General features: G+C 40.6%; 53 protein-coding genes, 1 other RNA gene and 1 pseudogene (2 of these 55 cut by a window edge). 9 read left to right on the plus strand and 46 right to left on the minus strand.

The features are described from left to right. From CKW02_RS16570 to CKW02_RS20510, 6 genes and pseudogenes are all read right to left on the minus strand, one after another. Positions 1–1,211: the 5' portion of a heavy metal translocating P-type ATPase gene (locus tag CKW02_RS16570; protein WP_003213105.1), read on the minus strand. Its footprint begins 1,225 nt before the window's first position; 1,211 of the gene's 2,436 nt are visible here — the first part of the coding sequence; its start codon is at positions 1,209–1,211; the stop codon falls past the left edge of the window. Positions 1,212–1,291: 80 nt separating this feature from the next. Next, positions 1,292–1,498: a copper chaperone CopZ gene (copZ, locus tag CKW02_RS16575; RefSeq protein WP_012011271.1), complete on the minus strand. Its 207-nt coding sequence runs from the start codon at positions 1,496–1,498 to the stop codon at positions 1,292–1,294. A 74-nt stretch (positions 1,499–1,572) separates the two neighbouring features. Continuing rightward, on the minus strand, positions 1,573–1,878 hold the full coding sequence (locus tag CKW02_RS16580; RefSeq protein ID WP_003212640.1) for a metal-sensing transcriptional repressor: 306 nt from the start codon (positions 1,876–1,878) through the stop codon (positions 1,573–1,575). 101 nt (positions 1,879–1,979) lie between these two features. After that, positions 1,980–2,435: a DUF6376 family protein gene (locus CKW02_RS16585; protein ID WP_003213149.1), complete on the minus strand. Its 456-nt coding sequence runs from the start codon at positions 2,433–2,435 to the stop codon at positions 1,980–1,982. 278 nt (positions 2,436–2,713) lie between these two features. Next, complete coding sequence (locus tag CKW02_RS16590) at positions 2,714–3,664, minus strand: sensor domain-containing diguanylate cyclase (protein ID WP_414826800.1); 951 nt, start codon at positions 3,662–3,664, stop codon at positions 2,714–2,716. After that, positions 3,659–4,302, minus strand: a pseudogene (locus tag CKW02_RS20510) (histidine kinase N-terminal 7TM domain-containing protein); the annotation flags it as partial. The gene CKW02_RS16590 and the pseudogene CKW02_RS20510, both read right to left, overlap by 6 nt. Positions 4,303–4,547: 245 nt before the next feature. Between CKW02_RS20510 and CKW02_RS16595 the strand changes: the two are divergent. Continuing rightward, positions 4,548–4,802 (plus strand): hypothetical protein, encoded by a 255-nt coding sequence (locus CKW02_RS16595; RefSeq protein ID WP_034620125.1) that lies wholly within the window; start codon positions 4,548–4,550, stop codon positions 4,800–4,802. A gap of 255 nt (positions 4,803–5,057) precedes the next feature. Here the strand turns inward: CKW02_RS16595 and CKW02_RS16600 are convergent, their stop codons facing one another. The 13 genes from CKW02_RS16600 to CKW02_RS16660 form a co-directional block, all read right to left on the minus strand. Next, entirely contained in the window at positions 5,058–8,012 is a 2,955-nt protein-coding gene (locus CKW02_RS16600) for a restriction endonuclease (RefSeq protein WP_003213335.1), read from the minus strand. A gap of 12 nt (positions 8,013–8,024) precedes the next feature. After that, complete coding sequence (locus CKW02_RS16605) at positions 8,025–9,929, minus strand: site-specific DNA-methyltransferase (RefSeq protein ID WP_003213542.1); 1,905 nt, start codon at positions 9,927–9,929, stop codon at positions 8,025–8,027. After that, a complete protein-coding gene (locus CKW02_RS16610; protein ID WP_034620127.1) occupies positions 9,898–10,650 on the minus strand; it encodes a DUF4391 domain-containing protein in 753 nt (250 codons plus the stop codon). The genes CKW02_RS16605 and CKW02_RS16610 overlap by 32 nt, the downstream gene beginning before the upstream one ends. Beyond that, complete coding sequence (locus CKW02_RS16615; protein WP_003212784.1) at positions 10,650–13,898, minus strand: helicase-related protein; 3,249 nt, start codon at positions 13,896–13,898, stop codon at positions 10,650–10,652. Before CKW02_RS16615 ends, CKW02_RS16610 begins: the two co-directional genes overlap by 1 nt. Before the next feature lie 18 nt (positions 13,899–13,916). Then, on the minus strand, positions 13,917–15,647 hold the full coding sequence (gene drmB / locus CKW02_RS16620; protein WP_003212979.1) for a DUF1998 domain-containing protein: 1,731 nt from the start codon (positions 15,645–15,647) through the stop codon (positions 13,917–13,919). Further along, positions 15,644–18,754: a DISARM system helicase DrmA gene (gene drmA / locus CKW02_RS16625; RefSeq protein ID WP_231953207.1), complete on the minus strand. Its 3,111-nt coding sequence runs from the start codon at positions 18,752–18,754 to the stop codon at positions 15,644–15,646. The genes drmB and drmA overlap by 4 nt, the downstream gene beginning before the upstream one ends. Before the next feature lie 274 nt (positions 18,755–19,028). Further along, positions 19,029–19,390: a transfer-messenger RNA gene (ssrA, locus tag CKW02_RS16630) on the minus strand. A 176-nt stretch (positions 19,391–19,566) separates the two neighbouring features. Continuing rightward, on the minus strand, positions 19,567–20,037 hold the full coding sequence (gene smpB / locus CKW02_RS16635; protein ID WP_003213153.1) for an SsrA-binding protein SmpB: 471 nt from the start codon (positions 20,035–20,037) through the stop codon (positions 19,567–19,569). Positions 20,038–20,176: 139 nt separating this feature from the next. After that, the gene (gene rnr / locus CKW02_RS16640) at positions 20,177–22,516 is read right to left on the minus strand and encodes a ribonuclease R (protein ID WP_003212966.1); all 2,340 of its coding nucleotides are present in this window, start codon (positions 22,514–22,516) and stop codon (positions 20,177–20,179) included. Positions 22,517–22,535: 19 nt separating this feature from the next. After that, entirely contained in the window at positions 22,536–23,282 is a 747-nt protein-coding gene (locus CKW02_RS16645; protein ID WP_003212665.1) for an alpha/beta hydrolase, read from the minus strand. Positions 23,283–23,406: 124 nt separating this feature from the next. Further along, entirely contained in the window at positions 23,407–23,640 is a 234-nt protein-coding gene (secG, locus tag CKW02_RS16650; RefSeq protein ID WP_003212746.1) for a preprotein translocase subunit SecG, read from the minus strand. A 186-nt stretch (positions 23,641–23,826) separates the two neighbouring features. After that, positions 23,827–24,117: an AbrB/MazE/SpoVT family DNA-binding domain-containing protein gene (locus tag CKW02_RS16655; RefSeq protein WP_003213714.1), complete on the minus strand. Its 291-nt coding sequence runs from the start codon at positions 24,115–24,117 to the stop codon at positions 23,827–23,829. A gap of 26 nt (positions 24,118–24,143) precedes the next feature. After that, positions 24,144–24,377: a helix-turn-helix domain-containing protein gene (locus tag CKW02_RS16660; RefSeq protein WP_003213379.1), complete on the minus strand. Its 234-nt coding sequence runs from the start codon at positions 24,375–24,377 to the stop codon at positions 24,144–24,146. 153 nt (positions 24,378–24,530) lie between these two features. Between CKW02_RS16660 and CKW02_RS16665 the strand changes: the two genes are divergently transcribed. The 3 genes from CKW02_RS16665 to CKW02_RS16675 all read left to right on the plus strand — a co-directional run bounded on the left by CKW02_RS16665 (position 24,531) and on the right by CKW02_RS16675 (position 25,870). Further along, positions 24,531–24,935 (plus strand): helix-turn-helix domain-containing protein, encoded by a 405-nt coding sequence (locus CKW02_RS16665; RefSeq protein ID WP_003213200.1) that lies wholly within the window; start codon positions 24,531–24,533, stop codon positions 24,933–24,935. Between the two features lie 130 nt (positions 24,936–25,065). After that, the gene (locus CKW02_RS16670; RefSeq protein WP_003213015.1) at positions 25,066–25,467 is read left to right on the plus strand and encodes a helix-turn-helix domain-containing protein; all 402 of its coding nucleotides are present in this window, start codon (positions 25,066–25,068) and stop codon (positions 25,465–25,467) included. 82 nt (positions 25,468–25,549) lie between these two features. Continuing rightward, entirely contained in the window at positions 25,550–25,870 is a 321-nt protein-coding gene (locus CKW02_RS16675) for a catDE operon transcriptional regulator CatR (RefSeq protein WP_050944175.1), read from the plus strand. 85 nt (positions 25,871–25,955) lie between these two features. Here CKW02_RS16675 and CKW02_RS16680 read toward each other — a convergent pair whose 3' ends face one another. The 4 genes from CKW02_RS16680 to CKW02_RS16695 are packed head-to-tail and all read right to left on the minus strand — an operon-like array spanning position 25,956 to position 29,413. After that, positions 25,956–26,645 carry an ABC transporter permease gene (locus tag CKW02_RS16680; protein ID WP_003213726.1) on the minus strand — a complete coding sequence of 230 codons (690 nt, stop codon included), beginning with the start codon at positions 26,643–26,645 and terminating at the stop codon, positions 25,956–25,958. A gap of 21 nt (positions 26,646–26,666) precedes the next feature. Further along, positions 26,667–27,584, minus strand: a complete 918-nt coding sequence (locus CKW02_RS16685; protein WP_003213573.1) for an osmoprotectant ABC transporter substrate-binding protein — start codon at positions 27,582–27,584, stop codon at positions 26,667–26,669. A gap of 13 nt (positions 27,585–27,597) precedes the next feature. Then, the gene (locus CKW02_RS16690) at positions 27,598–28,251 is read right to left on the minus strand and encodes an ABC transporter permease (protein ID WP_003213477.1); all 654 of its coding nucleotides are present in this window, start codon (positions 28,249–28,251) and stop codon (positions 27,598–27,600) included. A gap of 13 nt (positions 28,252–28,264) precedes the next feature. Further along, a complete protein-coding gene (locus CKW02_RS16695; protein WP_003212926.1) occupies positions 28,265–29,413 on the minus strand; it encodes a betaine/proline/choline family ABC transporter ATP-binding protein in 1,149 nt (382 codons plus the stop codon). A gap of 269 nt (positions 29,414–29,682) precedes the next feature. On the opposite strand from CKW02_RS16695, the gene CKW02_RS16700 reads away from it, so the two are divergent. Then, positions 29,683–30,219: a GbsR/MarR family transcriptional regulator gene (locus tag CKW02_RS16700; RefSeq protein WP_012011291.1), complete on the plus strand. Its 537-nt coding sequence runs from the start codon at positions 29,683–29,685 to the stop codon at positions 30,217–30,219. 55 nt (positions 30,220–30,274) lie between these two features. On the opposite strand, the gene CKW02_RS16705 is transcribed toward CKW02_RS16700, so the two are convergent. Beyond that, positions 30,275–30,907: a MarC family protein gene (locus CKW02_RS16705; RefSeq protein WP_003212698.1), complete on the minus strand. Its 633-nt coding sequence runs from the start codon at positions 30,905–30,907 to the stop codon at positions 30,275–30,277. Between the two features lie 117 nt (positions 30,908–31,024). On the opposite strand from CKW02_RS16705, the gene CKW02_RS16710 reads away from it, so the two are divergent. Both CKW02_RS16710 and CKW02_RS16715 read left to right on the plus strand, forming a co-directional pair. After that, positions 31,025–31,489 (plus strand): hypothetical protein, encoded by a 465-nt coding sequence (locus CKW02_RS16710; protein ID WP_003213583.1) that lies wholly within the window; start codon positions 31,025–31,027, stop codon positions 31,487–31,489. A gap of 15 nt (positions 31,490–31,504) precedes the next feature. Continuing rightward, on the plus strand, positions 31,505–31,969 hold the full coding sequence (locus tag CKW02_RS16715) for a GNAT family N-acetyltransferase (RefSeq protein WP_003213708.1): 465 nt from the start codon (positions 31,505–31,507) through the stop codon (positions 31,967–31,969). 22 nt (positions 31,970–31,991) lie between these two features. Here CKW02_RS16715 and CKW02_RS16720 read toward each other — a convergent pair whose 3' ends face one another. The 13 genes from CKW02_RS16720 to CKW02_RS16780 form a co-directional block, all read right to left on the minus strand. Then, positions 31,992–32,273, minus strand: coding sequence for a hypothetical protein (locus tag CKW02_RS16720; protein ID WP_003213050.1), 282 nt, complete (start codon positions 32,271–32,273; stop codon positions 31,992–31,994). Continuing rightward, the gene (locus CKW02_RS16725) at positions 32,270–32,638 is read right to left on the minus strand and encodes a zinc metalloprotease (protein WP_003213453.1); all 369 of its coding nucleotides are present in this window, start codon (positions 32,636–32,638) and stop codon (positions 32,270–32,272) included. The genes CKW02_RS16720 and CKW02_RS16725 overlap by 4 nt, the downstream gene beginning before the upstream one ends. Further along, positions 32,635–34,032 carry a hypothetical protein gene (locus tag CKW02_RS16730; protein ID WP_003213082.1) on the minus strand — a complete coding sequence of 466 codons (1,398 nt, stop codon included), beginning with the start codon at positions 34,030–34,032 and terminating at the stop codon, positions 32,635–32,637. Before CKW02_RS16730 ends, CKW02_RS16725 begins: the two co-directional genes overlap by 4 nt. Beyond that, positions 34,004–34,771 carry an ATP-binding cassette domain-containing protein gene (locus CKW02_RS16735; RefSeq protein WP_034620132.1) on the minus strand — a complete coding sequence of 256 codons (768 nt, stop codon included), beginning with the start codon at positions 34,769–34,771 and terminating at the stop codon, positions 34,004–34,006. The genes CKW02_RS16730 and CKW02_RS16735 overlap by 29 nt, the downstream gene beginning before the upstream one ends. 58 nt (positions 34,772–34,829) lie before the next feature. After that, the gene (locus CKW02_RS16740; RefSeq protein ID WP_034620133.1) at positions 34,830–35,099 is read right to left on the minus strand and encodes a hypothetical protein; all 270 of its coding nucleotides are present in this window, start codon (positions 35,097–35,099) and stop codon (positions 34,830–34,832) included. Positions 35,100–35,355: 256 nt separating this feature from the next. Continuing rightward, on the minus strand, positions 35,356–36,648 hold the full coding sequence (eno, locus tag CKW02_RS16745; RefSeq protein WP_003212752.1) for a phosphopyruvate hydratase: 1,293 nt from the start codon (positions 36,646–36,648) through the stop codon (positions 35,356–35,358). Between the two features lie 29 nt (positions 36,649–36,677). Then, positions 36,678–38,213, minus strand: coding sequence for a 2,3-bisphosphoglycerate-independent phosphoglycerate mutase (gene gpmI / locus CKW02_RS16750; RefSeq protein ID WP_003213111.1), 1,536 nt, complete (start codon positions 38,211–38,213; stop codon positions 36,678–36,680). Further along, positions 38,206–38,967 carry a triose-phosphate isomerase gene (gene tpiA, locus CKW02_RS16755; RefSeq protein WP_003213530.1) on the minus strand — a complete coding sequence of 254 codons (762 nt, stop codon included), beginning with the start codon at positions 38,965–38,967 and terminating at the stop codon, positions 38,206–38,208. The genes gpmI and tpiA overlap by 8 nt, the downstream gene beginning before the upstream one ends. Before the next feature lie 30 nt (positions 38,968–38,997). Then, positions 38,998–40,182: a phosphoglycerate kinase gene (locus CKW02_RS16760; RefSeq protein WP_003213359.1), complete on the minus strand. Its 1,185-nt coding sequence runs from the start codon at positions 40,180–40,182 to the stop codon at positions 38,998–39,000. Between the two features lie 213 nt (positions 40,183–40,395). Continuing rightward, on the minus strand, positions 40,396–41,403 hold the full coding sequence (gene gap, locus CKW02_RS16765; protein WP_003212811.1) for a type I glyceraldehyde-3-phosphate dehydrogenase: 1,008 nt from the start codon (positions 41,401–41,403) through the stop codon (positions 40,396–40,398). A 31-nt stretch (positions 41,404–41,434) separates the two neighbouring features. Further along, positions 41,435–42,472 (minus strand): sugar-binding transcriptional regulator, encoded by a 1,038-nt coding sequence (locus tag CKW02_RS16770; RefSeq protein ID WP_003212739.1) that lies wholly within the window; start codon positions 42,470–42,472, stop codon positions 41,435–41,437. Positions 42,473–42,786: 314 nt separating this feature from the next. Continuing rightward, positions 42,787–44,202 carry an amino acid permease gene (locus CKW02_RS16775; protein WP_003213035.1) on the minus strand — a complete coding sequence of 472 codons (1,416 nt, stop codon included), beginning with the start codon at positions 44,200–44,202 and terminating at the stop codon, positions 42,787–42,789. A 106-nt stretch (positions 44,203–44,308) separates the two neighbouring features. Next, the gene (locus CKW02_RS16780; RefSeq protein ID WP_003212894.1) at positions 44,309–45,508 is read right to left on the minus strand and encodes an ornithine--oxo-acid transaminase; all 1,200 of its coding nucleotides are present in this window, start codon (positions 45,506–45,508) and stop codon (positions 44,309–44,311) included. A gap of 205 nt (positions 45,509–45,713) precedes the next feature. Here CKW02_RS16780 and CKW02_RS16785 point away from each other — a divergent pair, with 205 nt between their 5' ends. Further along, positions 45,714–47,162, plus strand: coding sequence for a sigma-54 interaction domain-containing protein (locus tag CKW02_RS16785; protein WP_003213593.1), 1,449 nt, complete (start codon positions 45,714–45,716; stop codon positions 47,160–47,162). Between the two features lie 27 nt (positions 47,163–47,189). On the opposite strand, the gene CKW02_RS16790 is transcribed toward CKW02_RS16785, so the two are convergent. Further along, on the minus strand, positions 47,190–47,927 hold the full coding sequence (locus tag CKW02_RS16790; RefSeq protein ID WP_003213412.1) for a FadR/GntR family transcriptional regulator: 738 nt from the start codon (positions 47,925–47,927) through the stop codon (positions 47,190–47,192). A 170-nt stretch (positions 47,928–48,097) separates the two neighbouring features. Beyond that, positions 48,098–49,396, minus strand: a complete 1,299-nt coding sequence (gene rpoN, locus CKW02_RS16795; RefSeq protein ID WP_003212623.1) for an RNA polymerase factor sigma-54 — start codon at positions 49,394–49,396, stop codon at positions 48,098–48,100. Positions 49,397–49,466: 70 nt separating this feature from the next. Between rpoN and yvfG the strand changes: the two genes are divergently transcribed. Then, the gene (yvfG, locus tag CKW02_RS16800; protein WP_003213121.1) at positions 49,467–49,682 is read left to right on the plus strand and encodes a protein YvfG; all 216 of its coding nucleotides are present in this window, start codon (positions 49,467–49,469) and stop codon (positions 49,680–49,682) included. 20 nt (positions 49,683–49,702) lie between these two features. On the opposite strand, the gene CKW02_RS16805 is transcribed toward yvfG, so the two are convergent. From CKW02_RS16805 to CKW02_RS16840, 7 genes are all read right to left on the minus strand, one after another. Then, positions 49,703–51,028, minus strand: a complete 1,326-nt coding sequence (locus CKW02_RS16805) for an MATE family efflux transporter (RefSeq protein WP_003212942.1) — start codon at positions 51,026–51,028, stop codon at positions 49,703–49,705. Between the two features lie 257 nt (positions 51,029–51,285). Next, complete coding sequence (locus CKW02_RS16815; protein WP_003213759.1) at positions 51,286–52,101, minus strand: ABC transporter ATP-binding protein; 816 nt, start codon at positions 52,099–52,101, stop codon at positions 51,286–51,288. A gap of 13 nt (positions 52,102–52,114) precedes the next feature. After that, positions 52,115–52,930, minus strand: a complete 816-nt coding sequence (locus CKW02_RS16820) for an ABC transporter ATP-binding protein (protein WP_003213686.1) — start codon at positions 52,928–52,930, stop codon at positions 52,115–52,117. 4 nt (positions 52,931–52,934) lie between these two features. Further along, complete coding sequence (gene nikC, locus CKW02_RS16825; RefSeq protein ID WP_003213255.1) at positions 52,935–53,768, minus strand: nickel ABC transporter permease subunit NikC; 834 nt, start codon at positions 53,766–53,768, stop codon at positions 52,935–52,937. Continuing rightward, on the minus strand, positions 53,765–54,709 hold the full coding sequence (gene nikB, locus CKW02_RS16830; RefSeq protein ID WP_003212889.1) for a nickel ABC transporter permease subunit NikB: 945 nt from the start codon (positions 54,707–54,709) through the stop codon (positions 53,765–53,767). Before nikB ends, nikC begins: the two co-directional genes overlap by 4 nt. Positions 54,710–54,727: 18 nt before the next feature. Further along, a complete protein-coding gene (nikA, locus tag CKW02_RS16835; RefSeq protein ID WP_095117887.1) occupies positions 54,728–56,350 on the minus strand; it encodes a nickel ABC transporter substrate-binding protein in 1,623 nt (540 codons plus the stop codon). 149 nt (positions 56,351–56,499) lie between these two features. Then, a protein-coding gene (locus CKW02_RS16840) for a DegT/DnrJ/EryC1/StrS family aminotransferase (protein WP_003213516.1) crosses the window boundary here: on the minus strand, positions 56,500–57,671 show its 3' portion. Its footprint extends 7 nt past the window's final position; the window shows 1,172 of its 1,179 coding nt (coding positions 8–1,179); its start codon lies beyond the right edge, outside the window; it ends in the stop codon at positions 56,500–56,502.

The raw sequence follows: 57,671 nt of genomic DNA on the forward strand, positions 1-57,671 counted from the left end.
GCTTTTGAGCCCTGTGCCTGTTCTACGACTTTAATAATCTGTGAAAGGGCGGTCTCTTTTCCAACCTTTGTCGCTTTCACTTTCACAAACCCATTTTTATTGATCGTTGCCCCGATGACCGCATCACCAGCCGTTTTATCAACAGGCAGACTTTCGCCCGTAATCATGGACTCATCAATTGCGGTTCTTCCCTCCACGATCTCTCCATCTACCGGCACTTTCTCTCCCGGTTTGACAAACACAAGATCATTCACTTTCACTTCGGAAATAGGGACGGTCATCTCTTTCCCATCTCGCTCGATGACCGCTTCTTTCGCTTGTAGGCCCATCAGCTTTTGAATCGCTTCTGATGATCTCCCTTTTGCTCTTGCTTCCATTAATTTTCCGAGCACGATCAACGTAATGAGTACAGCACTTGTTTCATAATAGAGGGCTGCCTCATGTGTGCCTTGAACCGCTGACTGAATGCTTTCATATAAACTATAGAAAAACGCAGCTGATGTCCCAAGTGCGACAAGAACATCCATGTTGGCACTTTTATTACGTAACGCTTTATACGCACCTACATAGAAGGGCCAGCCGACAATGAACTGAACGGGCGCTGCTAACGCCAGCTGAACCCAAGGATTCATGAACGCTTCAGGCAGCCAAATAAAAGACGTGAAAGAAAAATGACTGACCATTGCCCAAAGAAGTGGCAGTGACAGGATCATTGAGAATAGAAAGCGTGCCGTCTGCTTCTCTATTGCTGCTTGGCGATGATCTTTTTTTCCTTCCTCTGCTTCATCTGCAGCTGGTTCAATTAAAGAATACCCAATGGACTGAACCGCTTGCTTTATATCACTTGTAGACGTTTGGTCTGGGTGATACGTGACCTGAAGGGTCTCCAGCGCAAAGTTCACAGATCCGTGATCGACACCATCCATCCGGTTAATTTTTTTCTCGATTCGGTTGGCACACGCTGCACACGTCATTCCTTCTATATCAAATTCTGCTTGCTCCATCACCACATCGTAGCCGAGAGATTGAATTTTTTGCTTGAGATCCTCTGGTGTGAGTTGTTCTGCTTCATACACAATATGAGATGTTTCCAGCGCCAAATTCACATTGGCATCCTCCACACCTTCCAGCCTGTTCAATCCCTTTTCGATGCGTCCTGCACAGGCAGCACAGGTCATCCCCGTAATTTGAAAGTCGATTTCCTTCTTCATTAACCTCACCTCTCCATATACACCATGGGGGTATTATATTTTGAAAAAAATACGTGCTGTTATGCAGCACGTATTTTCATTTATACGACATCATATCCCTGTTCTTCAATTACATCAGAGATACGGTGCAACGTGACTTGATCTGGGTGAAATGAAACTTCCACCTCTCCTTTGTCTAAATGGACTTTCACAGATTCAACACCTGCTAGTTCTCCTACATTTCCTTCGACTGCTTTCACGCAATGTCCGCAAGACATGCCCTGCACTTGAAGTGTTGCTTGCTCCACTTCTCATCGCCTCCATCAATCATTTTCTACACCTTACTATACCCTAGTAGGGTATCAATGTAAACATATAAATGCTACGATTTTGTCAGTTTCGTAAAGACCGTCATTAACTCTTCAATGGCTTCATCCCCATTGCCGCTCTTGATTGCATCTGCTACACAATGATGGGTATGCTTTTCCATCAATTGAAGACTGACCTTTTTCAAAGCCGCATTGACAGCGGAGATTTGATTGACAACATCTATACAGTAACGATCGTTTTCAATCATTTGCTGAATCCCGCGCACTTGTCCTTCCACTCGTTTCAACCGATTGATCAATTGATCTTTATCCTTCTCTGCTCTTGGCGAAGCCATATGTCTTTCTTCATGTTCTGTCATGTGATCACCTTTTTTCCATTATGACTTGTCTTTACCTAAATTAAAGCATATCTCCACCGGAAAAGGCAAAGATATGCTGAATACACTCTATAGTGTTTGCTTTAGTTTGTTAATTGTTCAATGTCCTGCAATAGATTGACGGATTGCTGAAGCTGCTTAATCAATCCTTGCTGGTCCTCAAGCATGGCGGCAACGTCGATGTTGTCTGCTTTCAATTGCTGTAAATACGTCTGAATTTCCTCTGACAGCACTTTATTTTTTTCAATGATTTGCGCATGCAGGTCTTCTGCCATTTTTGGCGCTGTGACCTCATTAAAATCTTGAATGTCTGCCTTCAATGATTCAAGCTGCTGCGTTAATTCTGCCTTTTTGGCGGCGTTTTGGACAGCTTCTTCAGCAAGCTTTGGAAAGTCCTCTGTAAATTGCTGAATGTCTGTGACATAGTCATTTGCCTCAGTGACATATGTCGTTGTATCGTTGACTTGATCAAGTAAGCTGGAGCACCCGCTTAATACAAGCGTTCCGGAAAATAGGAAAGCTATCACATATTTTTTCAAGATCGATCATCCTTTCATCTGTGGGATTAAAAGCATCATTTGTTCAGCTTCCCTATCACACAGACTTAAAAAGACCTTAAAAATAGCCAGACCTTTGCCTCATGTGTGATAGGCAAAGGTCTGGCTAACATTGTTCATGCCGGAATGGCCGAGAAGCAATCGCTGCTTCTGTAATGACGACCAAACCGTAAAAGCTACTCCCCTTTAGGAAACCGTTCAAATGTTATGTTTATCATATCGAATGTCAGGACAACCGTCAATGAGAAGCAAGCGGTAGGTCAATTCTCTTCATAAAGCATATAGTCCGCTCCAGTGGACGCATAAATCCAGTTCCGTCCTTGGCGTTTTGACATATACAAGGCCTGGTCCGCTTCAAATAGAAGAGTTTCTAATACATTGGGATCATAAACTGTATGAGCAATTCCAAAGCTCGCTGTTACTCGCACTTTTTCCTCATCATTCTCAAAGAAACTCATCTCAAATGAATGTCTAATTTGCTCCGCAATATGACATGCCTCTTCGAAAGAATGATGCGGCAGACAAATAGCAAACTCTTCTCCGCCATATCGTCCGAATAAATCGTCCATTTGTAAATGCTGCTGACAAATGGTGACAACATGACGCAGTGCCTCGTCTCCAATATGATGTCCGTGTGTGTCATTGATTTGTTTAAAGAAATCAATATCAAACAGCATAACAGCCGTATCCTGCGCATCCTCTTCCAGGATCATCTGCGTTCGTTCAATAAATGAAGACCGATTGAAGATATTCGTCAATCCATCAATATACGCACGACGCTCCAGCTCTTCCTGCAGCAAACGCTGCTCTGTTACATCACTGATCACAATTTGCCTGCCCTCGATCTCTCCTCTTCTATTAAATAACGATGAAGCGGTCAGAAGATAATAGCTGGACTGATCTTCTTCCTTTTTCCACATTAAATCATATTGCGAATGATCCTGCGGAGAACGCAGCCACTGGAAGAACGCGGTATCTTTGATGATCCCTGAGAAAATATCGTCTATTTTATAGCCAATTCCCTTTTTATTAGAAAGTGCTGGAATGATCGATGCAGCAGCGGGGTTGTAATCTATGAGTGTCCGGTATCGATCTAAAATGAGAACCCCTTCAGACATATGCTCAAACACACGCTCCATCGCAATGGGAGAGAGCTTAAAGAGCTGGAACGACATAATCGCCCATAAGTAGAGCGCATTGGTTAAAAACATCACCACAGGGACCGGGTCAATATGAAGAGGTGTCACGCCTAATAAATAGATAAAAGATGTCGTGATTGGCAGTAACATGCCCACTAGCAAAATAAGGATCTGCTTTAAATACTCTTTTTTGTCACACGCAAAAACCAAACCAGCATAAAAATAGCGAGCATCGAACAGCCAAATGTATAGACGCCATGAATGATATACCAATAGCCAATCGTAAAGTCAGCCAATAAAAATCCGTCTACTGGATTCATCGTGATGCTTCGATAAAAGAGTGAATGAAAAGAGTTGGTGAACACCATAATGGTGGTGAGAGTTGGAATCAGTAAGATGAGAAGCACGCGGCGCTTTGTAAAATATTGATGGAATCCAGTAAATTGCAGCACAATCATCAGACTGAATGGCGCGATGAACGGAAGACCTATGTATTGAAAACAAACCCAGAACATAATCTCCCTAGGTGTACTTGCCAATAATTCAAATGTGTGCCCAAAGATATAAATCGCAGTTGCTCCAGACATGTACATAAACAATTGACAGCCAATATACCGGTGGCGGTTCGCATGAGCAATGATTGATAATATCACGGACAGAATGCCAGAAACACTCATGATCACAATAAAATGTAAAACAATCGAATCCATGTAAACGCCCCAATTTCAGTTATTTAGAACTAGTCTAATCTTATTATATATGAGGAAGTCACAAATGGGAAGATGTGATTTTGATTTGGGTGGAGGTTTTTTGTAAAGTTTCGGTCGACTTTTGTTCATGAGACCTTATATTTCCGCTACTTTTTGCTTAATTTGAGGGAGAGATATATTGCAATCGGAGAAATATCTGTACAATGTGGGGATTGGGATCAATGAAGAGGAGGCTTGCAAGGTATATGACTTTTTTGATTATCATGGCGGGGCTGTTTATGCTGATTCTTTTGGAGAAGCCATTTGAGAAGAGAACATCTGGATTGATATTTTTGGTGAGTTATTTACTGCTGATTGCAGTTTATGTGGTTCAAACAACGTTTGTGAAAATTGTATCGAATGGTTTGTTGATGATAATTGCGGTGGTTGTGGTTTGTCCTTTGTTTGTGCGGTTTTTAGAGACTTATCCGAAGAAACATTTTAATAAAAGTCGATCATGAATAAACAATATCTAAGAATCACTCTAATTGATCGTTAGAATGATATACCGATACAAATCTAATTCTAAGAATAAGCACTCCTCATACTTATTCTTAGAATCACTAATGCGTATTAATTCCTCTTTCGACAACGTAATTCCCATTTGTGGATTATCAGTTTTGCGTGAGTTACCATGTCAAATAATAAGGTTTAATTCTTTCTTCAACCTTTTACTACTTCAAATAGTATACCGATGTAAAAAAGTCTCCTGACATTTAATAAACTTGATCTAGTTCAACTGCTCGCTTGAATGTGATACCTGTATTGATCGCAGCAAAGTGCTTTTCTCCACAACGGATTTTGTCTAATTCTATTTTGCGTAAATCTTCTGCGGCTGTACTTCCTTTTGTCTCTACAATAAAGTACAATTTCTCTTTGCCATCTTCTTCAACAGATAATGCCCAGTCAGGGTTATAATTTCCAAGTGGCGTTTTAATTTTAAAGTCTGCAGGCAATTTAATATAAAACTTTACATTCGGATCTTTTTCACATGCTTCGACAAAATCTCTTTCAATTTTAGAATCTACAATTACATGGTCATAAGTAGAACGATTATCTGAAACTTTCACAATGCTATCTTCATATGATTCAATTTCTTCTTGTTTGAATAAGCTTTGATCGTATACTTCTTCTGTTTCCAGTTTCTCATATTTAACGCCATCCACCATTGCTAAGCGTTTAGCTGCATTAATAATGCGCGCGGCCTCTAGCATATACATTTGTGGATTCACTTTAAAATCATGTAGCGTATCACTCTTCTTTAAAACCGCAATTAATGTTTTACGAGTTAGTTTCGTATCTTGCTGTAACTCCGTTAAAATATCAGGAGTTTTTGTGTATTCTCGTTGAACAGTACTGAAACTTGTTTTTGTTGTTGTTTTTTCTTCGATACCACTTTCTTCGATTTTTAATTGCATTCGTTCGTATTCTAATTTCTGAATACGTACTAACAATTCATCCTTTAATTTTTTTGCCGCATCGCTAATGACCTGTTCACTATCAAATTGAATCGAATACGTCGTTTTATATTTAATGCGCTCCCACAGCTCAAGGAATGGCCCAGATAGCGCTTCTTTATTTAAACGAACCGTTTCTTTTTTCTCATGATCTTTAATTTCAATTTTCTCTGTATTAAACTTCTGTTCAATTGCAGCGATAACTTTCTCAGTCATATTAGGCGCAATTACCTTATATTCTTCAGGTAATTCAAATACTTGATCTTGAATTGCTTTCGCTAAGGCAACTGTACCTTTCCCTTTTGAATCTATGTATTTTTGCTCCGTTAAATATTCAACTAGTTTTTTTGAGTACTCATGACCTAAAGGTTTTCGATAACCTGTCAGTTCATCTTCCTCTAGCACAAGCGAACTAAATGTATCATGCTTAAAAATACCGAACTCTATACCTTCTTTTTCATACTCATGTTGTAAGCCATTTGCAAATTCATCATAGCTTTCGTTTGCCATCACTGTTAATGTATTTACTTCGAATCCGTGTACTCGCTCACCATTTTGATTAACAGCTATGCGAAGACCACGGCCAATTTTTTGGCGTTTCGTAAGTTCATCTTTCGAATCAATTAACGTACAAATTTGGAAGACGTTAGGGTTGTCCCAACCTTCCTTTAATGCTGAATGCGAGAAAATAAAACGCAACTTATGAGCTTTTTTTGTCGTCCTTTTTTCTTCATCATACATCGTCAGTAAATCTTCTTTGTCTTTCATGATGATTCGGAAGGCACTTTCATCTTTTTCCCCACCATTTTTGAATTTACCTTTCTTATCGATTGAGAAGTAGCCATTATGTACTTCTTCAACAGGAATACGATAATCACGAAGCTTTTTATATTTTGGAGATTTTAATACGTCTCTATACTCTTCTTCAAAAATTTGACCGTATTTCCCTAAATAAGACTTACCTTCATCATCATATTTTCGGTAGTTTGCTACGTTATCAATAAAGAATAGACTTAACACTTTAATTCCTAAAGCATTTAGCTTTAACTCTTTATTTAAATGTTCCTCAATTGTTTTACGAATTTGACCACGCTTCACCTCTAAGTCTGCGTAATGTGCTTGACTTAAATAAATGACAGATGGCTCGCCTGAAAACTCAATGTACTCATTGTCTTTTTCAGCCGATATATCACGAACATAACCAATCTCTTCATAAGCCGTTAGCTTTGTCTTTTTCACTAAGTCATCGTTTTTCTTTAAAGAAATAATCTTTTTCACAATGCCTGCTTTCGTTTTCACTAAAACCTCTACGGATGCTGTAACAGCAGTCTTCGTCGCTTTAATACCTAATAATCGTAAGTGAGCCACATTACCATCAATTGTGCGTTTAACTCCTGCTACTTCAATTTGTTTTACTAGCTTGTTTTGATACGCTTCAACAGGTCCCAATTTATAAAGTAAAGGATAACCTTCTTCTTTATGCGTTGCAGAGAAGCGGAATACAAGCGACGGATTTAAAGCAGCAATTGCAGCCTTTGCATTAGCTGTACTATCTACACTTTGTGGCTCGTCAATCAAGACAATTGGATTCGTTTCCGCAATATAATCTTTAGGTGAAATACCATATAAGCTATCACGGTCGTTGCGGTTGAAAATATTATCTTCACTATTGAACGCTTGAATATTAATAACCATAATTTCCACATTTTCATTTGAAGCAAATGCTTGTATATTTTCTAATTTAGAACTATCGTACATAAATTCACGATAAACAATTCCTTGCATTTGTGTTTTAAAATATTCTTTCGTCATTTGTATTGTTTTCATAACTCCTTCTTTAATCGCTACAGAAGGAACTACAATAATAAATTTCGTAAATCCAAATTTACGATTCATTTCTAAAATCGATTTTAAATAAACAAAGGTTTTCCCTGTTCCTGTTTCCATTTCGATATTGAACTGAGGGAAAGGTGTTGGAATTGATTGAGCAATTGGAATACCTTGCTTAATTTGAATCTGTTGAACATTTTGTAGCAGTTTACTTTCTGATACATCAATTTTATTGCCGACACCTTTTTCACCAAATAGCTTTCCCTGTATATCTTGATCCATAATCGTAAATTCTGATTTACGAATTTGTTGCCCTTCAAATACACTTAATACGGCGCCTATCGCATCTGATTGATATGTTAATTCATCAAATTGAATTTTCATTATTGCTCACCTCTAAATCGTTAACAAGTTATCTTCTGGATAACCTGCATCTTTTAGAATTTCAATACAGTTCAATTTATCTGAATCATTGTTGAAACCTGCATCGCTGAAAATGACGCTGCTTGTATCTGTTCCATGTTCATCACGGCGTGCAATCATGGCTTTTGCAACATCTGGCGTAATTTCTTTTGATAAGCAAATGAATAAACTTCCAAAAGCAATGTCGTAAATTATTTTGCCGCTTACTTCAAAGGTTTCAATAGGGTATGTTAGCTCTAAACCCTGCTTTAACATAATTTCATACACAATGTCTACTTCTGAACGGCCATCAAGAAATGGTGTTTCATATAAATCTAATTCCTCTTCTAAATTAGCAAAATCAATATTCCATTCACGGATATTCGATGTATCAAGTTTCAACACTTTAAACCCAATATCAAGTGAAGCTGGATCGACAGTACTTTCAACAAGCATACCTGCTTGTGATTTCTTTTCTTTTAATTCAGCTTTAATCTTCTCTCCAGCACGGCGAATACGTTCTTCACCTATATCACAAATTGTTTTATAACCAATCTTATAAGCTTCTGATTTTTCATCTAGTGTCTCTGGTAACTGGACTAAAATGAACTTCCGGTTTCCTTCATCTTCGGAGTTTAACTGAATTGTTGCGTGAGCAGTTGTTGCTGAACCTGAGAAGAAATCTAAAACTATGTCGTTTTTTTCTGTGAACACTTCCAACAGTCTTTTTAATAGTCCTACTGGCTTAGGATGAGAGAATATTTTAGGTTGATCAAATAGATCTGAAATTTCAGCTGAAGCATCTGCATTTAATGCTATATCAGACCAAATTGAAGATACTTTAATTTTTTTGTACTCCTTTTCATTGTAAAAAACTTTTTGTACCGGAGCCGTAATGCCACGTTTACCAAAGATAATTCTTCCCTCACTAATTCTTCTTTGGACTTCCTTTTCATTGAATACCCAGTAACGCCCTTTAGGAGGATAATGTATTTCTCCTGTATTTGGATTCTCAATTGAAAAATATGGACCTTCATGATTAGCCGATAAATCTTGTGTTGTCCAAATCCCCCTAGTATCATTATCAGGATTTGAATAATTTTTACTTAGGAATTCTTCCGTAGGCAAAAGCCCAATTTCTTTTTCATTTATCATTTCGATTTTTTTTGCATAACAATAAATATAATCATGGATAGAAGGAATATGTCCCTGATTATTCCCGTTCGTTTTCTTTTTCCATATGATGGTTCCTAATAGATTCTTCTCACCATATATTTCATTCAAAATAAATTTTAATTTTTCATGTTCTTCCTCTCCTATATTTATACAAATAACACCCTTATCACTTAAAAGATTTCTCGACAATTTTAATCTTGCATACATCATATTCAGCCAGTCTGTATGAAAACGTCCATTACTTTCCGTATTTGTTGAAATCATATTACCATGTGTATCTACTTGACCTGTTTGTTCTAAATAGTTCTGAATACCATCTTTAAAATTATCTTTGTAGACAAAATCTCTCCCAGTATTATACGGCGGATCAATATATATCATTTTTATTTTCCCATTATACGATTTTTGTAAAAGCTTCAATACTTCTAAATTATCCCCTTCAATATAAAGGTTTTCTGTCGTATCGAAGTTTTTACTTTTTTCTATTATAGGAAGTAACGTGCCTTTTGAAGGTTTTTGTGCGCCTTCAATCATTTTTTTCTTACCATGCCATGTGAACTGGTAGCGTTCTTGCTCTGTTTCTACATCTTCCCCTAATACCGTTTTTAGCATATCAAAATCGATTTTATCGCCATCAGTTAGAGTTTCTGGGAATAGCTCTTTTAAACGTGCAATATTTTGTGCTGTTAAATTAGGTGTTTCCCCATTCATTTTCTTTACCATTGCCTATCTCCTTTTCTATTAATGCCTGTTTCTCAAGCTTTATTTTATTCGCTGCTTGTTGTAATTCAACCCGCTTATTCAACTGTGTCTCTTTTTTGGCTAGCTTCACATAACCATCAATTTGTGTATCCATCACAATGAGTTTCTCTAGTAAGTTATTTTGTAATGAAATAGGCGTATAAATGTTGTACCGCACTTGTAATTCTATTTTCAACAATTGCTCAAGCCATGATTCATAAATTGTTTTTAAGTTCGTTTTATTAAAGGCATCAAAGCGCAACTGCTCTTCTACTTTTTGCAATGTAACAACTTCTTGAATCTCATATAGCACCTTGCTTGATAAATATCCATCCTTTTTCTTTTCATGTGTTGAAAATATCCATTTTGTTTGCATCTCATCGAAAAATAAGACAACGAGCGGATTCGGCATAATACCCATAAACACTTTATAAATTTGAACGGACTTTTTTATATCTTTTACGTTTATAGCTAAAAATACAATTGAATCATAGCGCTCTATTTCGTTCTCATACACTTCAATATTCGTATTATTAGTTTGAATTGTAGCTAAGATACGAATACCTCTCGAAACTACATGCTCAGAAATGATTTTTTTCTGAGCATGTGTTAATTTGTTTTCAATTTGATTATACGGCAATGTTTTCATAATTTGCGTTGCTTTCGGAAATCCAATCGCCTTTAATAACTGTGCTTCATTCATCATGCTTCATCCTTTACAACTAGAAATGAAATGAGTTCAATTTCATCGCCACCTACGTCCAACTGTCCTTGTAATGTATTTGAACCGAAGCTAAACAGGCTTTCAAAGCCCACCTCTTCTTGTTTATCTTTAATAATATCAATTGATTGCTTCAATAAGTCTTGATAATGCTCCATATCCGCTGCATCGTTTGTTTTCTTATTAAACCACTCAACTGAATTTAATTCTGGCTGTTGTTTGCCAAGTGTTAATTTACGGTAAGCATCTAGTATTTTTTTTGCATGTGTGTAATGAATAAACGCTTCACCATCATTTGTTACATACAATAAAATATGTTGAGCTAAGCTATTGCTTTCAAGAGCTACTTCTTTATGCTGTTTGAAACAAAAAATCACACCTGGTTTTGCTTCAGGCAAATCTGCATTACTTATAACCGAATACAAACCTTTTGGCGCAACTGCAAGCTCTTTTTTATACAATTTTAATGCGGCACTTAAATCGCTTTTGAAATCGGTGTATGTTAAGTCAGTAATCGATATCGCACCTGAAACATCCTCTAAGTTTAACACATCATTTTGTAGCGCTTTTAATTGATTGCGACGATATTCTAAATCATTCATTTCTTTCGATGTCGTATCTAAAATATCTTCTTCCCCAGAGGCAGAAGTATTCAATATTTTCATTCGTCCTTTCACACGTTCTTCTAAATTGATATATTCATCTAATTCCATATTCGGCCAAAAATTGACGAGTTGAATTTCTGTATTAGTTGAACCGATACGATCAATACGTCCAAATCGTTGGATGACACGTACTGGATTCCAATGAATATCGTAGTTTATTAAGTAATCACAGTCCTGTAAGTTTTGCCCTTCAGAAATACAGTCGGTCGCAAAAAGTATATCAATTTCATCTGTACGTTTACTATCCACCTTGTAGCGTTCCTTAGATTTTGGTGAAAAGTTCATTAAAATATCATTAATGTCTTTGACACGAACGCCTTTTAAGGTACATTTATTCGCTCCACTTCCGACAACTAACGCAGAATGAAGTTGTTTATTAAGTAAACGCTCTGAAAGATTATCGTACAAGTACTTAGCCGTGTCAGCGAACGCTGAGAAAATAATAACCTTTTTATTGCCTGGATTAATTGGATTTTTAATTTTTCCTTTTATTAAATTGACTAATTGTTCAAGCTTGGCATCACGTATAGTTGAAATTTGTGTTGCTTGTTGTAATAAATCCTGTAATGTGGCTAAATCGGCACGTAAATCTCCTGCCCATTTCAACGCATCAATATCATTTAATTGAATTTGTACTTTGTCACTACCTACTGTAATCGCTTCGAGCTGTTCATCATCTAACTCCGTATCATCATATTGTTCCGAATATGTTGGCTGATTTTGAAGCTGTAATGTTTGGAGTGTATCTTCAATTCGTCTAACTAATTTTTTAAGCGTCAGTCTAAATGAATGAATAGAACTTTCTAAACGCTTGAACAAGTTCACCTTCATTAAAGCTGCTACTGCAAACTCACGGTCTGTTTGTTTAAACGTCGATTGGCCACCCTTTACTCTAGTATCATACAATTCTTCATAATACTTTCGTTTATGAGGTAAAACGTATTTCATTGGCTGATAAATACTAAAGTTCAATGACTCTAAGCGCTCATTGACTTCGTTCATATTAACAAATCGGTGTTCTGTATCAACATCGGCTTTAATAGAAAGCGGCTTCAACCGAGTTGGGAAACTACCAATATCGTTGACATTATAATATTTCTCAATGTGCTTACGACTTCGAGCAATGGTTAGTAAATCAAGCAATTGGAAGTAGTCTTGCTCAACCATAATTAAAAACTCTTCTGTCGTTCGCTTTGGCGACGGCAAAGCTGTCCAACGATTGAACGACGCTTGTGCCGTGCGTAATGTTTGCTCAATACTATCTATACCTTCTTTTTTAAGTGCCTTATCGTTATCTTCCGTTATAAAGGCAATTTGATTTTTGATATCATTCATTTTATTATTTACAGGTGTAGCTGATAATAGTAGCACCTTCGTTTTTACACCTTTTTTAATGATTTCCTGCATAAGCTTTTGATAGCGTGTTATTCGACCCTTATGCGCATTATTATTTCGGAAATTGTGCGATTCATCGATTACTACTAAATCATAATTTGACCAATTGATTGTATCGAGACGAATTTCACCCGACATACCACTTTCGCGATTTAAATCGGTATGATTTAACACATCATAGTTAAAGCGATCTTCGTTTAACACATTTCGTTTATCATTTTGCGTATAAACCGCCCAGTTATCTCTTAGCTTTTTCGGACATAAAACTAATACACGGTCATTTCGTAGCTCATAGTATTTGATGACAGCGAGTGCCGAAAATGTTTTCCCTAGCCCCACACTATCCGCTAAAATACAGCCATTATAGTTCTCCATTTTATCGATCATGCCTATTACACCATCGCGTTGGAACGGGTACAGCTTATTCCAAATGAACGTATCTTTAAAGTTCAATCCTTCTTTAAGAATATTATCCTCTGAAAGACCTTCTAAATTCTCCGTGAAAATATTATATAACGTTACAAAATAGAGCCACTCCGGCGCATTTTCTTTTTGAAAAGCATCTAGTTGCTCTAAAACTTCTGCAGTAACTTCTTTCGATTTTGTTTCATCTTTCCAAATTAGGTCAAATTCTGCAAGCAAGTTTTTTGTAACACCAAGTGTCTCTTTCATAACTGTATAGCTTGCTTGACGTTTTGAAGAAGTAATGCCTAACCCATCTGCTGTAAACTCAATTTCCGATTGAATAAAAATGTCCTCATCCATTTTGTTTTTAATCATGATTTGCTTAGGGTACGAGCTGTCACCTAAAATTGTCTTAAACTGGGCGTGTTGATTGATCCATTCGGATAACTCTCGTGCAATTTGTTTAGACTGCATTTGATTTCTTAATGGAATTTCAAACTGGTTTCCTTCTAAATCGAGCTGCTGGCCTTTTCTTTCTACTAATTTAAATTGATGATTATCATCAATTTCTTGTTGATAAAAGGTTTGCTCTGTAAAGAGAAAGCGAAAAGATTCCCCTTTCGCTAACGTTTTTTTTAATTCTTTAAAAATATTCATACTCAATTTTGCAGAGGCCACTGCAATTTCCGATCCGTTTTTTATTTCACCTTTCATTACATGAACGAGTGTGTTATTCCCTTTATTATCGACTAAATCTATTTTCAAAATTCAGCACCTCTTACATTACATTTCTAATAATTGATCAAAGTAACCGTCTTTCTCATTCGGATTAATGTTGATTAATGTTCGACGATCAAGCAATAAATTTCCCCATTCACACGAAGTTTCGGAAACAAATGTACATGCATGACAGGCCGCGCCATTTGCTGACGTATGATATTCAAATTCCCCATCCGAACAGATTGGATCAGATGAACAATAGTTCATCTTTTCTAATGCACGAATAATTATGGGTAATAACTTTTCGCTTTGAGCCAAGTTTGTTAATCCACCTAAACTTCCTTCTGAATCTCCAGAGGCAGTGTATATAAATGCACCATACATGTCATCGTTTGCATAAATACGCTCTTTTAAAGACGTCGTTGTATAGCCGCAATGTGCAGCTAGTTCCTGCAACAAAGCATGGCTAAATGTATGCAACAAAATCTGGCGTGGCAGAATATCTAATGGTGACTTTTTAAATTCTTCACGCTGGGTATTATATGCTCTTACAATAGCACTCGTAATTTGCTCAGTTTGTTCCCATTGGAGCAATTTTTCTAAATTAAATTGAAAGAAAATACCTTCACCGTAATTTCGCACAGCTGGTAACCATTTCGGTTCGCTTGTTATAACAACCGGCTGTGTTTTCGATTCTTCATCTGTAAATCGGTCAATGTAGTCTAATCGAGTAAATTCTTTTAAAACTTGTACTTCAGGTACAGAATCCACACGGAAAACCCCATCAAAATACGGCACTAACGTTGGCGCAATATCAACCTTCTTAGATGAAAAACGTTCTTCGTTTATTTCATCCTGAATTAGCGTGTTCCACTCTTGCTTTTTAATTGATTCATAGGTAGAACTTTCTGAAAGCGTTATTGAACCATCTAAATACTGCTTAATAGCAGGTATAAAAGAAGAAGGGATATTTTTAAAATTACATGCCATTTCAAGACCTGCTTCACCCATACTTAGATATGCTTTACTAAAATTTTCTTTATCTTTTTCTACTAAATATAGAACCTCAAATTCTGAGCTAGATGCTGTTAAAGGCACTTGTAAAAAACTCATAACAGAAGGTGAATAAACATTAGATGCGCCACGCAACGTCGTTTTCATTTTACAATTACATTTCTGTTTGGCAGTATTACTAATCCATGGTCGTTCCCCATGACAATCAAATAAACTATGATTCTCTCTTTCTTCAGGCTTCATAATACTCCCTAAACTTTCACTATGCTTACAGTGCAAGCAAATCACGTGTAAATCAGATAAAGACCCACTTGAGCCACGGGTTTTTAGCATTAGTCGTGGATTTTTAGAATGTTCTGTACAAGGTTTATTTCGATGTACCCATTCTTCATACGGAAAATCTGATAAGTGACCGTTCTCACATGCTAATACAAAACGGCTTGCATAAAGCTCCTGAATGTCTTTTTCATTTTTCAGCGCACAATAATAACAATTAGCATCACCATAATTCGTCATATTATGGCATTTCGGACAGATTTTCCATTTAGGAAATTCGACTGCTTTTATTTTTTGTTTATCGGGATTTTCATTTAAAATGCGTACATGGTCAACCCCTAAATAGGATGTGATTCGTATGTCTTTTTCTTGAGGCGCCCTTCTTGATTGCCACTGGTCTGCTGATTTCACGATAACACTTTGAGATAAAAGTTCAACAATTGCTCCTGGTCCTGATTGGTATATTAGTTGCGAAGGTCTGATTGTTTCATTTTGTTGATTCATGATTTTAACACCTCAATTTCAATGACTGCTTCTACATTTCTTAATGACATCATTGCTGGACGAGCATCTTTTACATTCACTTCTTCATTAAAGTTTTTTAATAAGTAAGCTTTAACATATTTTGATTCTTTGTAAGCTAATGTGTCTTCAGCGTGCTTCCAAGCTAATTCTCGCCACCATTCTAATAAATCCTTTACTTCGTTTTCAATGGTTGCACCATTAGCATTTTGAACTCTTTCTAAAAATTGAACGGTCGCTGTATCTACTTTATTTTGTAGTTGTACTATTTTTTTCGGACTTTGCTCAGCGTTGATTTCCATAATCGTTTGACGCATAAATCCAATAAACGTACCTGTTAACCCTTTATATAAAGCACCTTTTGCAAAAGGTGTTACACTCATCGTTTCTACATGACGGTAGAGTGCTTGATGGTATGCTTTAAAACGCTCAAAATGCGATAAATCTCTAGACCGTAGTGAATTAAGAAGAACAAATACAACGCCTGGATATTTACGTCCAACACGGCTCGTCGCTTGAATATATTCGGAAGTCGTTTTCGGTTGCCCTTGTACAAACATTGTCCCAAGTCGATCCACATCGACACCTACTGAAATCATATTCGTTGCAAGGACGGCATCAAGAACACCTGCTTCATCTAAAGTTTTCTCCATTTGTGTTAGTAGCTGTGGAATTTCTTGTGCTTTTTTGCGGCTCGTTAATTCTTCAACGGCTAGATCATGTTCAAATTTATTTGTTGGATCTAGCATATTTAATCTTGAGTTTACTTCATCTTTAAAAGTAGTAACCATGCTTGCCAATTCTTTAACCGTATTAAAATAGCCTAGCATTGTATAATATGGATCTACTTTAAACTTTGGCTCACTTCTTGTTATCGTTGCATATGCACTATATGTTTGAATCGCTTGAATTTTATTACTAACTCCCGGTGCACAAATTCCTACATAGCATCGCCCTGGCTTTTCAGAAGTTGGCACCTCTTTTGAAACAAAATTATCATTTGCTTTTTGAACAGCTAATGGGAACTGCTGCATTTCCCGACCGTATAAAGCTCGAATTTGCTCATCCGCACCACTAATTGTTGCTGTTGAAGCAATTACTTTAGCTGGCCTTCCGTTATTTCTTGTTAATAGATCAGTTGCTACCTCATATAAACCTGTTAAAGAGCCTAATGGTCCTGAAATCAAATGAAGCTCATCTTGAATAATTAATTCAGGTGGTTTCAAACGATTAATACGACTGTATCCCCTTGGGATAGAATTAGTATATTTAAATCCTAACTCACGATGATACACGTTTTTATTACCAAAGAGTTCATGCATATCTTGTTTCCAAGGTAACTGAGCAATTTTATCTACCGTACCAATTAGCAATGTTGGTAACTTCAGATATATTGCCTCATCAACTGTATAAACAGGAATTCCGTGTTTAAATGCACATGCTTTATTAGAACAACAAATTTTCTGTGAATTTTTGTTAATTTCATACTGATCCGGCCCTAGTTCCGCCCCACACCACGGACAATTTATTAGTTGAATAGGATTGCCCGTCTTAACTTCTTTACCGTCTCGTAATTGTTCAAGCTTATCCATTGCATCTGCAAATTTATTAGGAGATGAATCCTGTCCAATCCAAAGCCCTATACTAAATGGCTCTTCTCCAAATAAATTTGCATTTGGTTTACGCAGAACTTCTGCAGCACAAATTAAAGCTGCAGCTCGTTGGAATTGTTGCGTTGTTAACAAACGCAATGTGTAACGCATAAAAACTGTAATTCCAGCATACTTGTCTACTTGTTTTGGGGCTAATAATCGGCGATATGCCATGACATAAGCTGCCACACCTAAATAAGCCTCTGTTTTACCGCCCCCAGTTGGGAACCAAATTAAATCAACAATTTCTCGATCTATATGCTGTTCATCAGATATACCGGCAACATTCATAAGTAAAAATATTAATTGGAATAAACGCCATTCTCCATCTAATGTAGGTTTTATTCTCTCTCCGGTAGTACGATACGTTTGAGCTACACCTGATTGCGCTCGTTGCAAAAGCATCGCACGGTTTGCAAATTGAAACGCCAAATAATATAAGGAATTATTACTTTTTGTAACTAATGAAATTCCTTCTTCTAGACGTTCGATTGTATTTTTTACTTTTAAAATATTTTGTTCTGCTTCACTCTTTAAATAATCAGGTAGCTCATTAACTATTTTCGTTTCATGATTCAACCATAATTTATATGCTGATGGTATAACACTTAATTTTTCTTTTAATATGTCTACAGGATATTCACTTAAATCCTTCATCTTAAATGACTGATTTTCGATCTTACAATGTTCTACATTCGGCAATTCAAAACGTGGCATCCATGTTGAATAAATCGTTGTAATATTTCCGACTGTTTTCCAATCAACCCCCACGCCATGACCGATTGCTATTTCTTCTTTGTCACGATAAAAAAGTTCATTTTGGACATGATACTGATCAGCTTTAGATGTAAATTTAGCAACATGAATTGTAGGTATATGTACTTTTAAAGAGCTTTGAAACATCACTTCATCTTGTTCAGGATATTGATTTTCTCTCTTTAAACTATTCATTAAAAAAATATTTACGTGATATAAGTTATTTCTATAATTAACGGTATAACGCACTTTTCCATACTTAGATTCATTTAAATTTTCTAATGTGCCTGTTCTCTGATTTGAAAGATCAATTTTCCAATTTTCCGCTTGTGGTAAACGCTTATGTTCTTTGTCCTCATAAATAGCCCAAGAAGCTTCAATTTCAACAGTTGTTAATTTTTTAAGTTTAAAACTAATGCCCATAGTAGATGAGCGAAACAGTTTTTTTAATGTAAGTTGTTCATCTATCTTTTCTTCACTGACTTGCACATGTGTTTCTATTGCATTATCACGTTCATTTATAACATCTGATGTTGAACCAAACGGAACTAACTTCCCTGTTAAATAAAATTGCATTGGGCGTATATTCTTTCCAAGAATCTCATCTTGCATTCGTGGACCAATTAAATATGTTTCTAATTCATGAATTAATCCTTTTCGCAAAAATGTATATTGCTTCATTTGAAAATTCACCCTTCCTCTTTAGATAATTTCATTGTAGCACCTTGCATTTCTGGATAGGTAATATTTCCCGATAAAATTTTAAGTTTAATATTAAAATTAATTCATTCCTTTTAATTTTTATTTATCCCTTAGTTAAACCACTCAAAAGCAAAAATTAGAATTTTTAATCAATTAAACTTTTATCAACTATACAAAATAAAGACATAAAAAAAGCGCCTAAACGTTGTTATCCAACGTTTATGGCACTAAGTGAAATGCAAACCATTTCTATGTATGGAGACGGTGGGAGTCGAACCCACGTCCAGAGACATCGATTACTTAAGCGTCTACGAGCGTAGTCAACATATTTCGTGTTCACTCATCCTCATGCCTGCTGACGGGCGCTTGGAGAGCTAGTCTGATGGATCTCTTCTTACGTCCTCAGACAAAAACGTAAGCGTAGCCTACTTCATTGGGCTCCTCACAGACACATAGGCGATGTCAGGAAGAGCTCGCTGCACTTATTAGGCAGCTAGTGCTAAGTTTTGGTTAAAACTTTTAGTTTTGCCAGTTACATTTAGTGCGTGTTAACGAGATCGCCTCTCGGCTCGCAGCTCAAGCTCGAACCGCCCCTGTCGAATCCGTAACGTCCCCTTGTAAAAGGGATATACGGGATGGAAACGTTCAGCTTAACTGCTTCCGTATATAACTATTATAACAATCTTATCGCTTGAAACAACTGGTGGTTTCTGTAAGAAAAGCGGTGATTGTTTACTGCATAACATATTGTAGCATAATGCTTCCGCTCTCAGCAAGCCATCTGCATCAGGCTAGAATTGCTTTTGTCGATCACGGAAGGCACGGTCGATTTCGCGTTTTGCATCTTTTTTCTTCAGATCTTCACGTTTATCGTATTTCTTTTTCCCTTTACCAATTCCGATCAACACTTTGGCAAAGCCATTTTTTAAATAGAGTTTCAGAGGCACGAGTGAGTAGCCCTCTTCCTTTGTCGCACCAATCAATTTACTGATTTGCTTGCGATGAAGCAGCAGCTTTCTCGTTCTCAGCGGATCATGGTTATAACGGTTCCCCTGCTCGTATGGGCTCACGTGCATGTTGTGAAGGAACACTTCTCCTCGTTCGATTTTGGCAAAGGAATCTTTTAAATTCACTTTTCCTGCACGAATCGATTTGATCTCAGTTCCTTGTAACACAAGGCCGGCTTCATACGTTTCTTCAATAAAATAGTCATGATTTGCTTTTTTGTTTTGGGAAACAACCTTTCCCTCTCCCTTTGGCATTGGCGTACACCCTCCTTTTGACACAAACACGGTCCAAATCGTACGGATTATTTTATCAAACAATCCAGCTTTAGACAACGCTGACGCTATGTGGTCAAAAAGCAAATAGAGCGTGATGCCCTATTTGCTTTTTGTCACGTTACTTTTTCTTTTTACGCTTTTGTTTTGGTGCGTTATCAAATACGCGTTTTTTCTTTTTCTTCTTACGGCCTGTGAACCAGTCACTTCCGCCTTTATCCTCTTTGGCTTTATCCCCAGAGGCATTTTGGCTTCCGTGCCCTTTTTTCGCTGGTGAATCTGTCCGTTTTTTAAACTTAAAATCTTTCGGCGATTTACGGCGGGTGCCTTTCATGCCGACGATTTCAAAATCAATCGAGTGCTCATCTTTATTGACATTCACCACTTTGACTGTGATTTCATCACCGATACGGTAGACATTTCCTGTGCGTTCACCGATCATGGCAAAGTGCTGCTCATCAAAGCGATAGTAGTCGTCTGTCATGTAGCTGACATGAACAAGACCTTCAATTGTATTCGGCAGTTCAACAAATAGTCCGAAGTTCGTCACGGAACTAATCATGCCATCAAACTCTTCACCGATTTTATCAAGCATAAATTCTGCCTTCTTGAGATCATCTGTTTCACGCTCTGCATCAACTGAGCGGCGCTCCATTGTAGACGCATGATCTGCAATTTCAGGAAGCAGCTGCCCCCACTTTTCTAGAGTTGCTTCGTCTGTCTTTTTCTGAATCAAATAGGTTCTAATCAGTCTATGCACGATTAAATCCGGATAACGGCGGATCGGTGATGTGAAATGTGTATAGAATTCCGTTGATAAACCAAAATGGCCGATGCTTTCTGGATCATATTTCGCCTGTTTCATCGAACGAAGCATCACGGTTTGTATCACAACTTCTTCTGGTTGATCCCTCACAGCATCAAGTACACTTTGAAGTGCACGCGGGTGAATGTTTGTCGACGTTCCTTTCACAATGTAACCAAACGTTGTCACGAACTCTAAAAAGCGCTGAAGCTTCTCAGGATTTGGTTCTTCGTGAATTCGATAAATGAAAGGTACATTCAACCAGTGGAAATGCTCTGCAACCGTTTCGTTTGCAACAAGCATGAATTCTTCAATTAATTTCTCTGCGACAGAACGCTCACGAACGACAACGTCTTTTGCTGCGCCTTCATCATCTACAAGCACTTTTGCTTCCTTGAAGTCAAAGTCTACTGCCCCGCGCTCCATCCGTTTGTCGCGAAGGATCTCTGCAAGCTTCTCCATTTCTTGGAACATTGGCACAAGCAGCTCGTATTTGTCTATAAGCTCTTCGTCTTGATCGACTAAAATCTTATTCACATCAGTATAGGTCATTCTTTCCGTCGTTTTGATCACACTTTGGAAAATCTCGTGTTTGACGACCTTCCCATTTCGATCAATGACCATTTCACAAGACAGCGTGAGACGATCGACCTTCGGATTCAACGAGCAAATACCGTTTGACAGGCGGTGCGGGATCATCGGAATGACGCGGTCTACGAGATATACACTCGTTCCACGCTCATAAGCTTCCTGATCAATCGGAGAGTTCTCTGTGACATAATGAGAGACATCTGCAATATGCACCCCTAGCTTATATTTGCCATCATCCAGCTTTTGCACCGTAACGGCATCATCTAAGTCCTTCGCATCTGCTCCGTCAATGGTTACAATCGTTTCATTGCGTAAGTCACGTCTGCCTTCTAGGTCTTTTTCATCAATCGTTTCAGGTGTGTCTACTGCCTGCTGGAGCGCTTCTTCTGGGAACTCACCTGGCAGGCCGTGTTTATGAATGATTGATAGTATATCAATGCCAGGGTCATTTTTATGACCAAGGATTTCAGTGACTTCGCCCTCTGCACTCATTCTTCCTTCTGGGTAGCTAGTCAGCGTCACGACCACTTTATGCCCTTCGACCGCTCCATTTTTAGCGGATTTCGGGATGAAGATATCGGTTGTGATTTTTTTATCATCAGGAATGACAAAGCCAAAGCTTTTCGTTTCTGTATAGGTACCGACAACCGTCTGAGTATTACGCTCCAGAATTCGGATGACAGTCCCTTCTTTTTTTGTGCCGTTTGATTTGTGGCTGACACGAACCATGACCGTATCACCATTCATCGCTGTGCCTAGCTCATTAGGCGGAATGAAAATATCATCCTGTCCAAACTCTTCTGGTGTCACAAATGCAAAGCCTTTTGCATGAGCAGACAGCTTTCCTTTTACCAAGTTCATTTTTTCCGGTACACCGTAGCGATCGCTGCGCGTGCGAACGATGAGTCCTTGATCTTCCAGCATCACAAGTGCTTTGACGAGCTCTTTATAATCATCTGGATTGGTAATCTCCATCATCACTTCCAGCTCTTGAACGGTTAACGGTTTATACGCTTCATCTTTCATAAAAGCGAGTAATTCATTCATAAATTCTTCTTTTTGCACACTCTAACCCCCTATATATTTAAACTGACCAATCAAGTGATTCTAAGAATGCATATGCATCCTGATGAACCTTCTCGCGCTCTTTATCAAGCGTGATCGCATGGCCTGATTCTTCATACCATTTCAAATGCTTTTGATCTGTCTCTACTTCGTTGTAAATGATATTCGCACTGTCTGTATTAATCATATGATCGTGACGTGCCTGAACAACAAAAGTAGGTGAATAAATCATGTCGACATTGTTTCTGACATCTGCAATGAGTTCTTGCAGACTCTTAAGTGTATCCATTGGCGTTTTCTTGAACTCTTCCATTTCCTGTTCAATTTGGTCCTCTGACTTACCCTCGAATTTCTTATAGTTACGGGCATATTCTAGTACACCCTGGTACATGACTTCTTCACTTTTTATGTACATAGGTGCACACATAGGTACAATTCCCTTTACAGGTACAGTGTAACCTAATTTCAATGAAAAAACTCCTCCGAGGGATAGTCCGCAAACTGCAATTTCCTCATAGCCTTCATCTTTTAAGAATTGATAGCCTTCTTCTACATCCTTCCACCAGTCATCCGGTCCAAAATGGACAAGCTCTTCTGGCGGCACGCCGTGTCCTTTATATTGTGGTGCATGACACGTATACCCTCTTTCGTTCAAATAACGGCCTAGCATTCGAACATCGGCTGTATTCCCAGTAAAACCGTGAAGAAGAAGCACCGCCTTTTCTCCACCTTTAAACGTAAATGGTTTTGGTGTAACAACTTTCATGATGTGACTTCCTTTCCTTCCGATATGGTTTATATTTTCCACTTGTATGTATGAAACAAACACAAAAGAGTGCTGATAATAAAAAAAGGTCTGAAAAAAGATCAGACCTTCTGTTACTCGCGCTTTATACGCCTAAATATGCCAATGCAAGTGTTAAGATGAAGAAAAGCACTGACAAAATAACCGTTAAACGGTGAAGTATCAAGTCAAGACCTCTCGCTTTTTGCTTACCGAAAAGCTGCTCGGCTCCACCTGAAATAGCGCCTGACAGTCCAGCACTTTTACTAGATTGTAACAATACAACGATGATAAGTGCGATACTGACAATTACGAGTAATGTGATAACAAATGCGTGCATGAAAACACCTCCAGACAAACTGGTACACATAACTTTATTTTACATGAAAACAAGGTGCATGTCACGAAACATCAAAATAAAGATTCCCTCTATATTCTGGACTTTACTCGTTATTTTGATTCAATTTCATTCCAAAGAGTAGTATGCAGCATTTTTTATATGCAATTTTCGGTTAAAAACACGTTTTTAACGGGTTGCTTCTTCTTTCAATAGCTGTTTTAATTCTACTAACAAACGTTCAGCTCCTTCAGGACTCAGCATCACTTTCCCATTTCCATAGCTTTTGTTATACTTCGTCACTTGTCCAGTTAACAGGCAGCTCTTATCTGCATCATATTTTTTCAGCATAATGGTTTGATCTTCAATGAAAATTTCTAAAAGCTGCTCTTCTTTAATATTGAGTACCTTGCGCATTTCTGAAGGCAGAACAATTCTGCCTAGTGAATCAATATGTCTGACCATCCCAGTTCTTTTCAACGACATTGCCTCCTTGATCATTTCATTCATTGACTTTTGTCAACATTTTCATAGTAAAATAGGTCTTCAAATTTTTTATCAAAGTAATGAATCATTTTGCCAATGACAAGCTGGCCTGGTTTCCGATGACCATTTAATACCCTACTGAGTGTGGCAGGAGAAATGCCAATTTCATCAGCGAGCTGATTTAAAGACATATCGTTTTCGATCATATACTGCATGACATAAGTCCGTCTGATCTGAATCTTTTCGACCATCATTACAACCTCCTATGGAATCAATATGTACAACGTGTAGGTGCTCACATGAAACAGATTCATTAACTTAAGTCAACACTTTTACCCCTTTTCTATTTCCTTTGGTCAATGATCATACTAAAATAAGTCATATACTGAAATGTGAGGTTCGATGTCATGAATCACTTTGGTGAACAATTACGCATTTTAAGAGAAAATAGAAAAATGTCTGTCAATCAACTCGCCATGTATTCAGGTGTAAGCGCTGCTGGTATTTCTCGTATCGAAAATGGAAAGCGTGGTGTGCCGAAGCCTTTAACCATAAAAAAATTAGCACACGCCTTGAAGGTGCCTTATGAGGATTTAATGCTGCTTGCCGGTCATATTGAACAGGAACAAGTTCATGAAATGAAACCAAAATATGAATCCATGTTGAAAATCTACCAAACGGCGCTTCAAAAGGATGTAGAACATCTTCCCATTTTTGACGGAGACCTATGGGAAAGGTTATCCGCACAAGACATTAGCCAGCTGAATGAATACTTTCTCACGCTCATCAACCAAAAAAAGACGAACAAATAGCGGGGCATAACCCTAAGATACATTCACTATTAACTAATGTCAATATTTTCATGGTATACTTGTTGCCAATAGTCAACAAATCAAGTAAAATAGATATATCTAATCTATAACCATGTGAGGTTTTGCCTTGATGAACTTTGGTGCATACTTAAGAGCATTACGTGAGGAAAAGAAGCTGTCAGTGAACCAATTAGCGATGTATTCAGAAGTCAGTGCTGCTGGTATTTCTCGTATTGAAAATGGGAAACGCGGCATTCCGAAGCCTCCTACGATAAAAAAACTAGCCGGTGCATTAAAGGTTCCTTATGAGGAAATGATGCAGGCTGCGGGCTATATTGAGGAAGCCTCTTCTGTCCATCAGCTGAAGGAAGAGGAAACGGCATTATCCAAAATAAAAGAAGCCGCAGCGCAATATGAACTTGGTGATCTCGAACTATTTGATGGAGACATTTGGTCAACTCTTTCGAAAAAAGAAATAGAAGATCTTAACCGCTATCTGTTATTTATATTAAACAGCCGTTCGTCATCATAGAATGTTTTGATCATTGACAAGCTTTTTGAGCTGATTTATGACAAATTTACGGTATAATGGGTTCAGATTGGAGTGAAGAAAGATGAATCAATCTGACATGTGCCCGCGGTTTGAAAAAGCAGTTGAGTTATTGAGTAAACGCTGGGTTGCACTGATTGTTTTTCAGCTTCTCTCAAGTCCGCAGCGCTTTGGTGAAATTGAGGCCGCTCTGACAAATTTAAGCGGAAGAGTATTATCTGAGAGATTAAAAGAGCTGGAAGCAGCAGGCATTGTAAAACGGGAGGTTTTTGCTGAAACACCCGTGCGTATTGAATATTCTTTAACTGATATGGGGCGTTCCCTTGCACCCGTTTTTGAGGAAATTTCGAAGTGGTCCACTGAATGGATCACGCTCGAATCATAAAATAACCGCATGTGAACTGAACTGCCTGATCATTATAAAACAACCTCCCTTACAAATGTAAGGGAGGTTTTGTCTTTTCAACCGCTTAAGCAGATGTCATGTTTTTTTCAGCTAATGCTTTTCTTTCTTTTTTCTTGTTCGTTGGGCTTAAATAGCGTTCGAGCCAGCCCATGACTAGGTCAGCGATAATGGCCATGAGGGCAGTTGGAATAGCACCTGCTAAAATGATGGCTGTTCCGTTTGTGGCGTTTGATCCTCTGATGATGATATCACCTAGACCTCCTGCGCCAACAAATGTCCCAATCGCTGTAATGCCGATGGCGATGACCAGCGCAGTTCTTAAACCAGCCATAATAACCGATAAAGCAAGCGGTAATTCAACCATTCTCAGCACTTGCCATTTCGTCATGCCCATCGCTTTACCCGATTCTAAATAAGCATGTTCAATGCTGACAATCCCTGTATACGTGTTGCGGATGATCGGCAACAGCGAATACAGAAAGAGTGATATGATGACTGTATTTGCGCCAAGTCCTAACACGAGCATCAACACGGAAAGCATTGCTAACGCCGGTATGGTTTGAATGACGTTGGTAATGGCGAAGATCCAATTGCTTAGCTTACGGTAATGCGCCACAAAGATGCCTACTGGAATTCCGACTATTGCCGCAAACAGCACCCCATACGCTGACATGAGAAAATGCCGATAAAATTCTTCTAACACATATGAACCGTTCTGCTGATAATACGTCCATAATTGCTGCAGTGTGTCCATCAGCCGTGACACCTCCCCATCTTACTCAAAGTAATTGTGCTTTTTCAGGAAATTCTTCGCAACGGTGGCTGGTTCTTGAAGCTCTCCGTCGACTTGATAGTTCAGCTCTTGCATTTGTTCTGTATTAATTTTTCCGATCAGTCTGTTGATCACCTTATCAAGCCCTGGGTTCTCTTTTAAAACTTTTTCCGGGACAACGGGCGATGCATCATATGGCGGGAAAAACCGCTTATCATCTTTTAAAATTTTGAGGTCATAGGCTTTGATTCGCCCATCTGTTGAATAGGCAAGCACAATATCCATTTTTTCATTTTTTAATGCATCGTACACTAAACCAATCTGCATTGGATACGTGCTTCCAAATTCAATTCCGTATGTTTTCACGAATCCTTCATAACCGTCGCCTTTCTTTTTGAGCCATATATTATCGACACCGAAACGGTAATTCTTCGCATTCTTTTTCAAGTCAGAGACCGTTTCTAACTTGTTTTCCTTCGCCATCTTTTGCGTCACGGCAAAGGCATACGTATTGTCAAAGCCATAGGAATCAAACCATTTGTAATCATAGCGTTTCTTAAATTCTTTTTGGACGATTTCCATTGCACGCTCCGGGTCTTTTTCCGCATCCATTCCAAGCGTACTTGTCAAATCTGTCCCTGTATATCTTGTCGCCGAAATGTCGATATCCCCATTTTCCATTGCTTTCTGCTGTACGGTATTAGAGCCTAAGTTTTTCACAATGGTTGTCTTTTTATCTGTGTAATGTTCGATGATCTCGCTAACCATATAGGCCATGATTTCTGATTCGGTAAAGTTTTGTGCTCCCACCCGCAGCGTATTGCCTGAGGAGCCGGCTAGTCCAGGAAGTGAACAGCCGCTTATCAATAGCAAGCATCCAGCAAGCAGTGCGCTGATCCATTTTGTTTTTCGATTCTTCACATAAGCCAACTCCTTATGAAACTTCCTTCAATCCTTTTAAGCCTTCTGGTGTTACTTTTTTCTCCAGCTTCATCAATGTAAAGTCAATGATGACCGCTAAAATGGTGACTGGTATGGCACCTGCAATAATGTATTCCGGCTGGTATAGCTGAAGTCCAATCAAAATGTAGTCACCAAGACCGCCTCCACCGATAAAAGCAGCAAGTGTTGTCCAGCCAATTAAATAAATCGTTGACGTTCGGACACCTGCCATAATGATCGGTACAGCAAGCGGAAGTTCCACGAGACGAATTTGTTCCCATGTGGTCATGCCGATCCCTTTACCGGATTCAAGCAGATTTTTGTTCACACCTTGAACGCCGGCATACGTATTTCTCAAAATAGGCAATACCGAATAGAAAAAGAGAGCAACGATTGCAGGTATTTTCCCAACCCCCAAAATAGGAATAAAAAATGCAAGAATCGCTAAACTAGGGAGTGTTTGAAAGATATTCACGACACCGATGACAAAACCTGCGCCTCGTTTCATTCGCGTGAGAACGACGCCTAAAGGAACGGCAACGATAATTCCTAGCACGACAGCAATTAAGGAAATATATAAATGCTCCCACATTTTTGTGAGGAGTTCCCCACCATTTTTCTCTAGAAAATCGATGATTTGATCCATGTGTCCACCTCCCTTAGTTCATTTCAATGGCAGACGCTGGCGTATCGTCTCCCCAAATGGAGTCGTACACAACATCTACAAGACTTGCCCGTGTCACAATGCCTTTTAAATGCCCTTTGGCATCGACAACCGGTACATATTTAATACCGCGTATTAAGATTTTCCGAACGGTGTCTCTGAGAAGTGCGCCTTCTTGTACAGTATAGAACTCTGTATTTAAGATCTCACCAACGAAAGCCGCTTTTCTGCGGTTCGCATCAATAGTTTCAATATCGATATAGCCTTTTAACACATCATGTTCATCTACTACAAGCAAGGAATCGACCCGCTTTTCTCTCATGATATAGATGGCATCAGTCAACGTTTGTTCGACTGTAATGGTGACTGGTGACGTGTTCATCATTTGTTCTACACGTTCCATATTCGGATTTGATTGAAGCAGGCGTTCTTTTCCGATGAATTCTTCAACGAACTCGTTGGCTGGGTTACGCAAAATATCTTCTGGTGTGCCTACTTGGACAATCTCTCCATCTTTTAAAATCACAATTCGGTCAGCCAGTTTAATCGCTTCATCCATGTCATGTGTGACGAATACGATGGTTTTATTTAACGTTTTTTGCAATTTCTTAAATTCTTCCTGCAATGTATCTCGTGTAATTGGATCAAGTGCACCAAATGGTTCGTCCATGAGGATCAGAGGGGGTTCTGCTGCCAGTGCGCGAAGAACTCCGATACGCTGCTGCTGTCCTCCACTAAGTTCATGAGGATAGCGCTCTAAAAATTCTGGGCCCATGTCGACGAGCTTCAGCAGTTCGCGTGCTCGTTCTTTCCGTTTTTCTTCCGGCCATTTTAAGAGCTTCGGCACAAGTGAGATGTTTTGCGCGATGGTCATATGGGGGAACAGTCCAATTTGCTGAATCACATAACCGATTTCTCTTCTTAATTGAACTGGATCTTTTTTCATGATATTTTCTCCCTCGATAAAAATATTTCCTGAGGAAGGTTCGATGAGTCGGTTGATCATCTTCATGGTTGTGGTCTTACCACAGCCACTCGGTCCAATAAAACAAATAAATTCTCCTTTTGCTATGTCTAAATCAATATTTTTGACAGCTTTTTTTCCGCCTTTATACGTCTTAGATACATTCTCTAGTTTCAGCAAATGAGACACCTCCAATTAGTTGGATCTATATATTCAGAAAATTTACACCTTATTAATTATAGTGCAAACTTTATAAAATAAAAAGTTTATGATGTGTTTGTATTGCATAACATTTATATAAAATTTTCAGTTAACGCCGTAATACCTAGATATCTCTCCTTTTTCCTCCAAATTACTAGCAATTACTCAATATTTATTGTTTTCATCAACAAACAGGTATATGATATATTGTGTTACAAATTGTCAGTCGTGAAGGGATGAAGCGGGGAGTGGACAAGCAAGCGCTAGGCGCCATTCAAAAAGCACAGGATCATTATATTGAAAAAGCTGCAGAGAACATGAATGCCTTTGGTCTTTCTTCTACAGTGGGTAGAGTGCTTGGTATCATTCACATGAACCGTAAACCAATGACGCTGGAAGAGCTATCAGAGGCGACCGGCATGAGCAAAACGAGGATGAGTCAAGTCGTTCGAGAAATGCTCGATTTAAATATTGCGGAAAAGGTTTATGAAAAAGGAATACGTAAAGATCTTTATGACGTTGAGCAAGATCAATACCAAACGTTTATTTCATTGTTTGCAGCCAATTGGACACGTGTTGTCAGTAAAAACCGTAAAGCACATAAGAAAACGTGCAAGGAATTGCAAGAGCTGCTTGAACAGGAAGATTTACCAGAAGAAACAGAGGATAAAATCAATCTGCTTCTTTCAGAAATCAAGGAAAGTCTTGATTACTATGATTGGATTAGCCGCTTAATTGAGTTCTTTGAAAGTGAAGAAGTATTTAAGCATGTGCCGAAACCTTAAAAAAAGCTGTTTTATTTTACATCATTGTAGAAAAAAACAGCTTTTTTATATACACTTATGACATAAACATCGGAAACATCCCTTTTAAGCCTGCGCCGATCATTTCAACTGCCACTACAGCCAGAATTAATCCCATCAAACGCGTCACGACATTCATCTCTGTTTTCCCCATTTTTCGCATAATAAAACTTGAATAATGAAAGGCATAATACGTCATGGCAAGAACGATGACAATGCCGATTAGAATCGCAAACATGTGGAGCATCCCTTGACTTCCCGGGGTTAAACTCATCACTGTAGCGATTGTACCGGGACCAGCGATGATCGGAATGGCGAGCGGCGTAACGGAGATATCTGCCTTCTCTTTGCTTTCTGCCTTTTCCTCCGAATGAGGATTTTGGACGTGTGATTCTTTTGCATTCAGTAAATTGTAAGCGATACCAAAAATAAAAATACCGCCAGCGATGCGGAGTGCATGAATATCAATTCCAAACAGTTTGAAAATGAGCCTGCCTGCCAATAGAAAGGCAATCAAAATAATAAAAGAGACCACGATGGCTTTTTTGGCTGTCTGGGAGCGCTCTTTCTCTGTATAGCCCTCTGTTAAGGTGATGAAAAGAGGTACGTTTCCTATGGGGTTTGATACAGCAAATAATGAGACGACAACATGAATCATAAAGGAAATCAACAGACACCCTCCTTTTTTCATAGTGTCTGCCATTCTGATGTGAATATTCCCTTGTGATGTTAAAACCTGTATATCTTTAACCGATGATAATAGAGGTTTAAAGAAAGGGGTTCACACATGAAGAAAACAATGACGATCATTCTTCTTTCTGTAGCAGTTATTGCCTTAGGTGGCTGGATTGTTTGGCAGCAGCAGACCATCTTTAAAGCAGAGAAAACACATCAGCAAGAAAGCAAAACGAGCGATCTGAAGCTCTCGCAGTTAACATCAGATCAAACAGATATGAAGCATAAAAACGATGAACAAAAAAAGCAAATAGCCACCGTCACAAAAAAGCTCAAAAAAGAAAAGAAAGCCTATGAAAAAGAGGTCAAACAGCGTAAAGCGCTTGAGATAAAAGTCGACCAGCTTCAAAAAGAGCTGGCAGCAGCAAAAGCCACTGCTCAAGCAAATAAGCAGACCGCTCAGGGTACAAGAAAACCAACTGTGAAAAAAGACCCGAATGTCACTCATCATCCTCCATCTCAGTGGGTACAGGACCAATATGATTGGGGCGTGAAACAAGGGTATATTAAAGAATAGAAAGGATGAAAAAATGTGATACAGATTCGGCGATTATCTCATGATGAATCTCTCCCAATGGATCTTTTACTATTAGCTGATCCTTCAAAGGAAAAGGTTCTTGCTTATGTGCAATCCAGCTCTTGTTATGCCGCTTTTCATGAAGAGGATGTGATTGGTGTCTATGTGCTATCATCGCTCTCTCAGCATTCAGTGGAAATCATGAATGTGGCTGTGAAGGAGTCATGGCAAGGAAGGGGAATTGGGAAGCAGCTGATCCGCCATGCGATCGCTGAAGCGAAAGCCACTGGTTTTCATACGATTGAAATCGGCACAGGCAACTCGAGTATTCAGCAGCTCGCACTTTATCAAAAATGCGGCTTCCGTCTAACGTCGATCGATCGCGATTTCTTCCTTAAGCATTATGATGAACCCATTTATGAAAACGGGATTCAGTGTATGGATATGGTACGGCTGTCTCTCACATTTCAAGCAGACTGACTATTTGTTCAGCCTGCTTTTTTTATGCTCTTCGTTTCTTCATAGCATGAATCACATATTGAATGAAAAAGTAAAGCACAGCGCCGGCTAAAAAGCAGACAACGCATCCAAAAAGCGTCGCCTCAGAGCTGAATTGATACTCTTCAATTTTCATGATATAAAATGGCATGCCAAACAGCGTTGGACTTGACTCGATATGATTGACCTCTAACAGTAGTAAAAAGACAGGGGTCATAAACACAGCAAATATATACAGCATCGCAAGTGTTAAGCCGCTAGAAAACGAATGAAATACTTTGATCATCTCTTTCTCTCCTTCATCTCTTTTAAACTGACTGTGATATTTTTCCCGTCTGGGCAAGCTGGATGCAGCATCACAGTGTTCAGTAAAGAAAAAAACAGCAGCTGATGACTCACCGAATGCTTCCACGTTAATAAAAGCACAATTGAGCAGAGTACCGGAAACAGCGGACCTGCAAGTGCCACCATCAGATTAAAGCTCGGCCGGGCAAATGTCTCATGAATAATCGCCACATGCTTCCAATCAATCGTTACCACAAAATCAAAGAGCGGCCTTTTTTCGACTTTGTTACACACCATGATCATCAGCATATGACCGAGTTCATGAATGAGCACAACCGCTAGTAAACTAATGACAAGCCCCATCATCGCAATATCGGCCTTTTTAACATCACAGCATATATACAACTGAAAAAGGCAAATGACCCAAGCAGATAAGCGGTGGCAAGAAGAAACATATGAGCTGACAGCCACTCTAATAAAAGCATATCGATGAAGCTGAATACAGCAATCATCATCACGATGACAAACAGTTTATTAAAATAACTGATTTTCACGACAAACCCCGTACAGGCTGCCATGACGGTCATGAATAAAATGGACAAACTCGCCAAGCCATGACCTTCACTTTCAATACCGATCACCAAATAAGCAAGGCCAATATACACAAAATAAATGAGTAAATTGATTGTGTAATAAAATAAAATTCTTGGCAATATATACGCACCCTTTGATGTATTTAACATAAAGATGGCCCGTTGATTGATATGATATTCTCTGCCAATCATCAGCGGAAGCATGATCAATATTTCCTTTAACGCAAACTGCACAATAAAGGCATACAGCCAGCCAGTTTCTTCCGGTGTAAAAACAAATGGCAGCCCAATCGTCAAACAAACGAGAAAGAGGAACAAAATGCCTTGTTCTTTAAAAACAGTTGATCGGATGAAATAGACCATTTCCTGCCGCACATGCGTCAGAAAGGAAGAGTACGTCCTAATTTTCTGGTAAGAAAATGACTTTACCTCTGTTTTCAGCTGCAAAAACATTTGATGAACATAGCAAGCTGCTAAGCCCTTTACCCATAGCCAGCCAGCGCTTAGAAGAATCACCAGCAACGTCAGATAGACAGCCGGCCATACATGGATCATCTCCACTGCTTTTTGAAAAAGAAGAAATATGAGTACTTGAAGTGCCGCAAAGCCGATTGTTTGTAGAAGTAAATGCTCCTTTGTTTTTGATACGAAATAACTTACACCGATCCTCATTAGCATCCATGAAGAGAGCGTATAAAGTGCCAATATGCCGCATGTGATGCAAACAGCGATGATCCAATACAGAGATGGGGTGACACCCGTGATCAAAAGACCTAATACAATCGGTAAAAAAAGCAATCCAGCCATGAGGAAGCAAAAAAGCACTGGAAAGAAATACGCACAAAGGACAAAGGGTACACTTTGTATCGCACTGTTCAAAAAGTAGAATTGATATTCTTGGCGCTTCAGTTTATTGCGGGATAACACAATCCCTGCTCCTAATAGTAAGAGCGACATTTTGACAAATTGGAGATATAGCGCAGCTGGCTCACTTTCACCTGCCTGCATGTAAAAGCGCAGGCTGATGACAACGTATATCGCATAGATTAGCAAGAGAAAAACGGCAGCTGAGAGCAGCTGCAAAGGATACTTTTTTCCAAGCTGCTTTCCTTTCGTTGTCAGCATGCCCCACTCTATTTTATGAAGAACGTGTCGTGTCCAAATCATTGAGTAACCTCTCCACCTGCATATAGTAATCTCGATTTACTTCTTTATAAATCTCTTCAAGTGCCTGATGAGGAAATGTCTCATTCGTTTCTTGGCGGGACATATTCAGCTTGACGTCACCATTTCTTAAGATCATGAGATGATCATATAATGTATCACCAAAACTCAAATGATGAGTTGAAATCAGGATGCCAGCGCCTTGATCTCTCAGCTTCATGAGCACCTTTTTTAAGATGATCATCATATCTGGATCAAGTCCGTTCGTTGGCTCGTCGAACACATAATAATCACACGGTCTGAGAAGCTGCGAAATGATCTGTGTTTTCTTTTGATTGCCATGGGACAGCTGAGCGATTGGCTGATCCATATACGGACTCAGCTCAAACAAATCGGTGAAGGTCTCTTCTCGAGTGACATCTTGCTCATGTGGCAGCTGAAGTAATTGAAAGTATTCCCTCGGTGTTAAATAATCGAACAACGCATGATCGTCAGGAATATAGGAAACATGTTTTTTCAACAGGGAAATATGTGCTGAGGATTGAAGGTTCAGCTGTTCACCATGTAAGGAAACGTAGCCAGTAAATGGCGTCAGCCCAAACATAGCTTGAATCATCGTTGTCTTTCCTGCACCATTATGCCCTAAAAGAAGCATCATCTGGCCTTTCTCCACGTTCATTTGTATATGGCGGAGAGAGAAGGTGCGGCTATACGTTTTTTCTTGTAATTGTAATGTCAGCATCATATCCCTCCGTTTGTTTCAGATGGAACAGATGACCTTGCATCTGTTCTCATCCCTGTTAGAACCCGCATTGGATTTTAACGTACATGCCTAATAATTTGAACTCTCCTAAAAATTTGGAGCCCTGTCCAAAGGTCTTACATGCCCAAATCAATGCTCCAAGTGAAATAATGCCCAATATAGCGGCAAGGACATAAATCCAAAATGCGTTTTTCTGTACATTCTTAGAAGTTAGAATTCGTTGCTTCCTTTCATCATATGCCGCCAGTAGGTGGAGAATATACATATACACACCTACTGGAAAACGAAGGCTAAAAGGATTCAGCATCTCATCACCCCCTAATATATGTAAAATGATACCACCCCCTTACAGAAAGCATAAGTTCATTTCAGATCATATTTTTAGTCGATTTTTCATGATCTATTGCTTATAAATGGTGGATCTTCTCACTTTCCCTCTGACTGAAGGACGACTTTTTACAAAAATAGGATGTGACTATTGAAACAGCTGCGGGATCTCATTCAACACAAAAAAACGCTGCGCCCACTCTTTTATAAGAGCGGAACGCAGCGCGTTGCTGGCATTATTTATTCAAGTTATAGAATGTTGCAATGCCATGATATTGTGCTGTTTCAGCCAATTGATCTTCGATGCGAAGTAATTGGTTGTATTTCGCCACACGGTCCGTACGAGACGGAGCACCTGTTTTGATTTGTCCAGCGTTTGTTGCTACAGCGATGTCTGCAATTGTGCTGTCTTCTGTTTCACCAGAGCGGTGAGAGATAACAGCTGTGTATCCAGCGCGTTTTGCCATTTCGATTGCATCAAATGTTTCAGTTAATGTACCGATTTGGTTTACTTTGATTAGGATTGAGTTACCAACGCCGTTTTTGATTCCTTCAGAAAGCTTCTTCGTGTTTGTCACAAACAAGTCATCTCCTACTAGCTGAACCTTGCTGCCAAGACGCTCAGTTAATAGTTTGTGACCTTCCCAGTCGTTTTCATCAAGGCCGTCTTCGATCGAGATGATTGGGTATTTCGATACCATATCTTCATACCAGTCAACCATTTCAGCAGATGTTTTCACAACACCTTCGCCTGATAAATGATATTTACCGTCTTCTTTGTTGTAGAACTCAGAAGATGCAGCATCCATTGCAAGTTTCACTTCTTCACCTGGTTTGAAACCAGCTTTTTCAATCGCTTCAACGATTGTTTGAAGTGCTTCTTCGTTAGAACCAAGGTTTGGAGCGAATCCACCTTCGTCACCTACAGCTGTGTTTAAGCCTTTTGCACTTAATACAGATTTCAGGCTATGGAAGATTTGTGCGCCCATGCGAAGTGCTTCACGGAAGTTAGGTGCACCTACAGGCATAATCATGAATTCTTGAATGTCTACGTTGTTATCCGCATGCTCTCCGCCGTTGACGATGTTCATCATTGGCACTGGAAGCGTTTTGGAGTTGAATCCACCAAGGTATTGGTAAAGTGGAATTTGTAAGAAATCAGCAGCCGCACGTGCTACAGCGATAGATACGCCAAGGATTGCGTTTGCGCCTAATTTCCCTTTGTTTTCTGTTCCGTCAAGTTCGATTAACATTTTGTCAATTGCTACTTGTTCAGTTACATCAAAGCCTAAAAGCTCTGGTGCAATGATTTCGTTTACGTTGTTTACAGCTGTCAGAACACCTTTTCCAAGGTAACGGTCTTTGTCTCCGTCACGTAGTTCTACTGCTTCATATTCACCAGTAGAGGCACCACTTGGTACTAGTGCACGGCCAAAGCCGCCAGATTCTGTGTAAACTTCTACTTCAACTGTTGGGTTACCGCGAGAGTCTAATACTTCGCGTGCATATACGTCAACAATGTATGGCATCGTTATTTCTCTCCTTTTGAATCAATTTGTTATTTCTGAATCAATGATGTTCCTGTCATCTCTTTTGGTTTTTCAAGACCAAGTAAGTCTAAAAGCGTTGGAGATAGATCGGCTAGAATGCCGCCTTCTCTAAGCGTTGCACCTTTTTTCGTTACGATGACTGGAACAGGGTTTGTCGTATGTGCAGTATGCGGCTTTCCTTCTTCGGTAATCAGCACGTCTGCGTTACCGTGGTCTGCCGTGATGATGGCATGTCCGCCTTTTGCTAGGATTGCGTCGACAACAGCTCCTAAGCACTCATCTACTGCTTCAATGGCTTTGATTGTTGGCTCGAGCATACCTGAATGACCAACCATATCCGGGTTAGCAAAGTTCAGGATGATCGCATCATGCTTGTCAGCATTGATGTCTGCAACAAGTGCATCCTTTACCTCATAAGCGCTCATTTCTGGCTTGAGGTCATAGGTTGCCACATCTGGCGAATTGATCAAGATGCGGTCTTCACCAGGAAATTCTTCTTCACGTCCACCACTCATAAAGAACGTCACGTGAGGATATTTCTCTGTTTCAGCAATCCGCAGCTGTTTCAATCCATTTTGCGCTAGCACTTCTCCTACTGTGTTATCCAAATTCACTGGTTTGAAGGCAACATAGCCATCAACTGTTTCACTGAAGTGTGTGAAGCAGACGAAGTGTAAATTCTTCGGATGTGCTTCTCCGCGATCAAACGAGCGGAAATCTTCATTTGTGAAGGTGTTCGAAATTTGGATCGCACGGTCTGGGCGGAAGTTATAGAAAATCACAGAATCGCCGTCGTTTACTTTTGCAACTGGCTCACCATTTTCTCTCGTGATGACAGATGGAATAACGAATTCATCGTAGATTCCATTTTCATAGGAGTCATCAACGACATCATAGATGTTTTGATAACTTGGGCCTTCACCATACGCCATCGCGCGATATGCTTTCTCCACACGATCCCAGCGTTTGTCACGGTCCATTGAGTAATAGCGTCCAGAAAGTGTTGCCACTTCTCCGACACCGATTTCTTTGATTTGTTCTTCAAGCTGTTTTAAGTACACTTTGGCTGTCTTCTGACCAACATCACGTCCGTCCAAGAAGCCATGAATGTATACCTTTGTTAAGCCTTCTTTTTTCGCCAGCTTTAGCAGAGCAAAGAGATGTTGAATGTGGCTGTGCACACCACCGTCTGACAAGAGACCGAATAAATGAAGGGCCTTGTCATTCTCTTTTGCATAAGTCATTGCCTCTAGGAACGTTTCGTTTTTCTCAAATTCCCCATCACGAATGGCAACATTCACTCTTGTTAAGCTTTGATACACAATGCGTCCTGCACCGATGTTCAAATGCCCAACTTCAGAGTTCCCCATTTGACCTTGCGGGAGGCCTACTGCCTCACCTGAAGCCGTTAAGGTTTGATGCGGGAATTCGTTCCAGTAGCGGTCGAAGTTCGGTTTCTTTGCTTGGGCAACAGCGTTACCAACTGTTTCGCCTCTTAAACCGAATCCGTCTAAGATGATTAATGCAGCTGGTTTCTTACTCATATTGACCTTCCTCCAATAATTGAACGAAAGACTGAGGTTCTAAGCTTGCGCCGCCTACCAAAGCACCGTCAATATCGGATTCTGCCATATATTCTTTAATATTCGCAGGTTTCACGCTTCCGCCATATTGAATGCGAAGGCTGTCTGCCGCTTCTTGACCATATTCGCTTGCAACCGTTTGACGGATATGCGCACAAACGTCGTTTGCATCTTTCGCTGTAGAAGATTTCCCTGTACCGATTGCCCAAATTGGCTCATATGCAATAACAGATTCAGCGACTTGCTGAGTTGTTAAACCAGCTAGTGCTTTCTTCACTTGATCAGCGACAAGTTCATTTGTTTTGCCAGCTTCACGCTCTTCAAGCGTTTCACCTACACAGATAATTGGAACGATGCCATGCTTGAATGCAGCATGTGCTTTTTTGTTCACTGTTTCATCTGTTTCAGCGAAGAATTCACGGCGCTCTGAATGACCGATCACTGAGTAGCCGATGCCAAGATCTTTTAGCGCAGCAGGGCTGATTTCACCAGTGAATGCACCATTTTCTTCAAAGTGCATGTTTTGTGCACCAATTTTAAGGTCTGTTCCGTTAGAAAGGCTGTTTAGCTTTTCAAGGAAAAGGGCTGGCGCACAGACAATGGATTCCACTTTGTCAGGAGATGGAATGGATGACTTGACTTCTTCAACGAAGCTAACCGCTTCGCCAAGTGTTTTGTTCATTTTCCAGTTCCCAGCTATAATTGGTTTTCTCATGATTGACACTTCCTTATAGCAGTTTTGGTCTTATTTATCGTTTAATGCAGTAACACCTGGAAGCTCTTTGCCTTCCATAAATTCAAGTGAAGCGCCGCCGCCTGTAGAAATATGGCTCATCTGATCAGCAAGACCAAATTTCTCAACAGCTGCTGCTGAATCTCCACCGCCAATGACAGAATATGTATCTTTTGCTTCTGCCAGTGCTTCTGCGATTGCTTTTGTTCCTTTAGCGAATGCGTCGATTTCAAATACACCCATTGGTCCGTTCCAAACAACAAGTTTGCTGTTTTTAATAACATCAGCGTACTTGCCTATTGTCTCTGTTCCAATATCAAGTGCTTCTAGATCACTTGGAATTTCAGAGATTGGCACAATGCTTGTATTCGCATCATTTGAAAAGTCGTCGGCTACCAGAACATCTGTTGGAATCAGGAAGTTCACGCCTTTTTCTTTTGCACGGTCCATAAAGGATTTCGCTAAATCGACTTTGTCTTCTTCTAATAAAGATTTTCCTACTTCGTGGCCTAGTGCTTTCACAAATGTGTAAGCAAGTCCGCCGCCGATGATGAGGTTGTCCACTTTATCAAGAAGACTTTCAATCACACCGATTTTATCCTTTACTTTTGCGCCACCAATAATCGCTGTAAATGGGCGATCAGGGTTTGAAATGGCTTTTCCTAGAACCTCAAGCTCTTTTTGCATGAGGAAGCCAGAAACAGCCGGAAGATATGCTGCAATACCAGCAGTGGATGCATGTGCACGGTGTGCAGCACCGAATGCATCATTGACATACACATCGGCTAAATCAGCAAATGCTTTTGATAGTTCAGGATCGTTCTTTTCTTCACCAGGATAGAAACGAACGTTTTCAAGCACTAGCACATCTCCTTCTTTTAAGTCAGAGATTTGCTTTTTTACGTTGTCGCCGTAAGCTTCATCCGCTTTTTTCACTTCTTGTCCAAGAAGCTCTTGCAGACGTTTCGCTACAGGTGTCAGACGCAGTTCTTCAGTAACTTGACCCTTCGGACGACCCAAATGACTAGCTAGTAGTACCTTTGCGCCTTGTCCTGTTAAATACTCAATCGTTGGTAATGCTGCGCGAATACGAGTATCATCCGTCACTTTTCCGTCTTTCATTGGAACGTTAAAATCTACGCGGCAGAACACAACTTTACCTTTTACGTCAATGTCTTTTACTGATTTCTTATTCATGCTCGTCAGGAGATCCTCCTTTATTCTGGTTTCCTTACGCATTGGACAAGTCTCTCTTTATCCTTTTCCCATTTTGCCCTCATCAAAACGAGAAATCGTGCAGAACGGATAAAAACAGAGAAAAAGGGAAAGGGATGCTTCCCCTTCCCTTGTCCGTCTTCATTATATCGTGTCTATAGGAAAGAACCAAGTGAGTTCCTTCAGTGTGACAAATTAAAGACCTTGTTTTGCAATGTAAGCTGCAAGGTCAACCACGCGGTGAGAATATCCACTCTCGTTATCGTACCAAGAAATGACTTTCACCATGCTGCCTTCCATTACCATTGTAGAAAGAGCATCAATTGTTGAAGAGTTTGCATTACCATTGTAGTCACCAGATACTAATGGCTCTTCGCTGTAGCCAAGGATTCCATTAAGTTCTCCTTCAGCTGCTTCTTTAAGTGCTGCATTTACATCTTCAACAGTTACATCTTGGTTTAATTCAGCCACAAGGTCAACTAAAGAAACGTTAGGTGTTGGAACACGCATAGCGCCACCGTTTAATTTACCTTTAAGTTCAGGCAATACAAGTGAAACAGCTTTCGCAGCACCTGTAGAAGTTGGGATGATATTTTCCGCAGCTGCACGAGCACGACGGTAGTCTTTGTGCGGAAGATCAAGAATTTGTTGGTCATTTGTGTATGAGTGAACAGTTGTCATCATACCGCGTTTGATACCAAATTTATCGTTAAGTACTTTTGCAAATGGAGCTAAGCAGTTTGTTGTACAAGATGCATTAGAGATGACATCGTGGCTAGCTGCATCGTATTTGTCTTCGTTTACACCCATAACGATTGTGATATCTTCTTCGTTAGCAGGAGCAGAGATGATGACTTTTTTAGCGCCAGCTTCTAAGTGTTTTGCAGCGTCTGCACGTTTTGTGAAGAATCCAGTAGATTCAACAACAATTTCTACGCCTTGTTTACCCCAGCTTAATTTCGCAGGGTCACGCTCAGCTGATACTTCGATTGTTTTACCGTTCACTACTAAGTTCGTACCGTCTACAGAAACCTCTGCATCTAGTTTTCCGTGAACAGAGTCATATTGTAAAAGGTGTGCAAGCATGTTAGCGTCTGTTAGATCGTTAACCGCTACTACCTCAACTTCAGGATTGTTTAATGCTGCACGAAATACGTTACGTCCAATACGTCCAAATCCGTTAATACCGACTTTTACTGCCATGATGTTTCCTCCTTTTATAGGTCACAATGTTTTATATTGAGGGATCAATTGACTCCCTTAATAACTCTTTTGCGGCTCCTTCGTCTGTGACGAGAACCGTTCGGCGGGGTTTTTTGAAATAAGCTTCAATGGCCCCTGCCTTTGATGATCCACCTGCAACAGCAATGATGTGTGGAATGCTTTCTAAATCATCTAGCTGCATGCCGACGGAGTGCACTTTGTGGACGACCTCACCATCACGATTAAAGTAATAGCCAAAGGCCTCTGTCACTGCGTCATGCTCATCAATCTTTTTTAAATCTTCAGCTGGTGTGTTTCGTCTCATCGCCATTGTTTTTGCTTCACCGATTCCATGAATGAGCATCGTGGATGATTTAATCGTTTGAAGCACTTCTTTGACTGACGGCTCTTCAATAATGGAAGAGTAAGCACCTTCTGACAGCTGTCCTGGAACAAACAACAGTTTGTAAGTACCGGAAGCTTTTTCAGCCATGTGGGCACAAATGGTGTTTGCCTGATTTTTTACATTCTCCCCAAGACCGCCTCTCGCAGGGACAAACATCATGTCTCTGTTTTTGGCATCAGGGGTCATCATTTCGGCAACGGCTTCCATCGTCGTTCCGCCAGTGACGGCGACGATATTATTTCCAGTAAACCTTTTTTTCATACATTGGACAGCAGCTCTTCCCATCTCTTGCTTCACCCACGGGGATTCGTCACTGTCACCAGAAACGATCACGACTTCTTCTAGGCCTAACTTCCTCTTTAATGTATTTTCCAAAAAGGTTAAACCTAAAACGTCTTTCATCATTCCTTCAAGCATTTCAAGCAAAGCGTGGCCTTCACTCGTCAGCATCATGCCGCTCGTTTTGACATCCAGCAGATTTTGTTCTTTTAAAAACTGAACTTCAGCTCTTAAGATGCGCTCACTGAGACCAAGACTCGTCGCAAGACTTCTGCGGCCGATTGGTTCAGCTAATCTGATGTACTGCAAAATGTCGTAGCGTTTTTGCATAACGATGAGAAGATCTGGCAATAATTTTTTTTGAGCTTCCAATAAACGATTCATGGCTAACGACCCTTTCTTTTCACGTTGGACTAAAAACGTCCCACTGTGACAAAAAACGTCCCGCCACAGCCAAAAAAAATCAATCCCTGCTTTCTTTATTTATTTTAACAGGATCATCTTGCATTTTCAACTATTACAAACACATTTAGACAAAAAATAGACACATTTTCACCGATAGCCTGCTTGTCATCAAGGTTCTTGCTATGATTTTTCTTTTCGAAATATTTTATTTTCTTCTATATTGAATGAATTCATCAATGAAAGTGTGCATGCGTAAGAGGTCCGCATACACACTTTTTTGATATAGTCGTCTTTTATGTTTTTGGGATTCCTTCCTCTTCGGCGAAACGCTTTGCCTCTTCCTTCGGTTTGATTTTGAGATAATAAATGATGTAGCAGGCAGCCATGAACGGGATTCCGCAATAAAGACCGATCCGCTGATCCTCGATAAAAAATAAGCTAATGAGCACGATGCCAAATGCGATGAAGCCTGCTAGTGGGACAAATGGATAGAGCGGTGTACGGAAGACGAGATCCTTTACATCTCCCCCGTCTTTTATGAATTGTTTTCTAAAGAAATATTGAGACAAACAAATGGACATCCACACCACAACAAGAACCATTCCAGAAATCGAAATAAGCCACACATACACCGTTTTTGGTGCCACAATACTTGTGAGCAGAGATAGAGCGGATACACCCATTGTCACCAATAATGCATTGATCGGGATTTTACGCTTGGACAGCTTTTTCGTAAAGGCAGGTCCTTTCCCGTCCTTTGAAAGCGACCAGAGCATACGTGATGATGCATATAATCCAGAGTTTGCTACAGACAAGACAGCTGTGATGATAATAAAATTCATGATATCTGCAGCATATGGGATGCCGACCTTGTCCAGCACGACCACAAACGGACTGTCGACAGCGCCTGCTGTCTGCCATGGAAGAAGTGCCGCTAGAACCGCAATTGATAAAACGAAAAAGACCATCGTTCTCCAAATAATATTCCGTATTGATCGAGGCAATGTTTTTTCAGGGCTTTCACTCTCACCTGCTGCGATCCCTACAAGTTCTGTTCCTTGGAAGGAGAAATTGACCGTGACCATGGTTAATAAAATAGCAAAAACACCATTAGGAAATAGTCCGCCATGATCCGTCAAATGACGAAATAAAGGGGCTGGTTCTCCGCCTTTTAAATGAATCATTCCGAAAATTGCGCCAATTCCGATGATAATAAACAATAGGATGGCCGCAACCTTGATGGCTGAAAACCAAAACTCCGTTTCAGCGAAGCTGCGAGCAGAGATGGCATTCACGGCAAATAATATCACGCTAAATGCTAGACACCAGAGCCAAACCGGAATATCTGGAAACCACCTTTGGAGCAATATGCCTGCTGATGTAAACTCCAGACCAATCGTACACGCCCAGCTAAACCAATACAGCCAGCCGATCATAAAGCCTGTGGACGGGCCTATATATTTGGTTGCATATTCCTGAAAGGAACCGGCTGTTGGCATCGCCACTGCTAATTCTCCAAGACAGAGCATGACCAAATACATTAAAAATCCGCCAATGATAAACGATAGAATGGCTCCCCCCGGTCCTGCCTGATGGATAATCAACCCTGACCCAAGGAAAAGCCCTGTACCGATGACGCCGCCTAAGGCAATCATAAAGAGATGTCTGCTTTTCATGGAACGCTCTAGTTCATTATGCTGTTCTTGCATCAAATCCACTTCCCCACTTTCCCTCTTCTATTCAGCATCCTTTGACAAAATTCGCTGTTCGTTGAAAAAGAAAGGGAGAAAGTGAAGCTTCCTCCCCCTTTGCCATTTAAGCTTGAAACAGTGATTCAATATGACCAATCGCCCAGTCTAAATCTGCTTTTGAAATGGTCAGTGGTGGTGCAAAACGGATGACTGTTTCATGGGTTTCCTTACATAACAAACCTGCTTGCTTCAGCTTTTCACAATAAGGTCTAGCTGCCTCTGTCAGCTCCATGCCTATAAATAGTCCGCGGCCGCGCACTTCTTTAATCACAGGACTTTGAATGCGTGCCAATTTGTCTTTGAAGTATTCACCAAGCTCCATAGAGCGTGCTGCAAGCTTTTCGTCGATTAAAACATCCAGTGCAGCAAGCGACACTGCACACGCAAGAGGATTTCCTCCGAAGGTAGACCCATGAGAACCAGGGTTAAACACGCCTAAAATATCGCGGTTTGCTACAACACACGAGATTGGGAATACTCCGCCGCCTAAAGCTTTCCCAAGAATCAGCATATCTGGCTCAATGTCTTCCCAATCACACGCAAACATCTTACCTGTTCGTGCTAACCCCACTTGAATCTCATCCGCAATGAACAGCACATTTTCTTGCTCACAAAGCGTTTTGGCTTCTTTCAAGAAGCCTTCTGGCGGCATGACAATCCCCGCTTCTCCTTGAATCGGCTCAATGAGGAAAGCCGCTGTCTGTGGTGTGATCGCTTCACGTAACGCTTCAATATCTCCGTAAGGAATTAGCTTAATTCCAGGAAGCATTGGGCCGAAACCTCTTTGGTATTCTGCTTCTGAGGAAAGAGATACAGCCGTCATCGTTCTCCCATGGAAATTGCCAACACACGCAATGATTTCTGCACGATTCTCTTCGATTCCTTTCACATCATAGCCCCAGCGTCTCGCTGCTTTTACAGCGGTTTCTACAGCCTCAGCACCTGTATTCATTGGCAGTGCCATGTCTTTATTCGTCAGTTTGCAAATTTTTTCATACCAAGGACCAAGCTGATCATTATGAAAGGCTCTCGAGGTGAGCGTCACGCGGTCTGCCTGTTTTTTGAGCGCTTCAATAATGCGGGGATGGCGATGTCCTTGGTTCACTGCGGAATACGCACTCAGCATATCCATATATCGATTGCCTTCAGGGTCTGTCACCCACACTCCCTCAGCCTCAGAAATGACAATTGGCAGCGGATGATAGTTTGCCGCTCCATATTGCTCTGTTTGTTGAATCAATTCATTTGTCTGTGTCGTCATCATCTATTCCTCCTTCTGTAAGGTAGCTTCTTTCAATTGGGTTCATCTTCATCCATATGTTATGCAAGGATCGTGCCAACTTTCTGACCGCTTGATCATGGGGTCTACTTCATTAATTACGCAAAGTTTCTTTGCATACGCCAAATTTTTTAGAGGAAACCGCAAAATTTTTCATGTAAAATAGAGGTAACGTCAGGAGGTGGCGCAATTGAAAAAAGATCTGCATGCCGCAAAGCTTGAAAATGAGATTGATTTATATAAACAAATGCTCGATTTAATTGATGTCGGGGTTCATGCTATTGATGAGAATGGACATACGGTTGTTTATAATAAAAAAATGATGGAGATCGAGTCTTTAAAACGCTCAGATGTTCTCCATAAAAATGTACTCGATTTCTTCGCCTTTCAAGATGAGATGCACAGTACACTTGTCCAAGCGCTGCGTACCGGGAAACAAACCGTACATGCCAAGCAGACGTATCATAATTACAACGGAAAAGAAATCACAACGATTAACCATACATACCCACTCGTTCGAGATGGTCTCATTCAAGGGGCAGTTGAAATTTCGAATGATGTTGATGTGACCAAGCTGGAACGGCTGATTCATCACAATATGAAGAAAAAAGGAAGCACCCGCTTTACCTTCGATTCTATTATTGGACAAAGCCCTACCTTTTTAGAGGTGATTGAGCATGCGAAACGAGCGACACGCACCTCTTCCTATGTGCTCATTGTTGGCGAAACTGGGACTGGGAAAGAGCTGTTTGCTCAAAGCATTCATAACGGCAGCAGCCGGTCATCTGGACCTTTTATTACTCAAAATTGTGCGGCACTGCCTGATAATTTGATTGAAAGCCTGCTCTTTGGTACACAAAAAGGGGCTTTTACGGGAGCAGCTGATCAGCCTGGCTTATTTGAGCAGGCGCAAGGAGGAACCTTGCTTTTAGATGAGATCAACTCACTAAATCCTCATCTTCAAGCAAAACTACTGCGCGTCTTACAGGAGAAACGTGTGAGAAGGCTAGGAAGCACAAAGGAAATTGCTGTTGATGTAAGAGTGATTGCCAATATGAATGAGGACCCTGTGGATGCAATCGCAGGTGGACGCATGCGCAAGGATTTATTTTATCGTCTCGGTATTGTCACCTTATTTATTCCGCCGCTTTCTGAACGAAAAGAGGACATTCCTACGTTTGTGAATCATTTTATTCAAAAATATAATGAGCTGTTTCAAATGAAGGTGAAGACGGCTGATGAAGAGGTACTTGCCCTTTTTAAGGCGTATCATTGGCCAGGCAATGTAAGAGAACTGGAGCATGTGATTGAGGCGGGGATGAATATGATGATGGATGAAGACGACTTAAGCATGCATCACCTTCCCTATCATTTTAGATTTAAGCACGGGGAAGTCCGTCCTAAGGCGCAATTGCAAACAAATTCTTTGCAGCAAACCGCTGCTGCTGACACCTTTGTGTATACAAGCCCAGAACAGACGACTGATTTCCAAACCCAAATGGAACGATTCGAAAAACAATACATCGTCCATTACTTAGAAAAAATGGACGATAATATTTCACAGACTGCAAAGTTATTGGGCATGAGCAGGCAAAGTCTGCAATATCGAATGAAAAAGCTACATATTTCTCGTCAATAATAGAGCTGTGCCATCATTCGGCACAGCTTATTGTGTATCTGACTGTTCTGCTGGTTTTTGCAGCACATCACCGAGCAGATTTTCTACATTTTTCAAATGCGTAAGCATCGCTTTCTCTGCTTCTTCTGGCTGCCTTGCAACGATGGCTTTGTAAATTTGTTCATGTTCTTCGTAAAGCTTCCGAATGGAGGCTTTCGTTGAGAATAACACGACTTTTCTCGTTTCCCGCATCGTTTCTACTAACAAGGATGAGACTTGATTCATTAACACCTTTAATACATCATTCTTCGAGGCTTTGGCTAAGGCGAGATGAAAGGTAAGATCTGCCTCTTCACCAATTTCTTCATGGGCTTCTGCCAGCTTCATTTGTTCAAGTGCATCACGCAGCTGATGTAGGTCATCGTCCGTCCGAAGCAGCGCCGCCTTTTTGACAGCACCTGTTTCAATAATGGTTCTCACTTCAAGGAGCTGCCTGACATCATGCTGCTTCATTAAAAATGCAGGAGATAAAGAAAATGCGAGCTGTTCAGGATCGAACTGCTTCACATATGTGCCTTCCCCTTGTTTCATCTCTATTAATCCGATCGCTTTGAGAGCAGACAGCGCCTCTCTCACAGCGGAACGGCTGACTTGAAAGCTTTCTGAGAGCGATTGAACCGAATCTAATTTTTCTCCCGGAAGAAGCTCACCAGTGCGAATCGATTCGATTAATGCATCCGCAATTTCTTCATATATTTTTTTGGTTTTGATTTGTTTATATTTCAATTGGTCTCACCTCATCACTGTTGTCTACCCTTTTCGGCTCATGCCCTATCTTATACTTTACCCCAAAATTTCCGTTCACACGTCTCCCCGATTTAATTTTCAAAAAATCTTCTGTATGCCTCGCTTTCAACTAAAAAAGCACCTGCCATGTTTCTGGCAAGTACTTCTTTTTAATCATAGCGCTTCCGCAGTGTAGATGATGGAAGATTCATTTGTTCACGATATTTCGCAATGGTTCTGCGCGACACTCGGATGCCAAAGGTTTGCTGTAGCTGCGTCATCATTTGCTGATCTGAATACGGTTTTTTCTTATTTTCCGTTTGGATCAGCTCTGCGATGTACGTCTTGACTGTGTAGCTGGACGCCTCTTCCAGCGAGGGTCCTTCTAGCTTTGCTTGGAAAAATTGCTTCATTTCCATGAGGCCATAAGGGGTTTGCACCATTTTCCCTTTCACCGTTCGACTGACTGTTGACTCATGCACTTGCAATATATCTGCGATCCGCTTCATCGTAAGCGGTTTCATTTTATGTTTCCCTGTAAGGAAAAAATCTGTCTGGTGTAAGATAATCTCACGAACGACATGGGTCATCGTTTGTTTTCTTTGCTTCAGCGCTTGGACAAGCCAATTGTACTGCTGCTCTTTTTCCTTTAGATACACATATGCTTCATGCCGCTTTCGGTCTTGAATCATGGCGAAGTATCCTTCATTCATTTCAACGTCTGGGAAAGCGCGCTGATTCAGCTCAAATGTGATGTGGTCCTGCACGACAGTAATCGTCACATCCGGCTCTATATACACATGGTCTTCTTCGTATGAGAAATGGATGCCGGGTCTTGGTTCAAGCTGCGACACCTCATCTTGTACCGCTTGAAGTGTTTTCATGGAAATGCCTGTTTTCGCCGCGATTTCCTTCCAAGCCTTTCTTGCAAAGAGAAAAAAGTGCTCATCAATGATCAGCTCGGCTTCATACCAGCGCTCCTTTTTTCTTCTCAGCTGAAGCAGGATGCATTCTTGTAAAGATCTTGCGCCAATACCGGCAGGCTCTAGCGATTGAAGCTGATGAAGGACGGCTTCTACTTCTTCAGCTGACACCTTTAAGACAGCTGCCATCTCGTCAACCGGTTCATTTAAATAGCCGTTGGAATCAATGGACTCGATCATAAAATGAAAGATCCTTTGATTCTTTTCACTTAGATTTAAATCAAGGGCTTGCTTCTTTAAATACATTTGCAGGCTTTCTTTTTGATGCGTTCGATACGGCTCTGTCATTCGATCTTGAGATTTTTTATGATAAACTGGTTGATAGCTGTCCGTGTCTTTCCGCTCAATCAGAGGGTTCTCAAGCGCTAACTGGTCAAGATACTCGCCAAGCTCAGTGCTATTCAGCTGGAGCAATGTAATGGCCTGCCTGAGTTCTGGTGTGAGCACCTGCTTTAATACCTGTTCTTGTTGCAGATTAAGGCTCATTGTCTCCCCTCCCTCTCATCATTTTACATGAAGATTGACGGACCGTATATACGAAATAGGAGTGATTCCCATGTCTGAACTTTTTTCCGTTCCATACTTTGTTGACAACTTGAAACAACACATCGCCATGAATCAAAATGAAGACAAGATTCATGCCATGAATGCCTATTACCGCTCAGTGGTGTCAACGCTTGTACAAGATCAGCTGACCAAAAATGCTGTGGTTTTGAAGCGAATTCAGCACCTTGATGAGGCGTATCAAAAGGTGAAAAAAGAAAGCGAATGAACGAAAAAGAACACCCTTTGTCACGATGGCAAAGGGTGTTTTTCATTTGCAAAAAGCTTCCGATCCAGCCTTGATTTGTACATCATCAAAAAGCCAGAACGTCCTACAGTATAGATGATAAAAGCAAACCATAATCCGTGATTGTGCCAAATAGGCGTAACTGCTGCTTGAACAACGATAAACAAGATCATCGCAAACAGCATCGAATTTCTGACAGGGGCAATTTCTGTCGCACCTGTAAATACACCGTATATGACCAAACCGAAACAAGCGGCAAACGGATAAAGAACGAGCCAGTCTGCATAGCCTAATGTCACATCTAGAAGACGAGGAAGATTTGTAAACAAGCCCAAGATCGGCTCTTTTAAGAGGAAATAAACCGACGCAATGACGCATGCCATGACAAGTGCCCACTGCCTTGAAAGGGTTAAGGTTCTCTCATAAAGGATGCGGTCATTTGCACCAACTGATCTGCCCACAAGGATGCTGGATGCATTGGCAAAACCATCGAACAAATAAGCCATGATGTAGTGAATTTGAAATAAGATGGCATTGGCCGCAAGCATTTCTGTTCCAAAAGAAGCACCTTTTGCTGTAAACATGTTAATCACGACAAGGAGACAAATCGTCCGAATAAACAAATCTTTATTCACATGAAACATTTTCTGCACTGCCTGTGTATCCATGATTTTCTTAATAGACGGCATCTGGAACCCGTTTTTTGAATGCTTCATGATGATCCATGCGCCTAATACAAAGGCGGTTAATTCAGATATCAATGTCGCGGCCGCCACCCCTTTGACTGCAAACGAAAACACATGAACAAGCAGGAGGGCAAGGACCATATTCATGACATTGATCAAGATTTGTAAAGAGAGGGCTTCTTTCATTTTTGCCATCCCCATCAGCCAGCCTAATATCACATAATTCATCAAGGTAAACGGCGCACCCCAAATCCGAATATGAAAATAATCTGCTGCAAACTGCCGGACATCCGCAGCGGGAGAGATCACTAGAAAAGCAGATTGAATAATGGGCCATTGCAGGGCAATAAAACAAAGGCCGACAATGATAGCGATTAAAAAGGGTCTTAGAAAAGCAAGTACACCCTGCTCTTCACTTTGCGCCCCGTTTGCTTGAGCGGCAAAAGCAGATGTACTCACCCGCAAAAAACCAAAGAGCCAATAGAGTGTACTGAAAATGAGACTGCCAACTGCGACGCCTCCAATATACGCGGGATTGGCAAGCTGACCGACAACAGCTGTATCAACAGCTCCAAGTAATGGAGTGGTCATCGTTGAGATGGTTAAAGGAATGGCTAAAGCTAAATACGCTCGATGGTTCACGATGCCACCTGCCTTTCATGAAAAATAGCCTCTTCTAAAAGAGGCTTAGATTGTTGACAAAGTGCTAAAATGATTTTTATTTTAGCACTTTGTCTTCTTTTCAGCGTGATAGAAAACCTTTGAAGTCTAGGAAGGGCAGCTACTTTTGCGGAGCGAATTGAACATTCGTGAGCACCAGCGCGCAGACCTGACAACGAATGCGAGGGTTTGTCTACACGCTGAGCCTCTTCTAAAAGAGGCATTGATGTAATGAAGATTTATCGAACCGGTCTGCCAATTGTTCGGGACAAAGGATGGTCTACGAGCATTGCATCTCTCATCTTTTGCACCGCTTTCTCTTCTGATGAAAAGAAATCATCCTTTGATCGAAATTGAGCAACAAGTTCACCTTGATCTAATATCGCCAATTGATCACTTAAGTGATAGGCTGCCGTCATATCATGTGTAATAAATAAGTAAGCGACACCTAGTTCCTTCTTTAATTCTACTAATAAATCTAAAATGACACCCTGTGTGACCATGTCTAAGCTGCTGACGGATTCATCCAGTACGACGAGCTTTGGCTGCAGTAATAAGGCTCTTGCAATGTTGATTCTTTGCAGCTGACCGCCGCTGAATTGGTGCGGATATTTAGATAAGTCCTTTTCACTGAGCCCGACTCTTTCCAGCCAATGGATCAGCACGCTTTTGCGTTCTTTTCGGCTCATGGTTTCATAGTTTTCAAGCGGCTCGGATAAAATTTGTTCGACTGTCCACCTTGGATTTACCGCCGAGTACGAATCCTGAAACACCGCTTGCACATGCCGGCGATAATGTTTGCGTGTTCTTTGATCTGCACAATATATATCCTGCCCTTCAAAAAGAACCTGACCGGCTTTTGGCTTCTCTAGACCAAGTATGATACGACCTAGCGTGCTTTTCCCTGCGCCGCTTTGCCCCAGTAATCCGACGCACGTGCCTTCTTCAATGATTAAATTGACGCCGTTTAAGACTTGGTCTGCGCCTTTTTTTCTCATCAGAAACGACCGGCTGTTGTATGAATGACTAACTGCTTTCACTTCTAATAAATGCAAGGGCCTTCTCACCTCAAATCGGACAAACAGCTGGGATGGATGGACGAGCTGCTAATAGTTTCTTTGTATAATCATGCTTGGGGTTTTCAAAAAGCTCAAGGACTTCTGCTTTTTCTACCATTTCTCCCTGTCTCATGACAACAACCTGATCTGCCATTTCTGCAATGACGCCAAGGTCGTGAGTAATGAGCAAGATGGCAGTTCCATAGTCATGACGAATTTGGTTCAGATGCTCAAGCACCAGCTTCTGCGTGTGTACATCTAAAGCAGTTGTTGGTTCATCTGCTATGAGGAGAGGCGGGTGCATACAGGCAGCCATCGCAATCATGACACGCTGCAGCATGCCGCCGCTTAGTTCAAAGGGATACTTGTTTAACAGCTTGTCTGGCTGCGGCAGATTCATCTGCGCTAACGCATCTATTGCCTTCGCTTTTGCCTGCCTTTTACTGACAGTAGTATGCCGGCGGATGGTTTCAATCAGCTGATGACCGATCGTCCATACTGGCGTAAAGCTGTTCATTGGATTTTGCATGATATATGAGATGTCCTTGCCCCGAATAGAACGTATATCCCTTTCACTCAGACCGATCAATTCTCGTCCTTGAAGTGTGATGCTACCAGTGACATCGGTTGTTTTTCGGTCAAGCATATGTAAGATCGACATACTTGTCACCGTTTTCCCGCAGCCGCTCTCACCTATTAATCCAACGATTTGGCCTCGCCCTACTTCAAACGATACGTCCTGAATAAGAGAGGTTGTCCCATAAGGCGTTTTCGTCTGCACATGCAGGTTCTCTATTTGTAAAATGGACTCTTGCACATTGATCATTCCTTTACACACGGCGTTTGATACCATATTTCTCTGAAAGGGCTTCTCCTAGTAAATTAAAGAGGACGACGACAGCCATGATGACAAGACCTGGATACAGCATCAACTGAGGATTCGTTTGAATATACGATTTCCCTTCATGGATCATTGCTCCCCATTCAGGCATAGGAGGCTGAACGCCTAATCCGAGAAAGGACATCGCTGAAATGTCCATAATCGCCCAGCCCATTTCAAGTGTGCCAATGACCGCGAGTGGCGGCAGGACATTTGGAATCATATGCTTTCTCATGATGTTCCAGTGGGATGTCCCGCTGATTTTCGCAGCGGCAATAAAGTTTTGTTCTTTTAAACTCAGCACCATTCCTCGGAAGACGCGAGCATAGTATACCCACTGCACAAGCATCAAGGCAAGCACTACTTGAGAAAGTCCAGGACCGAAGATGCCGACTAATCCGAGGATCAGCACCAGGTTCGGGAATGCCATGATCCCGTCGCAGATTCTCATTAAGACGTGATCGATCCAGCCACCTTTGTAACCTGACAACAAACCAACGATTAACCCAATCAATAAAGAAGAGAGAAAGATTAATAACGCACAGCCTAGTGAAACACGTGCACCATATAAAATTCGAGATAAATTGCATCGGCCTAATTGATCTGTCCCAAGAGGATACTCCCACGAAGATCCCTTTAGCTTCATCGCTAGATTGACAGCCGCCGGATCATGTGGAGCGATCCACGGCGCACATATTGTCACAATCAGCAATAGACCAAGGAGCACCACGCAGATCGAGATCAGCTTTTGATGAGAGAAGAGATATTTTCCTTTTGTCATCATGACTGGCGGCCTTCCTTTCTGGAAATACGGGGGTCAATGATCAGCTGAAGTAAGTCCACAATCAAGCTGCTCAAAATAAAGATACATGCTGCCATAAGGACATAGAATTGAATGACCGGCAGATCCCGGTTAAAGATCGCTTCAATAAAGAAGCGCCCAAACCCTGGCCATGAAAAAACTGCCTCTACGATAATGGTTCCTGTCAGCAGCTTGCCAAGATTCACCCCAAGCCCTGTCAGCATTGGCGATATCGCGATTCTCAATACATGCTTGAACATGATCGACCGTTCCTTTAATCCTCTAATTCTCGCATATTGAACAAACGGCTCTTGAAGCGCCTCACTCACACTTGATCGTAATAGCCTTGTATACATCGCAATTAAAGGGACGGCAAGTGTGACCGACGGCAGAATGAGATGCTCCCATGTTCCCACCCCTTCAACCGGTAGAAGATCGAGCTTCACCGAAAAAAAGAAGATGAGCAAATACCCCAAGACAAATGTCGGGATAGATGCTCCTAAGAAAGAAATGAGCCGGCTCACATGATCAACGACGCCATTTTTCCTCATGCCGCTGAAAAAGCCGAGTGGAATGCTGACACAAATTGCAATCAGTAGACTAGTCAGCGCCAATTGAATCGTCGCTGGTATTCTATAGATCACCTCATTGAGCACAGGCTGGTTGGACATATATGATTTGCCAAAATCAAGATGAATGACTTTTTCAATGGTGTGAAGATACTGCATATAAAACGGTTGGTCTAAACCAAATTCACTTCGTTTTTGCGCTAATATTTCATCCGTTGGCTGGATATGAGCCGCCGCTAAATATGCCTCAGCCGGGTCGACTGGCGAAAGGTGAATCATACCAGTCGTGAAAAGAGTGGCTAATAAAAATACAGGGATGATTGATAGCATGCGTTTGACGATATAGCGGCCCATTTCCTAACCTTCCTTCTATTACTTCAGCTTAATACCTGTGAATGGATGTTCGTCGCGATTTGCTGGGAACTCAAAGTCCTTCACATTTTTTTGATAAACGGCTGTCTTTTTAAAATAAGAGATTGGCACAATTGCCCCTTGATCCTGTAATGAAGATAAGACAGACGAATAAAGTGCTTTTCGTTTGTTTTCATTGGTTGTTGATGGAATTTCGCTCATTTCTTTGATCAGCTTGTCCTTATTTGGATAGGCTGAGATGGCTTCTTTGAATCCAAAACCATCTGATGAGACGACGTTCATAAATGTATGCGGATCATATGGCGCTCCGTAGTTGCTAAAGAAGTTCATATCAAACTTATTAGCTTTAAAGCGCTGCACCTGTGTTGCCAGCTCCACACCTTCAAGTTTGACACCAACGCCAATGGCACCCCATTCTGCTTGAAGCGTCTCAGCCATCGCTTTTTGAATCGATTCTGCTGAATCATACATCATACTAAATTCAAGCGTTTTTCCATCTTTTTCACGAACGGTTTTTCCTTTTGGTAGTGTCCAGCCTGCTTCATCCAGCAATGCTTTCGCTTTGTCTACATCATATTGGAACGACTTCACCTTAATATCAGATGTGTAAGGCATGTTGGTCGGCAATATGTGATCTGCTTCATCCTCTAAGCCAGAGGTAACACCTTCTACCATTGACTTCTTATTGATCGCATATTGAAGGGCATGTCGCACTTTCTCATCTGACAGCTGATCCACTTTTGTGTTCATGACAAGCTGTCTCGTTGCTACCGGCTCTGACATTTTTGTTTCATACTTACCGCTCGCCTCTAACTGTTTGTAGGCATCCAGGCTAATGGTTCCTTCTCCGTAAAGGACGTCTACATCACCTTTTTCAAATGCCATGACTCTCGTTTCCGCATCTGGGATGACCTTGACTTTGATTTCTTTGACCTTTGGTTTTTCTCCCCAATAATGATCATTTCGTTCGAAAATGGCATAGTCATCTTTTTGATATGTTTTTAATACCCAAGGGCCTGTTCCCACTGGTTTTTCAATTCCTTTTGACGTATCACCGTTTTTAGGGAAGTCTGCTTCGCCTAAGAAACGAACCGGGCGGACAACGGCTAATTCTTGAACAGTTGGATAATATGGCTCTGTTAATGTGAGTTTAAATGTTTTCTTGTCTACTGCTTCTGTCTTTTTGATCTTTTTTATCACACCTAACCAGCTATGTATATCCTTGTTTTTCAAGATGGAATCAAAGTTCTTTTTCACAATGTTTGCATTAAACTCAGATCCATCTGAAAATGTCACTTTGTCTCTTAGATGGAACGTGTACACCTTGCCATCCTTTGACACATCCCATGATTTCGCTAATTCAGGTTTTAGCTTTCCATTCTTTTGATAGCTGACCAATGGCTCATAAATCATTGATTGCGCGAACAATTGTGATGGGTTGTATACGTGCGGATTCATTTCGCCAATATCTCTCGGCCAAGCCATCGTGATCATGTCAGGATGATCCTTGTTTCCATCTGCCCCATTGTTTGCTTGAGAACAGCCTACTAATAAAAAGATAAGCAGGAAAGGGATGACTGTATTTATTTTAATTTTCGGAAAAAATTGACTCCTAATAAACATAAGATGTTCCTCCTAATTGATGCTGATAATCATTTTCATTTTAAGGAGGAAGGACCCCGTTGTCAATATCATATTTAAAACGAATTGACAATAAATAAACCTATTTATTCCACAAATTGATGAATTTGATAAAAAGAGAGGCAGGCTGCTTACGAGTGAGCAGCCTGTGAAGAGGTGAAGGTTTTTTCTCGCAGGGCATGACGAAGTGTGTCAATGATACGATCCTGTTCAGCGTCTGTCATACTTGTTCCAGAGGGGAGACAAAGCCCTGTTTCAAATAACAATTCAGATACGGGAGTGCCTTTCGCCGCTGAATAAAAGGGACAATCACGAAAGAGCGGCTGCTCGTGCAGCGGCTTCCATACACGTCTTGCTTCAATCTGTTCTTCTTCTAGTGCAGCAATGATGTCCACTGGAGAGGTATTTTTATCGCGATCAATAGTCAATGTCGTCAGCCAGCGGTTGGACTTGGTGTCTTGATATTCAGGCATGAAATAAAGACCCTCTACTTTAGATAACGCCTCCTGATAACGCCTGAAAATGCGGCGCTTTTGTTCAACACGCTCGTCCAATATTTCCATCTGAGCAATCCCGACGCCTGCTAGCAGGTTGCTCATGCGATAGTTGTATCCTATCTCTTGATGCTCATAATGCATCGCGCGTTCTCTAGCCTGTGAAGCGAGAAAGCGGCAGCGTTCGATCGCAGCTTCATCATCACTCACAAGCATTCCGCCGCCTGATGTTGTAATGATTTTATTGCCATTAAACGAATAGACACCGAACCTGCCCATTGAGCCGCTTTTTTTTCCTTTATATAGAGAGCCTAACGATTCAGCCGCATCCTCAATGACTGGTACATCATATGCTTCACACAACGCCAGAATCTCGTCCATTTTTGCGCTTTGTCCATATAAATGCACGACAATGACAGCACGGGGTCTTTTTCCAAGTCGTTTTGATTCCACAAATGCCTTTTCTAAAGCAATCGGGCACATATTCCATGTATCCCTTTCAGAATCAATAAAAACGGGTGTCGCTTGTTCATATAAAATCGGATTTGCAGTTGCAACAAATGTGAGGGTGGAACAAAAGACAATGTCCCCTTTTTGAACGCCAATAAGCTTTAAGGCGAGGTGAATTGCTGCTGTTCCAGAAGATAAAGCCGCTCCTGCATCCACTCCTGCATAGCGCGCAACTGCCTGCTCAAATTCATTCACAAGAGGTCCAAGCGGTGCAATCCAGTTGCTCTTGAAGGCTTCCTCTATTTTCAAATACTCTTTTCCGCTCATATGCGGTGGTGATAAGTAAATTCGTTTTCTTT

Origin of the sequence: Bacillus pumilus, from assembly GCF_900186955.1 — a bacterium.
GTDB lineage: Bacteria > Bacillota > Bacilli > Bacillales > Bacillaceae > Bacillus > Bacillus pumilus.

Coding starts and splice junctions, on each gene's coding strand:
- CKW02_RS16580 (WP_003212640.1), bottom strand. CDS start 1,878: ATGACAGAACATGAAGAAAGACATATGGCTTCGCCAAGAGCAGAGAAG.
- CKW02_RS16590 (WP_414826800.1), bottom strand. CDS start 3,664: ATGTTTTTAACCAATGCGCTCTACTTATGGGCGATTATGTCGTTCCAG.
- CKW02_RS16595 (WP_034620125.1), top strand. CDS start 4,548: ATGACTTTTTTGATTATCATGGCGGGGCTGTTTATGCTGATTCTTTTG.
- CKW02_RS16600 (WP_003213335.1), bottom strand. CDS start 8,012: ATGAAAATTCAATTTGATGAATTAACATATCAATCAGATGCGATAGGC.
- CKW02_RS16605 (WP_003213542.1), bottom strand. CDS start 9,929: ATGGTAAAGAAAATGAATGGGGAAACACCTAATTTAACAGCACAAAAT.
- CKW02_RS16610 (WP_034620127.1), bottom strand. CDS start 10,650: ATGAATGAAGCACAGTTATTAAAGGCGATTGGATTTCCGAAAGCAACG.
- drmB (WP_003212979.1), bottom strand. CDS start 15,647: ATGAATCAACAAAATGAAACAATCAGACCTTCGCAACTAATATACCAA.
- drmA (WP_231953207.1), bottom strand. CDS start 18,754: ATGAAGCAATATACATTTTTGCGAAAAGGATTAATTCATGAATTAGAA.
- smpB (WP_003213153.1), bottom strand. CDS start 20,037: ATGCCAAAGGGAGAGGGAAAGGTTGTTTCCCAAAACAAAAAAGCAAAT.
- CKW02_RS16645 (WP_003212665.1), bottom strand. CDS start 23,282: ATGAAAGTTGTTACACCAAAACCATTTACGTTTAAAGGTGGAGAAAAG.
- secG (WP_003212746.1), bottom strand. CDS start 23,640: ATGCACGCATTTGTTATCACATTACTCGTAATTGTCAGTATCGCACTT.
- CKW02_RS16660 (WP_003213379.1), bottom strand. CDS start 24,377: ATGATGGTCGAAAAGATTCAGATCAGACGGACTTATGTCATGCAGTAT.
- CKW02_RS16665 (WP_003213200.1), top strand. CDS start 24,531: ATGAATCACTTTGGTGAACAATTACGCATTTTAAGAGAAAATAGAAAA.
- CKW02_RS16670 (WP_003213015.1), top strand. CDS start 25,066: ATGAACTTTGGTGCATACTTAAGAGCATTACGTGAGGAAAAGAAGCTG.
- CKW02_RS16675 (WP_050944175.1), top strand. CDS start 25,550: ATGAATCAATCTGACATGTGCCCGCGGTTTGAAAAAGCAGTTGAGTTA.
- CKW02_RS16680 (WP_003213726.1), bottom strand. CDS start 26,645: ATGGACACACTGCAGCAATTATGGACGTATTATCAGCAGAACGGTTCA.
- CKW02_RS16690 (WP_003213477.1), bottom strand. CDS start 28,251: ATGGATCAAATCATCGATTTTCTAGAGAAAAATGGTGGGGAACTCCTC.
- CKW02_RS16710 (WP_003213583.1), top strand. CDS start 31,025: ATGAAGAAAACAATGACGATCATTCTTCTTTCTGTAGCAGTTATTGCC.
- CKW02_RS16720 (WP_003213050.1), bottom strand. CDS start 32,273: ATGATCAAAGTATTTCATTCGTTTTCTAGCGGCTTAACACTTGCGATG.
- CKW02_RS16725 (WP_003213453.1), bottom strand. CDS start 32,638: ATGATGGGGCTTGTCATTAGTTTACTAGCGGTTGTGCTCATTCATGAA.
- CKW02_RS16730 (WP_003213082.1), bottom strand. CDS start 34,032: ATGATTTGGACACGACACGTTCTTCATAAAATAGAGTGGGGCATGCTG.
- CKW02_RS16735 (WP_034620132.1), bottom strand. CDS start 34,771: ATGCTGACATTACAATTACAAGAAAAAACGTATAGCCGCACCTTCTCT.
- CKW02_RS16740 (WP_034620133.1), bottom strand. CDS start 35,099: ATGCTGAATCCTTTTAGCCTTCGTTTTCCAGTAGGTGTGTATATGTAT.
- eno (WP_003212752.1), bottom strand. CDS start 36,648: ATGCCATACATTGTTGACGTATATGCACGCGAAGTATTAGACTCTCGC.
- gpmI (WP_003213111.1), bottom strand. CDS start 38,213: ATGAGTAAGAAACCAGCTGCATTAATCATCTTAGACGGATTCGGTTTA.
- tpiA (WP_003213530.1), bottom strand. CDS start 38,967: ATGAGAAAACCAATTATAGCTGGGAACTGGAAAATGAACAAAACACTT.
- CKW02_RS16760 (WP_003213359.1), bottom strand. CDS start 40,182: ATGAATAAGAAATCAGTAAAAGACATTGACGTAAAAGGTAAAGTTGTG.
- gap (WP_003212811.1), bottom strand. CDS start 41,403: ATGGCAGTAAAAGTCGGTATTAACGGATTTGGACGTATTGGACGTAAC.
- CKW02_RS16770 (WP_003212739.1), bottom strand. CDS start 42,472: ATGAATCGTTTATTGGAAGCTCAAAAAAAATTATTGCCAGATCTTCTC.
- CKW02_RS16775 (WP_003213035.1), bottom strand. CDS start 44,202: ATGCAAGAACAGCATAATGAACTAGAGCGTTCCATGAAAAGCAGACAT.
- CKW02_RS16780 (WP_003212894.1), bottom strand. CDS start 45,508: ATGATGACGACACAGACAAATGAATTGATTCAACAAACAGAGCAATAT.
- rpoN (WP_003212623.1), bottom strand. CDS start 49,396: ATGAGCCTTAATCTGCAACAAGAACAGGTATTAAAGCAGGTGCTCACA.
- yvfG (WP_003213121.1), top strand. CDS start 49,467: ATGTCTGAACTTTTTTCCGTTCCATACTTTGTTGACAACTTGAAACAA.
- CKW02_RS16820 (WP_003213686.1), bottom strand. CDS start 52,930: ATGATCAATGTGCAAGAGTCCATTTTACAAATAGAGAACCTGCATGTG.
- nikC (WP_003213255.1), bottom strand. CDS start 53,768: ATGATGACAAAAGGAAAATATCTCTTCTCTCATCAAAAGCTGATCTCG.
- nikB (WP_003212889.1), bottom strand. CDS start 54,709: ATGGGCCGCTATATCGTCAAACGCATGCTATCAATCATCCCTGTATTT.
- nikA (WP_095117887.1), bottom strand. CDS start 56,350: ATGTTTATTAGGAGTCAATTTTTTCCGAAAATTAAAATAAATACAGTC.